Here is a 57,671-nt window from a genome sequence, read left to right as displayed (position 1 = left end):
AGCTAATACGCCAGCGGGGGGCGCTGGGCTGGGGAGAGATCCTGGGCCTCTCCGGGCGGGACGGGTGGGCGGGCTTCGGCAAGCCGGAGTGGGGCCGTTTCACCTTCGGCAAGGACAACCCGAACCTGTCCACCTCCGGGCTGGCCGCGACCATCGCCACCTACTACGCGGCGGTGCAACGGTCCAGCGACCTGACCCGGTCCGACCTGGCCAACCCCGCGGTGACCCAGTTCGTCAGGCGGATCGAGGCCAACGTGTCGCACTACAGCGACGACTCGGTGGACCTGCTGCGCAGCCTCGCCGAGGCGGACCTGACCGGCGACCCGGGCAGCACGGGCGACATGAGTGCCATCGTCCTCCAGGAGGAGTTGGTGGACCTCTACAACACGGGTGCGCTGAGCCCTCGGCAGGAGGGGCAGGAGCGGGGCCGCCGGCCGAACGTGCCGCTTGTCGCCGTCCATCCCAAGGAGGGCACGTTCAACCTGGACCACCCGTTCGTGGTGCTGCCCTCCGCCGATGGGCGGCAGCGCGCGGCGGCTGCCGACTTCCGGAAATTCCTGACCGAGAACGATCAGCAGAAGAGCTTCGCCCGCCTCGGCTTCCGCGACCACGAGGGCCGCGCCTCGGCGGAGTTGCTCGCCAGCGTCGGCGCCGAGCCCACCGGCGGGCTGCGCTACTTCAAGCCCCCGGACCCGCAGGTGATCGGTGCGATGCTGGACGGCTGGCGCACGCTGCGCAAGAAGGCCAACATCCTGATCGCCCTGGACACCTCGGGGTCGATGGAGGCGATGGTCGGCACCCGTACCCGTTTCGAGGTCGCCTCGGCGGCGGCGGGCAAGGGCCTCGCCCTGCTCAACAGCGAAGACCGGGTGGGGCTGTGGTCGTTCTCCTCCGAGATCCCGAGTCGGCCGAAGACCCCCTACCGGCGGGAGGTCCCGCTCGGCGAGTTCGACCAGAAGCAGATCAAGACCAAGATCGCCGGCCTGCACGTCGAGGGCGCCACCGCGCTCTACGCGACGGTCCGGGCCGCGCACCGAGAACTGCTCGACAGGTACGACCCGCAGCGGATCAACGCGATAGTCGTGCTGACCGACGGCAAGAACGAGTACAGCAAGGACAACGACCTGGACCGGTTGCTCGCCGAGGTGACCCTGAACCCGGAACGCCCGGTGAAGGTGTTCTGCATCGCCTTCGATCGGGACTCGGACTTCGCCACCCTGGACCGGATCGCCAAGGCATCGTCGGGCAAGGCGTTCGACGCCACCGACCCCGCCAAGATCGACGAGGCGTTCGTGAAGCTGGTCAGCAGCTTCTGACGCAGCGCCACGGGTGCGGGCGGCGCCGGGTCAGCCCGGTCAGCACCGGAGCGGGTTGGGCGCCGGGCATTTCGGGAAGGGAGTGGTCCTGACCCGCACCCTCCTCATCGGACGGAGACGAACATGCTGGAGAACCTCGCCGTGGTCGGCGGTCCGAAGTCGCCCGTCGACACACCGGTGATGATCGGCTTCTTCGCCCTCGTCGCGGTCGCCATCGTGGTGATCCTGTTCCTCCGCGCGCGCAACAGGTAGTGTCGCACGACCGCGCCGCCCACCGGCACGGCGGCAGTTTCGGGGAAACTGCTGCCTGGCATGCGCTTGAGGCAGCAGTTTCCCCGAAGTTGCCTCCTCCGCCCGCGCCCGGCACGGGCTTGCTCGTGTGGTGAGGTTAGGTGTCCTCGTCGCCGGGCGTGATCAGACCCTGGTCGTCGAGGAAGCCCCACCACGCGTCATCGTCGCGGCCAACCTCGCCATACCCGGCGCCGAAGACGTAGTAGACGAGGAACGAGTCGAGGTCCGGTGCGACATCCAGGAAGAACTCACGCATGAATCACTCGTCGGTGATCTCCGCCGGGAAGTACCAGACCGAGCCGGTGCCGCGTCGGATCAGCAGCGGCTCCTCGTGTAGCGTGCCGAAGACCAGCCCCTCGGCGGGTTCGTCCGCGACGCCGGTGAACTCCGGCATGTAGTCGAGGTGGTACTGAAGGTCGCCGAGGTCCCCTGCCGCCCGCAGGTCGAACGCGCCAGCGTGGATGCCGTCGGCGGTCGCCAGCAGCTCCCTGACAGACTGCGGCAAATCGGCGGGGATCTGGTCAGCCGGAGCGCCGTCCTGGATCTGGGCCCAGACCAGCGTCACGGGCTGGTCGGCCTCCAGGTTGGTACGCAGCTCTGCGATGAGGTCCCGCAACTCCGGGTTCACTCCCCAACCTCGATTCGGAATCGGTGTCCCACCGGGCAGGAGCAACAGATTACTGACGCCACAGCCACAGCCACAGATGCCCGCGGGGAGTCCACCATCTTGCACTGGGCGTCGCGGCGCCACTTGACGGAACGATTTGGGGAACTGCGCCGTGGTTACAGCGAACTGCCCAACGGCGGTCGCCAACCCGATGGGTACCACTACCTCCTCTTACCGAACGTCACGATCCTAGACTTGTCATTGATCATCAAAAATTGTCGTTGACCTGCGCAAACCTGGTCCATGGCTGTTGCGTTTCTGGGGATCGTCGGGTGGCGGGTGCACGCATTAGGTGCCGGGCACGTAGTGCGGGGCGAGGACGGTGTTGGCGAGGAGCCAGTCTTTGATGACAGCAGCGGCCTGCCCGGGGGTTCATGGGGGTGGCGCTGGCACCCGTTCGATCCCCTCGATGACCAGGTGACGCCGCCACACGGCCACCGCGTCCGATTCCCGGTTCGGCACATGGGTGGGGTCGAAGGAGAGACGCAGTAGCCCGTCGACGGCTTGGGCTACCTCGTCGTCGGGATGCTCGCGCAGGGCTCGGTCCAGCGCGACACCGGCGAGGACTCCATCGCCGCCCCGCCATGCGGTCACAGCGAGCAGCACGAGGGGTGCTGCTGACAGCGAGGGGTCCAGGCGGCGAGCCACCTCGGCCCAGATCGCGATCTCGTCTTGACACCCGGTGTTGCCTCGCCAGGCCATGAATCGGCCTTGTTTGTGAGTGAGTAGGACAGCCAGGCGCGCCACGTCGACGTCACGCAGTCGATCGCCGCGGTGATAGTGCGTCAGGGCGCTACCGATGGCGTTGACCCATGCCACGGCGACGCGCAGGCCGCGTAGCCAGTGTTGAGGTGCCGCCGTAGCTGGTGGCGGCAGCGTCGCCCAGGCTTCCTCCTGGATGGCGCGGGGAATCGACTGATGCTGCTGCACGGTGGCCACCAGCGCGTCGCGGGTTGGCAGGATGACCCGGCCGGCCACGACGGCGGCTACCTCGGCGGCGCTGATGTCGAGTTGGACGGGTCCGCCGTCCAGGCGGCAACAGTCGGGGTCGGTGCAGAGATACGACCAGTACAGGCCGTCGGTGACGCGCACGGCTTCGCGGATGCGAAGTCCGGCCCTCTCCAGCGCCGCGATGAGCGTCTCGACGGCGGGAGTTACGTCGCTTTCGGGGCCGTACCCGGCCACCAGGGCGGCATCCACGCCCTGCCGGGCGACACACCTCAGGATCTCATCGGGCGAGGCGTTCAGGTCGCCGCGGACGAAGCACTCCAGCTTGTCCCTGCGCACACCTACGACCACGACGCTGCGCTCGGGGTGGAATCCCAGCATGAGCGGCACCGCGTCGACGAGGTCGGCCGCCGATCGCAGGTCGAAGCGGGGCATCGCGTCCACTGGCACTACCCCTCCTCCCGGCCGTTGTTCTCGTGGGGTGCTGGTCTGCGCCACATCGGCCACAGTGAGGGACCGCCGGGCAGCCGGATCTCGCCGGTCACCTCGTAGCCGTGGCTCAGGTAGAGGTCACGGTTGCGTTCGTTGCTGGCCTCCAGGTACGCCGCCCGCTGGAGCTGATCGAGTTCGGCGTGGCGGTGGGCCAACATCCGCGTCCCTTGGCCCAGGCCCTGGCGGCTCGGGTGGACCGCGAGAAACGCGAGGTACTCGTGTTGCGGTCTCGGGTGCGCGGCGGCCATGGCCTGATCGAGCTGCGCGAAGCGCTCCAGATGTGGGCCTGCCACCAGGGCCAGCCAACTGTCGTAGTCGGCCGGGTGGCCGCCGATAGCCTCGGGCGGGTACCACACGGCCACGCACGTCAGGTCCTCGTTGACGTCGACCGTTCCGCGCCGCAACGCGTCGTCAGCCCACATCACGAAGTAGTTGCGGTAGATCTTCCAGCGGGCCTCGGGGTCACCCGGCACCAGCCAGTCGGCGACCGGACCGTGCAGGAATGCCTGAGCGAGCAGCTCCGAGACCGCGCGCAGTTCAGTGCGGACGGCGCGGCGGATGCTTCGATTAGGCAGCACCAGCGACGGCTCCCAGCGGACTCCGTCGCGGTTCATGCCCGACCTCCTGCGTGGGCCGGGGCCGGCCGGCTCGTGGCGGACGGCTGAGCAAGGTTGGAGCCCCGACCGATCGAGGCGTAGGCGTCAGGGCTGAACCGTCGCAGCGCCAGCGCCCACACGACCCCGAGGGCGGCGGTGATCAGGTACGCGGCCGGGATCCACCAGCGGAGCGGGTCCGTTGGGGCGACCCCGAGCAGGATGTCGAACTCCTTGATGGTGGTGTAGAGGACCCAGCCGAGCACGATGGTCGCCAGCGCCGGAGCCGCGAACACCCGGTACGGGCTCTCACCTCGCGCATCGCGGGTGAAGTACGTGACCACTGTGGCGGAGGTGAGCACCATCAGGATCAGCACCCCGAGCCCACCGATGACGGTGGCCCAGAAGAAAAGGTGCACGTACGGGTCGGCGCCGGCCACTGCGTAGCCGACGAGGACAGCCAGGGCCAGGATGCTCTGGGCGAGAGACCCTGCCCAGGGGGCGCTGTTGCGCCGGCTGGTGCGACCGAACGCGGCGGGAAGCACCCGCTCACGGCCGAGGGCGAACGCGTACCGGGCGACGGTGTTGTGGAATGCCAGGAGCGCGGCGAACAGTGAGGTGATGAACAGCAACTCGCCGAGGGTGATAATGGTGTTGCCCACGTACGGGCTGGCCAGGTTGAAGATGAGCTGAGTGCCGTCGCTGGTAGCCCGCTCGACGATGTGCTCCGGTCCGGTGGCGACCGACATCGCCCAGGCCACGCCGCCGTAGAGCAGACCGATGATGCCGACCGCGATGAACGTCGCGCGGGCCACCGTGCGCCTCGGGTCCCTGGTTTCCTCGGAGAACACGACGGTCGACTCGAACCCGACGTAACCGGTGACCGCGGTGACCATCGTTGCGCCGATGCCTGCTGCCCAGTCGGCGGGGTGACCGATCATGACCGCGCCGAAGAGTGCGGCGACGGCGCACTCGGCCACGAGCAGGACGGCCAGCACCCGGCCGTTCAGGTCGACGCGGAGTTGACCGAGGATCGAGACCAGTAGCCAGCCGACCAGCGCGCAGGGCAGCCAGTGCACGTTCAGCCCGGCATGGGTGTCGAGGAACTCGGCCAGCACGACGGCGAACCCTCCGTAGAGGCCGACTTGCATCGCGTTGTAGGCCATGAGGGCAATGAACGCTGCGCCGGTGCCGGCGGGTCGGCCGAGTCCTTGGGCGATGTAGGCGTAGAAGCCGCCCGCGCCGAGGACGTGGCGGCTCATGGCGACGAAGCCGACGGCGAAGATCGCCAGGATGACGGCGACAAAAATGTAGGCGATGGGCATGCTGATCTGACCGGTGATGGCCCACCCGGCGGTGGAACCGCCGGCGAGGACGGTCAGTGGCGCGGCGGCGGACATCACGAAGAAGACCACCGACGGGACGCCGAGTTTGTTGCGCGCGAGGGTGTTCGCGACGTTGCTCACCCGGGCTGGAGAGCGTGGGGCCGTGATCATCAAGCAACTCCTGTTTGCGTGAGGGGTAGGGTTAACGGTGGCGCGGTTTCAGGCGCGGTAGCTCAATACCGCTGCACCGATGGACAGGCGCACCTGATCCACCACTGCGCGCATCGGCCGCCATAGCCGCGGCAGTTGGCGACGCAGATAGGCCAGCTCATCCTTGGTGGCGGTTCGCAGAACGACGCTGGTGAGTCCGGTGGCGTCGGAGAGACTCGCCAGAACCAGCGCTTCGAAGTCCATCGGCATGCTGTGCCGGATGTAATGCGAAAGCATCACCCACGGCGCGGCGGCGCGGGTCGAGCTGGTAGGGACGTACTGGATACCATCACGTCGGAGGAAGCGCCGTGTTGCTTCCCGCTTCAGCTCCCCGGACTGCATCAAGCGCTCCGCGACCTGGTCGTAGGCATGAACGCTCACGAAGGCAAGCCAGGTGGACAAGTCGTGGACCTCGGGCTCGCGGGCGATGCTCTGGAAGATCATGTGCGCCGTCGCGTCCTGCGGTGGCGTCGGTCTTGGGGTGACGGTGAGCTGCCCACCTTCAACCCAAATCTTCTGCTCGACGAGCAGTTCTCCGAGCAGCGCAGCCGCCAGCCCGAGCGCGATCGTGTGTTCCGCCAGCAGCGGCCGGCCACTTGTGTCGTCGTGGGCCAAGCGGAAGAAATCGTCGGCGATCACCTCAGGGGCCTTTTCTACTCAAGCGGGACGGACAGGTAGGAATCGACAGCATGGGCGTGAGGCGCGTCGGGGACGGACTGGTCCGCCAGCCGCGCTCGTTGCGCTCGCGTCGGCTGCGTTTCCGGACACTTTGCCTGCTTGTCCTCGGCCGCACCGCGGCGAACATCGGGCACAAGTCCCATGGGGCTGAAGGGCTGATCAGCGCTGGGCAGGAACCATTTGCGGCGTCCCATTGGTGAGCCTCCAAGAGCGGGTCGACCAGGCGATGCGCGTGCGACCCGGTAGCTGAGCGCGGGGCCTTCCCGGCCCACAAGGGCGCTGAACCGAGGTCGGCAGCCGATCGGTGGGTTAGCCATCGCGCTCCGCTGCGGGTTTCTGGGCGCGTACCAATAGGCAACAGGTAGCGTCGCCGTCCGGGGTGAGGATGGAGTCAACGTGCCGATGGTGCAGCCCGGCTGCGTTCACTGCGGCTTTCCAACCCTCCAGACCGGATAGCCAGCGGGCGACGGGTACGTGGCTCCCATCAGCCAGTCGCATCAGGGCGCGTCGCGGTCCGAGCCAGGTCGGGTCAGGTACGGAGAACAGCAGCCGGCCTCCGGGGCGGAGTTGTTGTGCAATCAGCGGCAGTAGCTGTTCGGGCGGACAGAGACCGATCGCCCCGAAGATCGAGAAGCAGATGTCTAGAGGGCGGGTGCGGGTGAGGAAGACACGCGCGTCGCCGCAGTGGAATTGGATCGGCAGATGTCCCCACCGGATGCGTGCCCGGCTGATCTGCGTGGGCGCGAGGTCGACTCCGACGCAGTGGGCGCCGCGCGCCGCGAGGGGGGCGAGGTTGTCACCGTTGCCACAGCCGAGTTCGGCGACGGTCAGGCCGTTTACGTCGCCGAATAGCTCGGTGCTGGGGCCGTGGCCGGGATACTGCGTCCATTCGACCCGCCCGGGTGCCATAGGCCGGTCGTGCGGTAGCGCGAGTCGCGCCTCGCGGTCCCAAGCCTGCCGGTTGACTGTGGTGGAGATGCTGGCGCGCATCGGTTAAGACCGGGTCACATCGAGGCAGGACTGGACGTTGCGCATCTTCCTGCCCAGGTTGACAAGGCTGCGGGCAGCGGCCTTGAAGTCCTTGGAAGCAGCGCGCATGGCGGCCAAGTTCGCTGCGTCGACATCGGGGTTGGCCTTGACCCAGCGGTCGATGGCGCGGGCGACGTGTTCAGCGAGTTCAGCTTCCTTGGTCATCACGCTGCGGAAGTGGCCGGCAGATTCGGTCCAGTTCCACGGGTGCGGCTCATGACCTGTGCCGGCGGTGTCGAGCTGGTAGTTCGTGTATTTCAGCGAGGTGCTGATGCCGTCGAGCATGTCTCGGACCGTCACGACCCGGCCACTGGTGTCTCTGACTACCGCCACTGCCACTCCTCAAGATTCCTTGGGTGGCCGTGCGCGGCGGGGGGATGCCGCGCACGGCCACCGGTTCGGGTTGTGGTGGCCCGCGCGGGCAGGATGAAGCGGCAGGAGACGCCGCGCGGCCACCGGTTCTGTCAGCTCAGCGGGGCTAGAGTGCGCTCGATCCAGGGCACGCGCATGCCGGCCAGCTCGCGGCGCATCGTTTCGACGTCGGTGCCGAAGGGCACGACGCAGCCGCCGGACATATTGGGAGCGCCCTGGCAGGCGTGGACCAGCCTGCCGCCGAGAGCCGCGTGCGCGAGGATGCTCTCGCGTCGCCGTGACTCGTTGAACCAGGTGCCGTGATACAGCTCGTCGAGCACTTCAGCGGTCGCCTTGTCCAGATCGTAGACGACCCGGGCGGCGGCGCACAGCATCCAGGCCGGGGACACGTTGCTGATGTGCCCGTCCAACTCGACTCGGTTCAGCGCCATCAGGGTGCCGCATTCACGCAGCATCCGCAGCGTCCCGTCCGGCACAAAGTCGAGGCCGGGATCCTGCAGGTGCTCCTCGCGGAACATGTAGGCGTACACGTCGTGCGCGGTGCGCAGCACCTGCGCCGGGTCGCTGGTGGAGTAGCCGTACTGCTTGACGAAGTCCAGCACGAGCTGCTCGATCGTCAGCTCCTCGCTCTCCACCGCCGGCAGCAGCTCGTCGCGGACCCCCTGCCAGTCGCACAGCAGCCAGCTCGGGTTCTCGTAGCGGAAGAAAAAATCCTCCGGCCTGATGGCCAGCGTCGATCCGTCGATGGTGATGCCGGGGATGCGCTCCCAGGTCTTGGTGAACGGCGTGGGCAGGTCGACCTTGATAAGGTCTGCGGTGGCTACCGTCATCGCGGTAATTCCTCTCTAGAGGGGGATGTGATCCGTTGGCGGTGGTTAGGCGGTCCTGCGGAGCTAGCCGGCTAGCAGGGCCGCCGCCATGAACGGCGTTGTCGAATAGCCGTGGCTCACCTCCTTCTCGGGTGCGGCTCGTATCGGTTACCAGCCCGCCCACCTGGCTGACGGCGTCCCAAGACCATCGCAGGTCGGCCGAGCACGTGACACCTCGATGACGGGCCGTACATGCACGAATTTCTGGGTGGCCCTGACCAGCAGTCATGTGTCCAGGGCAGCGGATACCCATCAGGATGGGTAAGGTGTTCGACGCCATCAGCGTCGATCGCTATGCGCCGCGTCTGTACGCCGTTGGGAGGCAGCATGGGATCCAACGCATCCCCGCACCAGCGTCTTACTCCCCAGGCACGGGGCCGAGAGCTTGCTCGACTTGGCAAGCAATTGTGGCGGGAGTTGGGCTCTGTCAAGTCCGTCGCTGGGGAGCTGATGAGTCGGAACCCCGACGTTCCCAGCATCCAGGCGTTCCGCTATGCGGCCGGACTTTCGCAGGATCAAGCCGCCGTACGCTATAACGAGGTCGCCGGACACCAGACCAGCCTGGGGGGGACGACGATCAACGCCTGGGAGACTTGGGCGCGAACGCGTGGTTCGGGGTCCCCGCCACCCTTCTCCAGCCTTCTTATTCTTGCCACTGCGTACAGCAGGGGGCCTCTCGGAGTCGCTAAAGAAGACATATCGCCTAGCGACCTCGTTGCGGAGGCTTATGAACGACTGGCACCGGAAGACCAGATCGCACTAAAGGCGCTTTCGGCGAGGAACAGCGGTTGGAACGAGGGACCGAAGAGCCCGGCCGCAATCGGCACAACAACGTCCCTGCCGGCAGGCTCGAACATCATTGGGCCCGACTTTAACCTGACTGTACCAACCGTCGACTTCGGAAACCCTGAAATTTGTGTCTTCACGTTACCGAATCTACGTCCTGGCAACCTCCTCGACCTCACCTGGGAAACGTTCGGTTTCGGTTTAGAGCGGATCATTCGACAGATCAAGAACGTAGGTGGGCGGCTCGACGTCGACATCTGCTTCGGCGTAAACGAGGCAGGGCTGGTCATGGCCACCTTTCTTGCGTCAGCTCAATTTTCCCGTTGCGCAATTGGATATCTGCGCTGCAACAGGGCGCGAAACGGAATCACCCTAGCTTCCAATTCATTCTATCCCGACTCGGGCGAGGCGCCGACAATTCTGATTTGTGATTTCGAGGTCAAACACGCCAATGTCGTTGGCTATCTGGCGCACGAGATCAGGCTTCGATACCCCAACGCATTGCTCTACTTTGCCGTCTTTGGAGCGATGACTAAAGGTTCGAATCTTGAGGTGGCCAGCTTCGACGACCTGACCGGGGCTCAGATCATGCGAGCGGCAGAGTTTTCGGCTGTTTTCATAGCCGCAACAATGAGCCCGCCCGGCATTGAGCCACCACTCGAATTGCGATAGCGACGTAGGAGACACGATGGACTACAAGGATCAACTACCCGACCTTGCTCGGCTAACCGCAGAAGTCGTGGATGCCGTCATGCTTGAGATCAGACCTAAGCTGCTTGAAGCGGCTTTCACCGGGAAGGTCGGAGAGAGCGAGAACCTACGACACTCGGACAACTTTCTGTCGGTACATGACATGTGGATGCACGAGCGGTACCGCGAGCTGATGAGTCGACGCCTGAAGTCATTTGTCTACGCCTCCGAAGAAGCCGAGCCGGAAATTGTGGGCACGGAATCAGACCCAGACTTGTGCGTTCTCGTTGATCCACTTGATACAAGTGAACTGGCGGTACGGGGACTCCTGGGTTACACGCATGTCATGATTTATTCGCGCACGCTCGCGCGACCGATCGTGTCCGTGGTGGGCGACATATTCCATCACGTCCGGTTGTACGTAGCCGCTCGCTACGACGACGGAGAGGATCGCGCCTTCGCCTTTACGGAAAGTGGCTCGGGGCACGCGCTGCGACGAAGTGAGCCGAAGCGCCTCTCGGAATCTCTGCTCACTAATTTCCTCATGCGCCCGGCTGAGCGGCTTATGCCTCTCAGCCGTCAGCAGCGACTCATGGATGCTCTCGATCGCCCTGACCAAGATGGTAGAAGCCGGGGCAGAATCGGCGTCGACTTCGGTTCGGTGAGTCTTTGTCATGTTGCGGCGGGGTTCACCGAGGGCGTGCTTGAGTTCGCAAAAGGATTTGCTATTTGGGATCTCGCTCCGGGTCACTATATCCTCCATGCCGCAGGCGGAACAGTGTTAGACCTCGAAGCGCAACCCATTTCGCTTGACTACGAACTCGCAGCACTGTCGGATATCGTGGCCGCGATGGACCGACGGCAGAAGTTCGTCGCCGCTGGAAGCCGCAGCCTAGCTGAAGAGATCGTTCAGCATCTAGAGGTTTGAAAAGTAGGCTAACCCCAACCGCCCTCGGTTAGTTCCTCACCTTAAAGCACCAGCACTTCAGCATCGCCTACTTCGCGACGAGGCGGGAAAGGTCGAGCGCCTCGACCCGGACCAGCTCCCCGGCGTCGACGTGGTGACTCAGGCGCTCCGCTGGGCCGCCGAGACCGCGAACTCCCGGTTCACCACGCCACCCCACGAGGAGATCGAGGCGGGCGCCATCGCGGACGAGCGCCGGCGGTTCGCTGCGCAGGTGCGCCGGTGGGCGGCGCAGACTGACCTCAGCGCCGACCCGCTCCCGTACCGTCGGGTGCTGGGGCCGGAGGAATCATCAGCCTGGCGTACGTCGCTGTGGCAGCGATGGCTTGTGCGCGACGGCCTGTGGCACCCGCTGCTGGACAGCGAGGTCCCGCCCGACGTGTTGGTGCTGACCGGTGACTCGATGTGGGAGGACGACGGCGTCGACCAGGTCCGCCGGGTGCTGCGGGACCTGGGCCGCCCACGGGTAGTCGAGTTGGGTGAGTACGGCGGCGGCCACCTGCTGGATGTTGGGATCTTCGCCAGTCGGGGTGTGCGCGTCAGTCCGGCACACCCGCGGCCACCGCGACGCGGCTGGCCATCGGGCGGTCGTCGGTGCGGCGGCCGACGATGGAGCCGAGGATCTCGCCGGCGCGTACTGCCGCGTTGGACAGCAGGGAGGCGCTGATGCCGTGGGAGTGCTCGGTGCCGCCCTGGAGGTAGACGTTGGCCCGCACCGACGCGTCCGCCCGGATGCGGTAGTCGCGCTGCACCACGGCCCGACCGAACTCGTCCCGGTGGTAATACCGGGCCGCGTCGTCGAGCAGCGGGAACGGGTCGACCGGCTGGTAGCCGGTGGCGCAGATCAGGACGTCGGCGTCGAGGACCGACACCTCGCCGGTGGTCAGCGTCTCGACGGTGACGGCCACCCGGCCGTCGTGCTCGCGGGCCCCGGTCAGACGGGACATGTTGAGCAGGCGCAGCCGCTGGACGCCGTTGACCTTCTCCTGGTAGGAGCGCCGATAGAGTTCCTCGATGAGGTCGGCGTCGACGACCGCGTAGTTCGTGTTGCGGTGGTAGTTCATCAGCATCGTCTTGACCTCCGACGGCGCGGTGAAGTAGTCGTCCACGGCGGCCGGGTCGAAGATGCGGTTGGCGAACGAGCTGTCGTCGGCCGGGCTGTAGCCGTACCGGGAGAACACGCCGCACACCTCGGCGGCCGGGAACCGCTCGTGCAGGAACGCGGTGACCTCGGCGGCGCTCTGGCCGGCGCCCACCACGACGAACCGGGACGGGTCGGTGCCGTCGAGCCGGTCGATGTTGGTCAGGAGGTCGCGGCTGTGCCAGATCTGGTCGGAGATCTCCACGCCGGCCGGGGTCTGCGGGAGCAGCCCGGTCGCGATGACGAGATTGCGGGCGCGGTACGAGGTGACGCGGCCACCGTGGCGCACCAGCACGTCGAACGCCTCGACCACGCCGTCGCGGAGCACCGGGACCACCTTGGTGACCTCCTGGCCGTAGTGCACCAGGTCGCCGACCTTGGCCGCGGCCCACTCCAGGTAGTCGTGGAACTCGACGCGCAGCGGGAAGAAGCTCTTGTGGTTGACGAAGTCGACGAGCCGCCCCCGGTCCTTCAGGTAGCACAGGAAGCTGAACTCGCTCGTGGGGTTACGCAGCGTGACCAGGTCCTTGAGGAAGGACACCTGCATCGTCGCGTCCGACAGCAGCATGCCGCGGTGCCAGCCGAAACGGGCCTGGCGCTCCAGGAACACGGCGGTGACCGGGTCGGCCGCGGCGTCGCCGTTGTGCTCGTGCACGGCGACGGCCAGGGCCAGATTGGAGGGACCGAAGCCGATTCCGAGCAGGTCGTAGACCGGAATTGCGCCGTACGGAGCGGCCTGTGACATCGGCAGTCCTCATCGTCAGGTCGAGCGGGTCGACACCCTGCACGTGAAAGAGCCGCCCCCGGGGACGGCGCAAAGCTAGGTTAGACTAACCTAACTTTCGCTGAGTTGGATGGGCCAGGAGGAACCGTGCGGGTAGTCATGTTCGGGTACCAGACGTGGGGGCATCGGACCCTGCAAGCACTGCTGGACTCGGAGCACGAGGTCGCTCTGGTGGTCACGCATCCGGCGAGCGACCACGCGTACGAGCGGATCTGGAGCGACTCGGTCGCCGACCTCGCGGCGGCGCACGGCATTCCGGTCGAGGTCCGCGACCGGCCCGACGACGATCTGCTGGTCCCGCTGGAGAAGGCCGACCCGGACGTCATCGTGGCGACCAACTGGCGCACCTGGATCCCGCCGCAGATCTTCGAGCTGCCCCGCCGGGGCACGCTCAACGTGCACGACTCGTTGCTCCCCGCGTACGCGGGCTTCTCGCCGTTGATCTGGGCCCTGCTCAACGGCGAGAAGGAGGTCGGGGTGACCGCGCACATGATGGACGCGGAGCTGGACGCCGGCAACATCGTGTTGCAGCGGTCGGTGCCGGTCGGTCCGCGGGACACGACGACCGACCTGTTTCACAAGACGCTTGAGCTGTTCGGGCCGATCACCGTCGACGGTCTCGCGCTGATCGCCTCCGGCAAGACCGACTGGACGCCACAGGACCGCTCGAAGGCCAGCTTCTTCCACAAGCGGTCCGATGAGGACAACCGCATCGACTGGACCTGGTCGGCGGAGGAACTGGACCGGCTGGTCCGGGCGCAGTCCGACCCGTACCCGAACGCGTACGCGTTCCACCGGGGCCAGCGGCTGCGCATCACCGCCGCGTCCGTCTCGCGGGGCAACTACGGCGGTACGCCCGGTCGGATCTTCATCCGCGAGGGTGACGCCGTCGTCATCGTGGCCGGCGCCGAGGCCCGCCGCGGCAGGAGCCCCGGCCTCGCCGTCGAACGGGTCCGCCTGGACGACGGCACCGAGTTGGCCGCGACCGAGTATTTCCGCACCATGGGCGGCTATCTCACCAGCCACCCGTGACGCGCGGGCGCTGATTCGTTCGAGCCTCCGGGGCTCGCGCCGATGGGCCGAGCCCCGGATCCGCCGCGCCTCGAATCCCGACATTTAGGCCAGCCTTACCTTACCGACTTCGACCGCCCCGGCCCTTCAGGAGCGACTGTATGCAGATCATCGGTGGCAGCACCGGCGGCACCGTGGCGGACCGGGAGGCGTTCTCCAGTGGCGGCCCGCTGACCGTCGCCCCGACCACCCTCCCGGACGCGTTCGCGCGGACGGCTCGACGTGACCCCGACGCGGTGGCGGTGGTCTTCGAGGACGTCGAGGTCACCTACGCCGAGTTGGACGCCAGGGCCAACCGGTTGGCGCACCTGCTCGTCGCCCGGGGTCTGGGCCCGGATCGGGTGGCCGGGCTCGCCGTGCCGCGCTCGGTCGACATGATCGTGGCGGAGTTGGCCGTGCTGAAGGCCGGCGGCGCCTACCTTCCACTGGACCCGGCCGACCCGGCCGAGCGGCTCGCCTACCTGGTCGGCGACGCGCGACCCGTCTGCCTGGTCACCACCTCCGAGTCGGCGGACCGGCTGCCGCGGGCCGACGGTGTGCCCCGGCTGCTGCTCGATGCCCCCGAGGTGGTGGCCGAGTTGGCGAACGCGTCGACCGACGACCCCGAACGGCCCGGCCTGCGGGTCGAGCACGCCGCGTACGTCATCTACACCTCGGGCTCGACCGGCCGCCCCAAGGGCGTGCTGCTCACCCACACCGGCGTGGCCAAACTGCTCTCCACCCAGTTCGAGCGGTTCGGGCTCACCCCGGACGTGCGGGTCCTGCACTTCGCCTCGCCGAGCTTCGACGTGGCGTTCTGGGATCTCTGCCTGGCCCTGCTCTCCGGTGGCCGACTGGTCATCGTCCCCGCCGATCGCCGCGTCGCCGGCCCGGCACTCACCGAGTACGCCATCCGGCACCGGACCAACTTCATGATCCTGCCGCCGGCACTGCTGGCCGCACTGCCCCCGGAGTGTGACCTGCCACCGGGCATCCTGTTGGCCGGCACCGAACGGGTGTCGCCGGAACTGGTCGCCCGCTGGGCGCGGGACCGCCGCATGTTCAACGCGTACGGCCCGACGGAGGCCACCGTCAACTCCACGCTGGGCGAGTGTGACCCGGAGCGGATCGACAGCTCCTCGGTCCCGATCGGACGCCCCGACCCGGGCACCGACGCCTACGTGCTCGACGACGCGTTGCGGCAGGTGGAGCCCGGTGTGCCCGGTGAGCTCTACCTCGCCGGTCCGGGCCTGGCCCGCTGCTACGTCAACCGGCCGGACCTGACCGCCGAGCGGTTCCTCGCCGACCCGTACGGCCCACCCGGTGGACGGATGTACCGCACCGGTGACGTGGCGAGCTGGCGGGTGGACGGGCGGCTGGACTTCCTCGGGCGGGTCGACGACCAGGTGAAGGTACGCGGCTACCGCATCGAGCTGGGCGAGATCGAGTCGGTGCTGGCCCGCCACCCGAACGTCGGCCAGGTCACCGTGCTGGCCCGCGAGGACCGCCCGGGTGACGTGCGGCTGGCCGCCTACGTCGTACCGAGCGAGGACGACGCACCGCAGGACCGGGCCGACAGTCAGGTCGCCGAGTGGAAGGAACTGCACGAACTGCTCTACCAGGCCGGCCGGGTCGAGCGCTTCGACGAGAACTTCACCGGCTGGAACAGCAGCTTCGACGGCTCGCCCATTCCGTTGGCGCAGATGCGCGAGTGGCGGGACACCACTGTCGACCGGATCCGGTCGCTGCGGCCCCGGCGCGTCCTGGAGATCGGCGTCGGCAGCGGGTTGCTGCTGTCGCGACTCGCCCCGGAGTGCGAGAGCTACTGGGGACTGGACCTCTCCGAGCAGGCCGTCGCCACGTTGGGTGCCGCGGTGGCGACGATTCCGGGGCTCGCCGACCGGGTCACGCTCCGCGCCCAACCGGCCCACGACCTGACGGGGGTGCCGGCCGGCTGGTTCGACACGGTCGTCATCAACTCGGTGGTGCAGTACTTCCCGAGCGCCGACTACCTCAGCGGCGTGCTGCGCGCGGCGGCCGAGCGACTCGCCCCCGGCGGAGTGATCTTCGTCGGAGACGTCCGTAACCTGCGCCTGCACCGGATGCTGCACGAGGCGATCCAGACCAGCCGTGGTGTGGCCCCCGCCGCGTTGGACGCCGCCGTCGAGGCGGCGGTCCGCGCCGAACGGGAACTGCTGCTCGACCCGGACTACTTCGCCACGCTGCCGAGCGGATCGATCCAGGGCGCCGAGGTGTGGGTCAAGCGGGGCGGCTACGACAACGAGCTGAGCGGCTACCGCTACGACGTGGTGCTGACCACCGCGCCGGTGCCCGCGCCCACACCCGAGACGACGTACGCCTGGGCCGGGCACCTGGACGACGTCCGGAAGCAGTTGAGCGTCGGCCCGCGGCGGCTGCGGGTCACCGCGGTGCCGAACGCGCGCCTGGGCGCGGCGGACGCCCCGTCCGTCGAGGACTTCCACGCACTTGCCGACGCAGCCGGCTACCACGCCGTGGTGACCTGGGACGGCTCCTCGACAGGCGGGGACCTGGACGTCGTCTTCGAACGTGGCAGCGAGCCCCGCCACGCCTACCGTCGGGGCGCGGCGGTCGCACACGCCAACACCCTGACGGCGGTCGCCGATCCGGCGGCGCTGGTGAAGTCGCTGCGTCTGCACGCCGAGACCTGGCTGCCCAGCTACATGGTGCCGACCGGCTTCGTGCTGCTGGACCGGCTGCCGGTGCTGACCAGCGGCAAACTGGACCGGGCCGCGCTGCCGGCACCGGACTACGCCGCGCAGGCCACCGGCACCGCGCCCCGCACCCCACGCGAGCGGGTGCTCTGCGAGCTGTACGCGGACGTCCTGGGCGTCCCCGGGGTCGGCATCGAGGACGACTTCTTCAGCCTCGGCGGGGACAGCATCGTCTCCATCCAGTTCGTGCTGCGCGCCCGCGCGGCCGGGCTGGTCTGCACCTCACGTCAGGTGTTCGAGCTTCGGACGGTGGCCGCGTTGGCCGAGGTCGTCACCGAACTCGACACCGGTGCCCGGGACCGGCCCGACGACGGTGTGGGCGACATCCCGTTCACGCCGATCCTGCGCTGGCTCGACGAGACCGGCGGCGAAATCGACGCGTTCAGCCAGTCGATGGTGCTCGCCACGCCCGCGGGCGCCACCGAGGCCGACCTGACCGCCGTACTGAACGCGCTCACCGACCGGCACGACCTGCTGCGCTCGCGGCTCGTCCGCGCGACCCCCGCGACGCCGGGCCGGCTGCACGTCGCACCGCGCGGCACCGCGCGGCCGTGGCTGCGGCGGGCCGAACCCGGCGCGGTGATCGAGGCCGAGGAGCAGGCCGCCGCCGGCCGGCTCGACCCCGAACGGGGTGTCATGGCCCAGGCCGTCTGGTTCGACGGTGGGCCCTCCGCGCCGGGCCGGCTGCTGCTGGTCATCCACCACAGCGTCGTGGACGGCGTCTCGTGGCGGATCCTGCCGGCCGACCTGGCCACCGCCTGGGAACAGCGGACGGCGGGGCGTACCCCGGTCCTGGAACGCACCGGCACGTCCTTCCGGCGGTGGGCCACCGCACTCACCGAGGCGGCCCGACGGCCGGAACGCACGGCGGAACTGGCGCTGTGGCAGCGCATGCTGACCGGCGCGGACCCCGCGTTGACGCGACGCCCGCTGCGGCCGGTGGACGACCTCGCCACGGTCACCCGGCACACCGTGCGGCTGCCCGCCGCGACCACCGAGCCGCTGATCACCACCGTCGCCGCCGCCTTCCACGCCGGAATCAACGACGTGCTGCTCACCGCGCTCGCCCTGGCGATGATCGACTGGCGGACCCGGCACGGGAAGGGCACCGAGCGTTCGGTGCTCATCGCCCTGGAGGGGCACGGCCGGGAGGAGCAGGTCGTCGCGAACGCCGACCTCACTCCGGCGCTCGGCTGGTTCACCACGGTCTTCCCGGTCCGTCTCGACCCCGGCGACATCGACGTCGCCGAGGCGCTGACCGGTGGACCGAGCGCCGGCACCGCGCTGAAGCGACTCAAGGAGCAACTGCGGGCCATCCCCGACCACGGCATCGGGTACGGGATGCTGCGCTACCTCAACCCGGACACCGAGCCGGAGCTGGCCGCCCGCCCCGCGCCGCAGGTCAGCTTCAACTACCTCGGCCGGTTCACCGCCTCGTCCGGCGACGACGGGAGCTGGCAGCCGGTGGCGGGGCACGGCATTCTGGCCGGCGGCTTCGACCTCGGCATGCCCGTCGCGCCGTACACGTTGGAGATCAACGCGTACGTGCAGGACACCGCGGCCGGCCCGGAACTGGGGGTGACCTGGGCGTACCCGCGTGAGCTGCTGGACGACGCGGCGGTGGCCGACCTGGCCGCCACCTGGTTCGCCGCGCTGGAGGCACTCGTCGTGCACGCCCGCGGCCCGGCCGCCGGCGGGCTCACCCCGTCCGACCTGACGCTGACGCTCAGCCAGGACGAGATCGACGAGTTCGAGGCCGAATGGGAGCTCTCGTGACCGCGACCGCCACCCCCGGGCAGTCCTCCGGGATCGCCGACATCCTGTCGCTGACCCCGCTACAGGAAGGGCTGCTGTTCCACGCGCATCTCGCCGCGGACGGCCCCGACGTCTACACCGGACAGTTGACAGTCGCCCTGGACGGGCCACTGGACGCGGAGCGGCTGCGGGCCGCCGGGCAGGCCCTGCTCGACCGTCGGCCCAACCTGCGAGTGGCGTTCCGCCGCCGCAGGAACGGGCAGTCCGTGGCCGTGGTGCCCCGGCACGTGCCGCTGCCCTGGTCCGCCCTGACCCTGGCCGAGGACGACCTCCCCGGCTTCCTCGACACGGACCTCGCGACCCGGCTCGACCCGGCGACCGCGCCGCTGCTGCGGATGACCCTGATCCGCCTCGCTCCGCACCGGCACCGGCTCGTGCTCACCCACCACCATCTGCTGCTCGACGGTTGGTCGGTGCCGCTGCTGCTGGACGAGCTGATCGCCCTCTACCGGGGCGGCCCCCTGGCCGAGCCCGCCGACTTCCGCGACTACCTCGCCTGGACCGCCGCCCAGGACCGCCCGGCGGCCGAGGCCGCCTGGCGCGCGGCAATGGCCGGGTTGGACGGGCCGACCCTGCTGGCTGGCCGTCCGCCGGCCCACGCGGTCGTTCCGCAGCGCCTCGTGCGTGACCTCCCGGTCGAGGCGACCACCCGGCTCACCGCCCTCGGCCGTGCCCGTGGGCTCACCATGAACACCATCGTCCAGGGCGCCTGGGGCATCGTGGTCGGGGCGCTGACCGGCCGCGACGACGTGGTGGTCGGCGCGACGGTCGCCGGGCGTCCGCCGGACCTCCCCGGCGCCGACACCATGATCGGCCTGTTCATCAACACCATTCCGGTACGCGTCATCCTGGACCCGGCCGCGCCGGTGACGACAGTGCTGCGCCGCCTGCAGGACGGGCAGGTGCGGCTGATGGAGCACCAGCACCTCGGGTTGGCCGAGATCCAGCGGCTGGCCGGGCACGGCGAGTTGTTCGACACCCTGACGGTCTTCGAGAACTACCCCCTGGGCGAGTCGCTGCCCGCGCCGGCAGACGGCGTACGCGTCACGGGCGCGGACGTCCGCGACTGCGCGCACTATCCGCTGACGCTGACCGCGCGGCCCGGCCACCGGCTGCACCTAGATCTGGAGTACCGCGCCGACCTGTTCGACCCCGACGCCGCCGCGACGCTGCTGGACCGGCTGACCCTGGTGCTGAGCCGGATCTGCGACGCCCCGGACGTGCCCCTCGCCGCCGTCGACGTGTTGACCTCGGTGGAACGGGACCGCGTACTGCGGGGCTGGAACGACACCGCCGGGCCGCTGCCCGACACCACCGTCAGCGCCCTGTTCCACGAGCAGGCGGCCCGGACGCCCACCGCCGTCGCTCTCGTCGCGGGCGGACGCGAGTGGACCTTCGCCGAGGTGGAGCGTTGGGCCGCCGGACTGGCCGGGGCGTTGCGCGGGCGCGGCGTCACGCGTACCGATCGGGTGGCGCTCGCGCTGCCACGGGCGCTCACCGTGCCGGCGGTGTTCGGCGTGCTCGACAGCGGCGCGGCGTACCTGCCGCTCGACCTGAACCAACCGACCGACCGGCTCACCGCGATGCTCGACGACGCGGCCCCGGCGGTGCTGGTTGTCGCGGCCGGCGACGACCCGGCCCCGGGGTGGACCGGCCCTCGGCTGGTGGTGGGTTCGGCGGTGCCGGAGGCGGAGCCGTTCGTGGGTACGCCGTCGGCGCAGGACCCCGCGTACGTGATCTTCACGTCGGGGTCGACGGGACGGCCGAAGGGTGTGGTGGTCCCGCACCGGGGCATCGTGAACCTGTTCGCCTCGCATCGCGAGCGGCTGATGGGCGGCCCTCGACGTCGGGTGGCGCACGTGGCGTCGTTCACGTTCGACGGGTCGTGGGAGCCGCTGCTGTGGCTGCTCGACGGGCACACGGTGCACGTCGTCGACTCGGACGTCTACCTCGATGCCGCCGCGCTTGTCGGCCACCTGCGTGCGCAGCGGATCGACGTGTTGGACGTGACGCCCACCTATCTGCGGGAGCTGGTGCCCGCAGGTGTGTTGGACGCGGGCCTGAGCGTGCTGCTCGTCGGCGGCGAGGCGATCGACGAACGGTTGTGGCAGCGGGTGTGCGCGACGCCGGGGTTGACCTGTCACGACCTGTACGGGCCGACCGAAGCGTCCGTGGACGCGTACGGGTGGGAGGGTCCGGACCGGTCGGCGTACCGACTGGCGAACGTGCGGACCTACGTTCTCGACGCCGGGCTGCGGCCGGTGCCGCCGGGGGTGCTCGGTGAGCTGTACGTGGCCGGGGCGGGGTTGGCGCACGGGTACCTGAATCGGGCCGGGTTGACGGCGGATCGGTTCGTGGCCGACCCGTTCGGTGCCGCGGGTGCGCGGATGTACCGCACGGGGGACCTGGCCCGGTTCAACCGCGCCGGGGTGTTGGAGTTCGCCGGCCGCGCGGACGGGCAGGTCAAGGTGCGCGGCTTCCGGATCGAGCTGGGCGAGATCGAGGCCGCCCTCGGCCAGGCCGCCGTCGTGCTCCGGGACGGCCGACTCGTCGCGTACGTGGTTGGGCCTGTTGACCTGGACCGGCTGCGGGCCACGTTGCCGGACTACATGATCCCGTCGGCGTTCGTCGAGGTGGACGCTCTGCCCCGGACGGTGGCCGGAAAACTCGACGTGGCCGCGTTGCCCGCTCCGGACTTCGCCGGGTCGAGTGTGGGTCGGACCGCCCGCAACAGCCGCGAACAACAACTCTGCGACCTGTTCGCCGAGGTGCTGGGCCTGCCGGCGGTGGGCATCGACGACGACTTCTTCGCATTGGGCGGCCACTCGCTGCTGGTCATGCGCCTCGCCGGCCGGGTACGGGCCGTCCTGGGTGTCGAGCTGCCGGTCCGCGCGGTGTTCGACTCACCCACCGTGGCGGGCCTGCTGCCGAGACTTGTCGGGTCGAGCCGCGCACCGCTGGTGGCCGGACCACGCCCGGACCGGGTGCCACTGTCGTACGCCCAACAACGGTTGTGGTTCCTGTACCGGCTGGAGGGGCCGAACCCGACGTACAACATCCCGATCGCCTGGCGGCTGCGCGGCCGCCTGGACCCGGACGCGTTGGTCGCGGCGATCGGCGACGTGGTCGCCCGACACGAAACCCTCCGCACCATCTTCGGCGAGCAGGACGGCGGTGAGCCGTACCAGCGCGTCCTGCCCGTCGCACCGGTTCCGGTGCCGGTGACGGACATCGCCGAGGCGGACCTCCCCGGACGGCTCGCCGAGATCGGGGCGTACGGATTCCGCCTCGACCACGAGCCTCCGCTGCGTGCCCGGCTGTTCCGGATCGCACCGGACGAGCACGTGTTGCTGCTGCTGTTGCACCACATCGCCGGCGACGAGTGGTCGGACGTGCCGCTGCGCCGCGACATCGTGGCCGCGTACACCGCCCGCTGCGCCGGGCTGGTGCCGGCGTTCCCGCCGCTGCCCGTGCAGTACGCCGACTTCGCGCTGTGGCAGCGCGCCGAGTCGGGCGCGCTCGCCGCGCAGGTCGACGGCTGGCGGGAGGCCCTGGCCGGGCTGCCCGACGAGGTGGACCTGCCGGCCGACCGCCCCCGCCCGGCGCAGGCCAGTCACCGGGGCGACGTCGTCGACTTCACGCTGCCCGCCGAGGTGACCGAACGGCTGCGTGCGCTTGCCCGGTCGACCGGGACCTCCATGTTCATGGTGGTGCAGGCGGCGGTGGCGGTGTTGCTGTCCCGGTTGGGCGCGGGCACCGATGTGCCGTTGGGCGCACCCGTGGCGGGACGACCGGACGCCGCGCTGGACGACCTCGTCGGTTTCTTCGTGAACACGCTGGTGCTGCGCACCGACACCTCGGGCGACCCGTCGTTCCGCGAGTTGCTGGCCCGGGTGCGGGAAACCGACCTGGCCGCCTTCGACAGGCAGGACGTGCCGTTCGAGCACCTGGTGGAGGCACTGAACCCGGTCCGGTCGCTGGGCCGGCACCCGCTGTTCCAGACGATGGTCTCCTACCTCGGCGAGGCCGACGCCGCCTGGCACCTCGGGTCGCTGCGCGTCGAGACCGAGCGGGTACGCCAGCACGTCGCCATGTTCGACCTCTCCTTCGACTTCTTCGAGACCCGCGGCGGCGTCCGAGGCGAGTTGGAGTACGCCACCGACAGATACGACAGCTCGTCCGCCCAGACTCTTGTCGAGCGGTTGCAGCGGGTCCTCGCCACCGTCGCCGCCGACCCGTCGACGGTGGTGAGCAGGATCGACGTGCTGGCCCCCGCCGAGCGTTCCCGGCTGCTGGCCGTGCCGGCCGTCACCCCGGTCCCGCCGGGCTCCATCGTGGACCTGTTCGTCGCACAGGCGGCGGCCAGCCCCGAGGCGGTCGCCCTGGTCTCCGGCGGACGTGCCTGGACGTACGCCGAACTGGACGACTGGTCGTCGCGGCTCGCCGGTGCGCTGGCCTCGTACTCCGGGGGCCTCGTCGCGCTGGCCACCTCCCGCCCGCTCACCGTCCCGGTGATCCTGGGCGTGCTCAAGGCGGGTGCGGCGTACCTGCCGCTGGACGCGTACCAGCCGACCGACCGGATCGCGGCGATGCTCGACGATGCGCGGCCGGCGATCCTGGTCAGCACCGGGGACACCGACGTGCCGTGGTCGGGCCCTCGGCTGGTGGTGGGTTCGGCGGTGCCGGAGGCGGTGCCGTTCGTGGCGAGGCCGTCGGCGGAGGACTCCGCGTACGTGATCTTCACGTCGGGGTCGACGGGACGGCCGAAGGGTGTGGTGGTCCCGCACCGGGGCATCGTGAACCTGTTCGCCTCGCATCGAGAGCGACTCATGGGCGGCCCTCGACGTCGGGTCGCGCACGTCGCGTCGTTCACCTTCGACGGGTCCTGGGAGCCGCTGCTCTGGCTGCTCGACGGGCACACCCTGCACGTCCTCGATGACGACGAGTACCGCGACGCGGGTGTTCTCGTGTCGCGGCTGCGTGCGCAGCGGATCGACGTGTTGGACGTGACGCCCACCTATCTGCGGGAGCTGGTAGCGGCCGGGCTGTTGGACGCGGGCCTGAGCGTGCTGCTCGTCGGCGGCGAGGCGATCGACGGGCAGTTGTGGCAGCAGGTGTGCGCGACGCCGGGGTTGACCTGTCACGACCTGTACGGGCCGACCGAGGCGTCCGTGGACGCGTACGGGTGGAAGGGTCCGGAGCGGTCGGCGTACCGGTTGGCGAACGTGCGCACCTACCTGCTCGACGCCGGACTGCGGCCGGTGCCGCCGGGGGTCCTCGGTGAGCTGTACGTCGCCGGAGCCGGGTTGGCGCACGGGTACCTGAATCAACCGGGGCTCACCGCGCAGCGGTTCGTGGCCGACCCGTACGGTCCGGCCGGCAGTCGGATGTATCGCACCGGGGACCTGGCCCGATGGAACCGCGACGGGGTGTTGGAGTTCGCCGGCCGCGCCGACGGGCAGGTCAAGGTCCGCGGTTACCGCATCGAGCTGGGCGAGATCGAGGCCGCCCTCGGCCAGGCCGCTGTGGTGGTGACCGACGGCCGGCTGGTCGCCTACGTGGTCGGGCCTGTCGACCTGGACCGCTTGCGGGCCACGTTGCCGGACTACATGATCCCGTCGGCGTTCGTCGAGGTGGACGCGTTGCCCCGCACCATCGCGGGCAAGCTCGACGTGGCGGCACTTCCCGCCCCGGACTTCTCCACGCTGGTCGGCGGCACGGCCGCCCGCAACAGCCGCGAACAACAACTCTGCGACCTGTTCGCCGAGGTGCTGGGCCTGCCATCGGTGGGCATCGACGACGACTTCTTCGCCCTCGGCGGCCACTCGCTGCTGGTCATGCGCCTCGCCGGCCGGGTACGGGCCGTCCTGGGCGTCGAGCTGCCGGTCCGCGCCGTGTTCGACACACCCACCGTGGCGGGACTGCTGCCGAGACTTGTCGGATCGAACCGCGCACCGCTGGTGGCCGGACCACGCCCGGACCGGGTGCCACTGTCGTACGCGCAGCAACGACTGTGGTTCCTGTACCGGCTGGAGGGGCCGAACCCGACGTACAACATCCCGATCGCGTGGCGGCTGCGCGGCCGCCTGGACCCGGACGCGTTGGTCGCGGCGATCGGCGACGTGGTCGCCCGACACGAAACCCTCCGCACCATCTTCCCGGACGTCGACGGGACTCCCTACCAACACGTGCTCCCACCGGACGCCGTCCCGGTCGCGTTCCACGAGGGCGGCGACGTCGACGCCGCCGCCGGGCACGCGTTCGCGCTCGATCGCGAACCGCCGCTGCGGGTCGACGTGTTCCGGGTGGCACCGGACGAGCACGTGCTGCTCCTGCTGTTGCACCACATCGCCGGCGACGAATGGTCCGACGAGCCGCTGCGCGCCGACCTCACCACGGCGTACGAGGCGCGCCGCGCCGGCCACGCCCCGACGTTCCGACCGCTCCCCGTGCAGTACGCCGACTTCGCCCTCTGGCAACGCGAGCAGTCCGCCGACCTGACCGACCAGGTGCGGGCGTGGCGGGAGGCCCTGGCCGGGCTGCCCGACGAGGTGGACCTGCCGGCCGACCGGCCCCGTCCGGCGGAGGCCAGTCACCGGGGCGACCTCGTCGACTTCGTCCTGCCCGACGCGGTGGCCCGCGACCTCCGACACCTGGCCCGAGCGACGGGCACCAGTCTCTTCATGGTGGTGCAGGCGGCGGTGGCGGTGCTGCTGTCCCGCCTGGGCGCGGGCACCGATGTGCCGTTGGGCGCACCCGTGGCGGGACGACCGGACGCCGCGCTGGACGACCTCGTCGGCTTCTTCGTGAACACGCTGGTGCTACGCACCGACACCTCGGGCGACCCGTCGTTCCGCGAGCTACTGGCCCGGGTGCGGGAAACCGACCTGGCCGCCTTCGACAGGCAGGACGTGCCGTTCGAGCACCTGGTGGAGGCACTGAACCCGGTCCGGTCGCTGGGCCGGCACCCCCTGTTCCAGACGATGGTCTCCTACCTACCCGGCGGGGGCCACACCTGGACGCTCGCCGAGCTGACCGGAGCGCCCGAGCCCGTCGGGCACCGTACGGCGATGTTCGACCTCTCCTTCGACTTCGCCGACGCCCCGGACGGCGGCATCGAGGGAAGCCTCGAATTCGCCACCGACCGGTACGACCGCGCCACGGCGCACACCCTTGTCGAGCGGTTGCAGCGGGTCCTCGCCACGGTCGCCACCGATCCGTCGGCGGTGGTCAGCCGAATCGACGTCCTGAGCCAGGACGAACGGGACCTGCTGCTCGCCGTCGACACCGAGGCGACCACGCCGCCGGGGTCCATCGTGGACCTCTTCGAGACGCAGGCATCGGCCACGCCAGGAGCCGTGGCGCTGGTCTCCGGTGGCCGGTCGTGGACGTTCGCCGAACTGGACACGTGGTCGTCCCGGCTGGCCGGCGTGCTGGCCGGACACGGCGTCGGCCGGGGCCACCTGGTCGCGCTCGCGGTGTCCCGCCCGCTCACCGTCCCGGCGATCCTGGGCGTCCTCCGGGCGGGTGCGGCGTACCTGCCGCTGGACGCGTACCAGCCGACCGACCGGGTCGCCGCGATGCTCGACGACGCGGCGCCGACGTTGGTGCTCAGCACCGGCGACACTCCCCTGCCGCCGGGCCGGGCCCACCTGCTGCTCGACGGGCCCACCCTCGTCGAGGGCCCGATCGGCAGCCCCGACCGCCCCCGGGCGGACGACCCCGCGTACGTGATCTTCACGTCGGGGTCGACGGGACGGCCGAAGGGTGTGGTGGTCCCGCACCGGGGCATCGTGAACCTGTTCGCCTCGCATCGAGAGCGACTCATGGGCGGCCCCCGACGTCGGGTCGCGCACGTCGCGTCGTTCACCTTCGACGGGTCCTGGGAGCCGCTGATCTGGCTGCTCGACGGGCACACCCTGCACGTCCTCGACGACGACGAGTACCGCGACGACGCCGCCCTGGTCGCCTACGTCCGCCGCAACCATGTCGACGTGGTGGACGTGACGCCCACCTATCTGCGGGAGCTGGTAGCGGCCGGGCTGTTGGACGCGGGCCTGAGCGTGCTGCTCGTCGGCGGCGAGGCGATCGACGGGCAGTTGTGGCAACGGGTGTGCGCGACGCCGGGGTTGACCTGTCACGACCTGTACGGGCCGACCGAGACGTCCGTGGACGCCTACGGATGGCACGGCCCGGACCGGGCCGCGTACCGACTGGCCAACGTCCGGACCTACCTGCTCGACGCCGCCCTGCGGCCGGTGCCGCCCGGGGTGCTCGGTGAGCTGTACGTGGCCGGAGCCGGGCTGGCACACGGATACCTGAATCGGGCCGGGTTGACCGCGCAACGGTTCGTGGCCGACCCGTACGGCCCCGCTGGTGCACGGATGTACCGCACGGGGGACCTGGCCCGATGGAACCGCGACGGGGTGCTGGAGTTCGCCGGCCGCGCCGACGGGCAGGTCAAGGTCCGCGGCTACCGCATCGAACTGGGCGAGATCGAGGCCGCCCTCGGCCAGGCCGCCGTGGTCCTCCGCGACGGCCGACTCGTCGCCTACGTCGTGGGTGGGCCCGTCGACCTGGACCGGCTACGGGCCACGTTGCCGGACCACATGATCCCCTCGGCGTTCGTCGAGGTGGACGCGCTGCCCCGGACGGTCGCCGGGAAGCTCGACGTGGCCGCGCTGCCCGCCCCGGACTTCGCCACGCTTGTCGGCGGCACGGCCGCCCGCAACAGCCGCGAACAACAGCTCTGCGACCTGTTCGCCGACGTGCTGGGCCTACCGGCGGTGGGCATCGACGACGACTTCTTCGCCCTGGGCGGCGACAGCATCGTCTCGATCCAACTGGTCAGCCGGGCCCGTGCGGCCGGCCTCGGCATCAGCCCCCGGGACGTGTTCCGGCACAAGACGCCGGCCGGGCTCGCCCAGGCCGTCACCGTCGACACGACGGTGACCGAGGACCCGCGCGAGGCGTACGGGAGCGCGCCGCTCACCCCGGTGATGCGCTGGCTCGCCGAGGTGCACGGCCCGACCACCGGATACAGCCAGTCGATGCTGCTGCACGCCCCGGCCGGGCTCACCGCCGCCGGACTGGCCGAGGTCGTCCAGGCCCTCGTCGACCGCCACGACCTGCTACGCGCCCGGGTGACCGAGGCCGGTGTGCAGATCCCCGAGCCCGGCGCGCCCGTCGACGTCGTGCGGGTGACCTCGTACGACGAGGAGACCCTGCCCGCGATCGCCGCCGCCGCCCGCGACCGGCTCGACCCCGCCCGGGGCGTCATGCTCCAGGCGGTGCTGCTCGAACCCGGGCACGTGCTGCTCGTCGTGCACCACTACGCCGTGGACGGGGTGTCCTGGCGGATCCTGCTGCCCGACCTCGCCGCCGCCTGGGCGGCCCGGCAGGCGGGCACCCCGATCGCCCTCCCGCCCACCGGCACCTCGTTCCGCCGCTGGGCCCGGGAACTGGACAGCCTGTCCCGCCAGGCGCGGACCGTGGGGCAACTGCCGTACTGGACCGAGGTTCTGGCCGGGCCGCGCGCCGCGCTGGGCAGCCGCCCCCTGGACCCGGCCCGCGACCGCACCGGCACCTGCGACGAGATCACCATCGAGCTGCCACCGGAGGAGACCCAGCCGCTGCTCACCACGGTGCCCGCCGGCTTCCACGCCGGCGTCGGCGACGTGCTGCTGACCGGTCTCGCGTTGGCGCTGCGCGACTGGGCCGGTGGTGCCGGCTGGCTGGTCATGCTCGAAGGGCACGGCCGCGAGGAGCACCTGGTGGCCGGCGCCGACCTGTCCCGCACGGTCGGCTGGTTCACCAGCGAGTACCCGGTACGACTCGACCTCGGTGCGGAGCACCCCGGTGACGCCCTGAAGACGATCAAGGAGCGGTTGCGGGCGGCGCCGGACAACGGCGTCGGCTACGGCCTGCTGCGCCATCTCAACCCCGAGACGGCACGTGTGCTCGCCGGGTACGGCCCGCCCCTGATCGGCTTCAACTACCTCGGCCGGTTCGCCGCCGGGAACGCCGACGAGGGCCCGTGGGAACCGGCCGGCGAGGGCTGGGGCGGCGGTGCCGACGACGGCATGCCCGCCGACTACCCGCTGGAGATCAACGCGACCACCGAGGACCACGCCGACGGGCCCCGGCTCACCGCGACCTTCACCTGGCCACGGGACCTGCTCAGCGGAGAGCAGGTCCGTGAGCTGGCCCGCCGCTGGCAGGAGGCGCTGCGAGCGCTCGCCGCCGATCCGGGATCCGGGGGTTACACCCCGTCCGACCTGAGCCTGGTCGAGGTGAGCCAGGCCGACATCGACAGCCTTGAGGCCGAGTTCGCCGACCTCGAGTCCGAGTGGGAGACGCAGTGACCAAGAAAACCGGGCTTGAGGACGTCCTGCCACTGACGCCGTTGCAGGAGGGACTGCTCTTCCACGCGCTCTACGACACCGACGCCCCCGACGTCTACACCGTGTCGACCGCGCTGGACCTGACCGGACCGCTGGACACCGTCCGGCTCCGCGACGCCGGGCAGGCGCTGCTCGACCGGCACGCCAACCTGCGGGCCGGGTTCCGGCGTACGGCAAAGGGCAGCACTGTCGCCGCGATCCCCACCCGGGCGCGGCTGCCCTGGGCCGAGCACGACCTCAGCGGCCTGCCCGAGGCCGAACGCACCGCCGAACTCGACCGGCTCGCCGCCGCCGACCGGCGAGAACGCTTCGACATGGCCCGGCCGCCGCTGCTGCGGATGACGCTGACCCGGCTCGGGAACGCGGCACACCGCCTCACCATCACGCACCACCACATCCTGCTCGACGGCTGGTCCGCGCCGCTGCTCGTGCGGGAACTGCTCGACCTGTACGCCGCGCCCGGATCGTTGCCGCCGGTCACCCCGTACAAGGCGTATCTGGCGTGGCTGGCCCGCTGGGACCGGGACGCGGCCACCGCCGCCTGGCGGGACGCGCTCGCCGGGCTGGACGAACCGACCCGGATGGCACCCGCCGGCACCACACCCGAGCCGGTCGTCCCCGGCTCGGTGGAGACGGCGCTGCCCGCCGAGCTGAGCGGCCGGCTCAGCGACCTCGCGCGTACCCTCGGCGTCACCGTCAACACGGTGGTGCAGGCGGCCTGGGGTCTGCTGCTGGCCCGGCTCACCGGCCGCGACGACGTGGTCTTCGGCGCCACCGTCTCCGGACGGCCACCGCAGTTGCCAGGTGTCGAGTCGATGATCGGCCTGTTCATCAACACCGTGCCGGTGCGGGTCCGGCTCGACCCGGCCGAGCCGGCCCACGACCTGCTCGTGCGCCTCCAGGACGAGCAGGCCGCGCTGATGGAGCACCAGTACCTCGGGCTGGCCGACATCCAACGGCTGGCCGGGCACGGCGAACTGTTCGACACCCTCACCGTCTTCGAGAGCTATCCCGACAGTCCGGACGCCGCCGAGCCGGTGCCCGGGTTGCGGGTCACCGAGGCGCAGGACGACGACGCCACCCACTACCCGCTGGTGCTTGTCGCCGAGCCGGGCCCGCGGATCAACCTGGAGATCCGGCACCGCGCCGACGTGTTCGACGCCGACGCCGCCGGCACCATCCTCGACCGGCTGGTCCGCGTCGTCACCGCGCTGGCCGCCGACCCGGCCGCCCCGGTCGGCCGGATCGACATCCTCGACCCGGCCGAGCGCGCAACAGTCCTCACCGAGTGGAACGGCAGCACGGACGGCATCGTCGCCACCACCTTCCCCCGGCAGTTCGCCGACATGGTCGCCGCGTACCCGGAGAACATCGCCGTGATCTGCGAGGACGAGCAGGTCAGCTACGCCGAGTTGGCCGTGCGTTCGGACCGTCTGGCCCGGGCGCTGGCCGCCCGTGGGGTCGGCCCCGGCCAGGTCGTCGCGGTGGCACTCCCCCGCTCCGTGGACCTGGTCACCGCGCTCGTCGGCGTGCTGCGCTCCGGTGCCGCCTACCTCGCGCTCGACCTGGACTACCCGGCCGACCGGCTGCGCTACATGCTGGAGGATGCCGCGCCGGCCTGCGTCGTCACCCGCGCCGAGTTGGCCGACGCGCTGCCCGGCGACCGTCCGGTGGTGGACGTGGCCGCGTCCGGCCCGGACGTGACGCCTGTCGCGCCCGACGTCGCGGACGCCGCGTACGTCATCTACACGTCCGGGTCGACCGGGCGGCCCAAGGGCGTCGTCGTCACCCACGAGGGCGTCGCGAAGCTGCTCGCCACCCAGCGGCTCAGGCTCGGTGTCACGCAGGCCAGTCGGGTGCTGCTCTTCGCGTCGCCCAGCTTCGACCTCGCCTACTGGGAGCTGTGCCAGGCGCTGCTGTCCGGTGGTGCGCTCGTGGTGGTCCCGGCCGAACTGCGCGTCCCCGGCGCGCCGCTCGTCGACTACCTCACCAAGCACGAGGTCACCCAACTGGCCCTGCCGCCGTCGGTGCTCAGTGCGCTGCCCGCCGACTGCCGGCTGCCGCTGGGGGTGTCCATGCTCGTCGGCACCGAGGAGGTGCCCGCCCGGCTGGCCGAGCGGTTCGCCGCCGGCCGGCGCATGTTCAACGCGTACGGGCCCACCGAGACGAGTGTCAACGCGACCCTGTGGGAGTGCGCACCGGTCTCCACCGGCACCGTGCCGATCGGCTACCCGGATCCCGGGCAGTTGGCGTACGTGCTGGACAGCGGCCTGAACCCGGTCCCGCCAGGTGTCGTCGGCGAGCTGTACCTGGGCGGTCTCGGCCTGGCCCGCGGCTACCACAACCGGCCCGGCCTGACCGCCGAGCGCTTCCTGCCCGACCCGTTCGCCGCGCCCGGTGCCCGGATGTACCGCACCGGCGACCTGGTGCGCTGGTCCCCGGACGGGGCGCTGGAGTTCGTCGGCCGCGTCGACCACCAGGTCAAGATTCGCGGGTTCCGGGTGGAACTCGGCGAGATCGAGGCTGTCGTCGCCCGCCAGGAGGGCGTCCGGCAGGCCGCAGTGGTGCTGCGGACCGACGGTGGCGTCAGGCGGATCGTCGCGTACGTCGTCGGTAGCACCGATCTCGGCCGGTTGCGGGCGGGCGTGGCCGCCACGCTGCCCGACTACATGGTCCCCGGCGCGTTCGTCGCCCTGGACGCGCTGCCGGTGTCGGTCAACGGCAAGCTGGACCGGGCCGCCCTGCCCGCCCCGGAGTTCACCGCCGACAACGGGCGTACGCCCCGGACGCCCCGCGAGAAGCTGCTCTGCGACGTCTTCGCCGAGGTGCTGGGGGTGCCGGCGGTCGGCATCGACGACGACTTCTTCGCCCTCGGCGGGGACAGCATCATGTCGATGCAGTTGGTCGGCCGGGCCCGGGTCGCCGGCCTGGTGATCTCCCCGCGTCAGGTGTTCCTCCAGCGCACCCCGGCCCGGCTGGTGGCCGTCGCCGGCACCGTGACCGGCACCGACGCGGTCGCGCCGAGCCTGTCCCTGGTCACCCTCACCGAGGCCGACCGGCGCGAGCTGGCCGGCCTCGGCGTCGACGTCCGTGAGGTGTTGCCGCTCTCGCCGTTGCAGACCGGCCTGCTGTTCCACAGCCTGCTCGACGACGCCGGCCCGGACGTCTACACCGTCCGCATGGTGGTCGACCTGACCGGGCCGATCGACGCCACCCGCCTGCGGGCGGCCGGTCAGGCGCTGCTCGACCGGCAGCCCAGCCTGCGCGCCTCGTTCCACCACCTCGGGTCCGGCACGGCGGTCAGCGTCGTCCCGGCCACCGTGGCCGTGCCGTGGACCGAGGTCGACCTGTCCGAGGTGGACGTTGACGCGAGGGAGGCGGCCTGGCAGCGGCTCCTCGCCGAGCAGGGCCACCGTTTCGACCCGAGCGTCGCACCGTTGCTGCGCCTGGCCCTGGTGCGTACCGGCCCGGACTCGCACCGGCTCGTGCTCACCCACCACCACCTGCTGCTCGACGGCTGGTCCCGGGGACCGCTGCTGGCCGAGTTGTCCGCCCTGTACCGCGACGGCGACACCGCGCCGGTGACCGGCCGGCCGTTCCGGGACTACCTCGCCTGGCTGGCCGGGCAGGACCGGCGGACCGCCGAGAACGCCTGGGCCGCCGCGCTCGGCGGCCTGGCCGAACCCACACGTGTCGCGCCCGCCGACGGACGCCGTGCCGCGCTGGCTCCCGAGGTGGCCGAGATGGAGTTGCCCGCGGACCGGACGGCGGCGTTGACCGCGAACGCCCGCGCCCGTGGTCTGACCGTGAACACCATCGTGCAGGCCGCCTGGGCGCTACTGTTGGCCCGGCTCACCGGCCGCGACGACGTGGTCTTCGGCGCCACCGTCTCCGGGCGGCCACCGCAGTTGCCAGGTGTCGAGTCGATGATCGGCCTGTTCATCAACACCGTGCCGGTGCGGGTGCGCATCGACCCGGCCGAGCCCGCCCACGCGCTGCTCGACCGGATCCAGGACGAGCAGTCCGCGCTGATGGAGCACCAGTACCTCAGCCTCACCGACATCCAGCGCGTCGCCGGGCACGGCGAGTTGTTCGACACCCTGCTGGTCTTCGAGAACTACCCGGACGGCGACGCCGACGACGGCTTGCCGGTCACCGGCACCGACGGGCACGACGCCACCCACTACCCGCTGACGCTCATCGCCGAGCCCGGCCCGACCCTGCACCTCGCCGTCGAGTACCGGCCCGACCTGTTCGACGCCGCGTACGCCACCCGGCTCGCCACGGCACTTGTCACGGTCGTGGACGAACTGGTCACCGGGTTGGACGCCCCGGTCGGTCGGGTCGGCCTGCTCGACCGGGCTGGGCGCGCGACGCTCCGGACCGCCGGGACCGGAGAGGTTCGCGAACTGCCCGCGGCGACCCTGCCGGAGCTGGTGGCCGCACAGGTCGCGGCGACCCCCGACGCGGTGGCGCTGGTCGATCCGGACGGTGTCGAGATCACCTACCGTGAGCTGGACGCGCGCACCGAGCGGCTGGCCCGGGTGCTCGCCTCCGCCGGCGCCGGACCGGAGACCGTCGTCGCCCTGGCCCTTCCGCGTTCGGTCGAGCTGGTCGTGGCGATCCTCGCGGCCGGGCGGGCCGGCACCGCGTACCTGCCGCTCGACCTGGACCACCCGGACGCCCGGCTGGCGGCGATGCTCACCGACGCGCGGCCCGTCGCGGTGCTCGCCGTCGGCGGCACCGCGTCGCGCGTCGCCGGGCTGCCGCACGCGGACGCACCCATCGTGCTGGACGGACCGCTCGACGACCCGGACGTGCGGCTGCGCCCACCCGGTCCCCGGCACCCGGCGTACGTCATCTACACCTCCGGCTCCACCGGCATGCCCAAGGGTGTCGAGATCGAGCACGCCGGCATCGTCAACCGGCTGCGCTGGATGCAGCACGAGTACGGCCTCACCGTGGGCGACCGGGTGTTGCAGAAGACCCCGGCCGGCTTCGACGTCTCGGTCTGGGAGTTCTTCTGGCCGCTGAGCACCGGGGCCACCCTGGTCGTCGCCCGGCCGGACGGCCACCGCGACCCGGTCTACCTCGCCGAGGTGATCCAGCGGGAACGGATCAGCACCGTGCACTTCGTCCCGTCGATGCTCGCCGCGTTCCTCGCCGAGCCGAGCGCCGTCGGCTGCACCACGCTGCGCCGCGTCCTGTGCAGCGGCGAGGCGCTGCCCAGCGTCCTCGCCGACAGGTGCCGGGACGTGCTGCCCGGTGCCGCCCTGCACAACCTGTACGGCCCGACCGAGGCGTCGGTGGACGTGACGGCGTGGCCCGCCGAGCGCGGCACCGGCACCGGCACCGTCCCGATCGGTGCGCCGGTGTGGAACACCCGGGTGAGCGTGCTCGACGCCGGGCTGCACCCCGTGCCGGTCGGGGTGCCGGGTGAGCTCTACCTCGCCGGCGTGCAGTTGGCCCGCGGTTACCGGGGCCGGCCCGACCTGACCGCCGACCGATTCGTCGCCGACCCGTACGGCCCGCCCGGCACCCGCATGTACCGCACCGGCGACCAGGTGCGCTGGAGCGCGCCCGGGGTGCTCGAGTTCCTCGGCCGGGGCGACGGCCAGGTGAAGATCCGTGGGCTGCGTGTCGAGCTGGGCGAGATCGAGGCCGCGCTTACCGCACAACCCGACGTGGGTTCGGCGGTGGTGCTGCTGCGCGAGGACCGGCCGGGTGTCGCGCACCTGGTCGCGTACCTCACCGTGGCCGGCACCCTGGACGAGGCCGCGTTGCGCGCCCGGCTCGCGGCGCTGCTGCCCGCGCACCTGGTGCCGTCCGCCTTCGTCGTCCTCGACGCGTTGCCGGTCTCGGTCAACGGCAAACTGGACCGGGCCGCCCTGCCCGCCCCCGACCTCGCCGCCGCGGGCACCGGCACGGCCGCGCGCAACCACCGCGAACAGGTGCTCGTCGACCTGTTCGCGCAGGTGCTGGCGGTGCCCACGGTGGGCGTCGAGGATGACTTCTTCAGCCTCGGCGGCGACAGCATCATCTCGATCCAGTTGGTCGGCCGGGCCCGCGCCGCCGGTCTGTCGCTCACCCTGCGGCAGGTGTTCCACCTGCGGACGCCTGCCGCGCTGGCCGCCGCCGCCGGGTCGGCGTTCACCGCCGCCAGCGACAGCGGCGCGCTCGTCACGCTCACCGACGCCGAGACCGCCGAGATCGCCGGGCGGGGCCTGGACGTGGCCGAGGTGCTGCCGCTCTCCCCGTTGCAGACCGGGCTGCTCTTCCACGCCGCGTTCGACGCCGACGGCCTCGACCTCTACACCGTGCAGATGGTCTTCGACCTGCCCGGCACCGTCGACCCGGCCCGGCTGCGCGCCGCCGGGCAGGCACTCGTGCAGCGGCACGCCAACCTGCGGACGTCGTTCCACCAGCTCGACTCCGGCCGACCGGTCGCCGTGGTGCACCGTGGCGTCACGCTGCCCTGGGCCGAGGCGGATCTGTCCGATCTGGAGGCCGCACGGCAGGAGGAGGCGTGGCAGCGCTGCCTCGCCGAGGAGGGCCGCCGATTCGATCCGGCGGTCGCCCCGCTGCTGCGGATGATGCTGGTGCGCACCGGCGACGCGTACCGGCTGATCCTCACCCACCAGCACATGCTGCTCGACGGCTGGTCCCGAGGGCCGCTGCTGGACCAGCTCGCCGAGTTGTACGAGGGCGCCGACGGCGGCACCGCCGCGCCGCCGTACCGCGACTTCCTCGCCTGGCTGGCCGGGCAGGACCGGTCCGCCGCCGAGCAGGCGTGGCGTACGGCGCTGGCCGGGGTCACCGACACCACCCGGCTCGCCCCGGCCGACCCCCACCGCGAACCGGCGGTGCCCGAGCTGGCCGAGCGGGAGCTGACCGAGGCCGTGACCGCGCGCCTGACCGGCCTGGCCCGCTCCCGGGGGCTGACGCTGAACACGCTGGTCCAGGCCGCCTGGAGCATCGTGCTGGGCCGTCTCACCGGCCGGGACGACGTGGTCTTCGGCACCACCGTCTCCGGGCGGCCGGCGCAGTTGCCGGGTGTCGAGTCGATGATCGGGCTATTCATCAACACCGTGCCGGTGCGGGTGCGCCTCGACCCGGCCGAGCCGGTGGCGGGGCTGCTGGCCCGGCTCCAGGACGAGCAGTCGGCGCTGCTCGACCACCAGTATCTCGGGCTGGCCGACATCCAGCGCCTCGCCGGGGTCGGGGAGCTGTTCGACACACTGCTGATCGTCGAGAACTACCCGGAGCGTACCGACGACGGGTCGGAGACCCTGCTCGCCGCCGTCGACGCGGGCGGGCGCGACGCCACCCACTACCCGCTCACCTGGGTCGTCGACCCGGGGCAGCGGCTGCGGGTGGGCCTGGAGTACCGTCCCGACCTGTTCACCCCACCGGTCGCCCGGCGACTCGTCGGCGCGCTCACCGCCGTCCTGACCGCGTTCACCACCGATGCGGACCGCGCGGTGGGCCGCCTGGACCTGGTGGCGGACGAGGACCGCACCGGCTGGACCCCGCCGCCGCCCGCCAGCGACGACGACCCGACGGTGGCGGTCCTGTTCGAACGGCAGGTGGCCGAGTCACCGGACGCGCCCGCCGTCGTCTGCGGCGCGGTCCGCCTGACGTTCGCCGACCTCAACGACCGCGCCAACCGGCTGGCCCGGCTGCTGGCCACCCGTGGGGTCGGCGCCGAGGACGTGGTGGCCCTCGCCCTGCCACGCACCGCCGACGCGATCACCGCGATCCTCGCGGTGCTCAAGTGCGGTGCCGCCTACCTGCCGCTGGACCCGTCCTACCCGTCGGCGCGGGTCGCCGCGATGCTCGCCGACGCGCGGCCCGTCGTGCTGGTCACCGCCGCCGGGGTCGGTGTCACCGCGGACGGGCTCGACCGCGTCCTGGTCGACGACCCGACGTTGGCCACGCTCGCCGGGCACGACCTGACCGACGACGACCGGGTACGCCCGGCCCGCCCCCAACACCCGGCGTACGTCATCTACACCTCCGGCTCCACCGGACGCCCGAAGGGCGTTGTGGTGACCCACCGCAACCTGGTCAACCTGTTCCGGAGTCACCGCGCGCAGTTGCACCTGCCCGCCCGCGCCGCCACCGGCCGCCGCCACCTGCGGGTCGGGCACGCCTGGTCGTTCGCGTTCGACGCCTCCTGGCAGCCGCAGCTGTGGCTGCTCGACGGGCACGCCCTGCACATCGTCACCGAGGAGCTGCGACGCGACCCGGAGCAGCTCGCCGAACTGATCCGGGCCGAGGGGATCGACTTCATCGAGCTGACCCCCTCGCACTTCGCGCAGCTCGCCGACGCCGGCCTGATCCGCGACGGGCGCTGCCCCCTCGCCGTGGTCGGTGTCGGCGGCGAGGCGGTGCCGCCCGCGCTCTGGCAGCGTCTCGGCGCGCTGCCCGGCACCGAGGCGTTCAACCTGTACGGCCCGACCGAGGCGACAGTCGACGCTCTCGCCGCCCGGATCGGCGACACCGCGTCCCCGGTGATCGGCCGGGCCGTCGCGGGTGCCCGCGCGTACGTGCTGGACCGGGCCCTGCGGCACACCCCGACCGGCGTGGCCGGTGAGCTGTACGTCGCCGGGGCGGGCCTGGCACGTGGCTACCTGGGCCGGCCCGACCAGACCGCCGAGCGTTTCGTCGCCGACCCGTACGGAGCGCCGGGCGAGCGGATGTACCGCACCGGCGACCTGGTGCGGTGGACCGAGGACGGTCGGGTGGAGTATCTCGGCCGGGTCGACGAACAGGTGAAGATCCGCGGCTTCCGCGTGGAGCTGGGCGAGATCGAGTCGGTGCTCACCGCGCAGCCCGGCGTCACCGAGGCCGTGGTGATCGCCCGGGAGGACCGCCCCGGCGTACGCCTCCTCGCCGGCTACGTGGTCGGTGCCGACGGCCTGGACCTGGCCGCGCTGCGCGCCGCGGTCGCCACCGAACTACCCGACTACATGGTGCCGTCCGCGCTGGTCCGCCTCGACCGGCTGCCGACCCTGGCCAACGGCAAGCTGAACCGGGCCGCGCTGCCCGCGCCCGACCTCGGCACGGGCGGCGCCGGCCGGGCGCCCCGCACCGACCGGGAACGCGTCCTGGCCGAGGTCGTCGCGTCAGTGTTGGGTCTGCCCTCGGTGGATGTCGAGGCCGACTTCTTCGCGTTGGGCGGTGACAGCATCGTCGCGATGCAGCTCGTCGGTCGGGCCCGTGCGGCCGGCCTACGGCTCACCCCGCGGCAGGTCTTCGCGCAGCGTACGGTCGCCGGGTTGGCCCTGGTCGCGACCGCGTCCGACCGGGCCGACGGCCGGGTCGGCGACGGGGTCGGCTCGTTCCCGCTGACCCCGGTGATGCGCTGGCTGCGCGAGGTGGACGGCCCGATCGACGGCTTCAACCAGTCCGCGGTCGTGCAGGTCCCGGCGGGTCTCGGTTGGGAGCCGCTGCTGGCCGCGTTGCAGGCCGTCGCCGACCGGCACGACCTGCTGCGGGCCCGCCTCGACCGCACCGGCGACTGGTCGGTGACCGTGCCGCCGCCGGGCTCGTCGCGCGCCGCCGACTGGACGGTACGCGTCGACGTGAGCGGCCTCGACGACCGTGGCCTGTGGGACGCGGTCGTCGAGCAGGCGACAGTCGCGCAGGCCGGGCTCGACCCGGACAACGGGGCGATGATCCGGGCCGCCTGGTTGGACGCCGGCCCGCACCGGCCGGGCCGCCTGCTGCTGCTGGTCCACCACCTGGTCGTGGACGGTGTCTCGTGGCGGGTGCTGCTGCCCGAGATCGGCGCCGCCTGGCGGGACGCGGTCGCCGGCCGCACACCGCTCACCGCCGCGACCGGCACGTCGTTCCGCCGCTGGGCGACGGGCCTCGCCGAACGCGCGGTGGACCCGGCCCGGGTGGCGGAGCTGCCGAGGTGGGAGCGGATCGTGCGGCGGGGTGACCCGTTGCCGGTACGCCGCCCGCTCGACGCCGCGATCGACGTGGCCGGCACCCTGCGCGACATCACCCTGACCCTGCCCACCGACGTCACCGAGGCCCTGCTGACCCGCGTGCCGGCCGGGCTCGGTGCCGGTGTCAACGATGTCCTGCTCGGCGCGTTGGGGGTGGCCGTCACCCGGTGGCGGGCCGCGCAGGGCGGCACGGGCGACGCGGTGCTCGTCGCGCTGGAGGGCCACGGGAGGGAGGAGCACCTGGTGGACGGGGCCGACCTGTCCGGCACGGTCGGCTGGTTCACCAACATCTTCCCGGTCTGCCTGGACACCGCCGGCATCGACGTGTCGGCCGGCGGTGCGGCGGTGGCCGAGGCGGTGGTACGGGTCCGCGAGCACCTGGCCGAGTTGCCCGACAACGGCATGGGCTACGGCCTGCTGCGCTACCTCAACCCGGCGACCGCGCCGACCCTGGCCGCACTGCCGCATCCGCCGATCCAGTTCAACTACATGGGACGGTTCGACTTCCCGGAGGCCGCCGACTGGGAGTTCGCCCCCGAGGCGGAGGCCGCCGAGAACGGCGCCGACGACGCCATGCCCGAGACGTACGAACTGGTGCTGAACGCCCAGACCGAGGACCGCGCGACCGGCCCGCAGCTGGTCGCCACCTGGAGCTGGCCGGACGGCGTGTTCCCCGAAGGCTCGGTGGACGATCTCGCCCACCTCTGGTTCGACGCCCTGCACACCCTGGTAACGCACACCCGCACGAGGAGTATCCGATGAGTACGAACCCGTTCGACAACGCCGACGGCACGTTCCTGGTGCTTGTCAACGACGAGAACCAGCACAGCCTCTGGCCGGTCTTCGCCGAGGTGCCGGCCGGCTGGCGGACCGTGCACGGCCCGGCCGGTCGACAGGACTGCGTCGACTACGTCAACGCGAACTGGACCGACATGCGCCCGCAGAGCCTGATCGACGCCGACCGCTGACCGGCGGCCCGGACCAGCGCGCTCAGTGCCGAGCGCGCTGGTCCGACCAGGCCCGCCACAGCGTGGCGTACGGGCCGTCCCGCTCGATCAGCTCGCGGTGGGTGCCGGCCTCGACGATGCGTCCGGCGTCCATCACCACGACCCGGTCCGCGGTCACCGCCTGGGTGAGTCGGTGCGCCACGATCAGCGCGGTACGCCCCGCCAGGGCGGCGGTCGCCACCCGTTCGAGCAGGCGTGCTCCGGCGCTCCCGGCCTCCGCGGTGGCCTCGTCCAGGATCGCCACCGGCGGATCGGCCAGGATCAGCCGGGCGAACGCCAACTGCTGGGCCTGCGCCGCGGTGAGGACGTGCCCGCCCGCACCGACCTCGGTGTGCAGGCCGTCGGGCAGTTGCCGCACCCAGCCCAACGCCTGCACCCGGTCCAGCGCGGCGCTCACCTCGTCGTCGGTGGCGTCCGGGCGGGCCAGCCGCAGGTCGTCGACGAGGGGCCCGGCGAAGACGTGCACCTCCTGGGTGATCAGTGCGACCTCGCCGGCCGGCACCGCGACGCTCCCGCCGCCGGGTTGGTGCACCCCGGCGATCACCTTGGCGAGAGTGGTCTTGCCGGCACCGCTGCTGCCGACCAGGGCGACCCGCTCGCCGCGGGCGATGGTCAGGTCGACGTCGTGCAACACCTGCCGGTCCGGCCGGTACGCGAAGTCCAGCCCGCGGACCACCACCGCGTCCGGGCCGTCGCCGGGGCGGGCCCGTTGCCGTACCGGCGGGGTCAGGTCGGCGACCCCGACCAGCCGGTCCAGTCCCGAGGCGGCGGCCTGGGCGTCGTCGACGAGGGCGAGGGCCACGTTGATCGGGCCGAACAGGCCGTGAAAATACAGCGCCGCCGCGGTCGCCGTGCCGATGCTCACCGCGTCCCCGCGGACGAGGAAGAAGCCGGTGCCGAGGACGGCGGCGAGCCCGAGGAACTCGGCGACGTGCAGCCGGGCGTAGAACCGGGTCTGCAACGCGACGCCCCGCAGCAGCAGGTCCACCGCCTGTTGGGACTTGGTGGCGACCCGCTCCCGGTGCTCGTCGGCGATCCGGAACGCGCGAATTGTCGACGCGCCGTCGATCGTCGCGAGCAGGTGGTGCTGCTGCGCGGCGACGGCGACCCGCTGCCGGGCGTAGAGCGGGACGGCGCGGCGGGCGTACCAGCGCACCGTGTGCGCCTGCACCGGCACCGCGATCAGCGCCGCGACCAGGAAACGCCAGTCGAGCACGGCCATCCCGGCCAGGGTGAGCACGATGGTCAGCAGGGCGCGGGTGAACTCGGGGACCGCGCTGCGGGCCGCCTCGGCGATCACGGCGACGTCGTTGGTGACCCGGGAGGTGAGGTCACCGGTCCCGGCACGCTCGACCTGCTCCAGTGGAAGGTGCAGCGCCGAGGAGACGAACCGTTCCCGAAGTCGGGCCAGCACACCCTCACCGACCTGCGCGAGCAGGGCGAAACCGAACCCGGCCAACGCCGCCTCGACGACCGCGCCGGCCACCAGCCCCGCGCCGGTGAGAATGACGTCACCGGTGCTGCCCCCGCCGGTGGCCAGGTCGACGATGCGCCCCAGCAGCGGCGGGCCCACCAGCCCGGCCGCGGTGCCGGCGACCAGCAGGGCGAGCGCCCCGGCCAGTCGGGACCGCTGCGGACGCACAAGCGCCCGCAACTGGGCCAGGGTGCACCGTCCGGTCGCGATCGGCAGCAACGTCGTCGAGTCGGTGGTCATGCGAGCACGGTCTCCCGGTAGGTGTCGTCCTCGGCGACCAGGTCGCCGTGCGCGCCGACGGTGCGGACCGTGCCGTCGTGCACGACGATCACCCGGTCGGTCACCGCGAGCAACGCCGGGCTGGCGGTGATCAGGATCGTGGTTCGTCCGTCCCGCATCGCCCGCAGTCGCCCGGCGATACGGGACTCGGTCGCCGCGTCGACGGCGGTGGTCGGGTCGTGCACGACGAGCACCGGCGGTTCACCGGCAAGTGCCCGGGCGAGCGCGATGCGCTGCCGCTGCCCGCCGGAGAGCGAACGGGCCCGATCGTCGAGCACCGTGTCCAGCCCGTCGGGCAGGCCGCGGGCCACCTCGTCGGCGTCCGCAGCGGTCACCGCGGCGTCGACGCTTGCCGGGACGGCCCGCCCGGCGAGCGAGACGGCGGCGCGGACGGTGTCGTCGAACAGGTCGGTCTGATGGTCGACGGCCAGCACCACGGCCCGCAGGTCGTCCGGCGCGAGGTCGGCGAGCGGCACGCCGTCCAGTTCGATCACCCCGGCGACCGGGTCACGGACCCGCCCGAGCAGCCGCACCAACTCGGCCGCCACGGCCGGGTCGGTGGCCACGATCCCGACCACCTCGCCGGGGGCGATCTCCAGGTCGATTCCGCGCAGCGACGGGCTGTGCACCCCGCGCAGCGCGAGCCCACCCCGGGCCGGCGTGATCGGGTTCGCCGTGCCGTCGGGCACCGCGACTGGCGCGTCCAGGACGGCGGCGACGCGGCGGGCGGACGCGCGGCCCTGCGCGAGGTCGGCACCCACCCAGCCGAACGTGGACATCGGACCGACCAGGAACTGCGCCAGGCCGAGCGAGGAGATGAGCTGACCGACGCTGATCTGGCCGTGCAGCGCGAGGATTCCGCCGATGACCGCGATGACCGCCAGGAACGTCCCGCTGAGCGTGAGCACCAGCCCCTGGTACGCGGCCTCGGCGCGCGCCGCTCGTACGGTCGCCGCCAGCGCGCTGCGGCTGCGCTGCGCGTACCTGTCGACCGCCGCCGTCTCGGCCCGCAGGCCCTTGACCACGCGCAGGCCGCTGACCAGGTCGGCGGCGATGCCGGACGCGTGCGCGCTGTGCTCCTGCTCCGTTTCGCTGCGCTCCTCCAACGGCTTGCCGAACAGGCGGGTGAGCAGCAGCAGCGGCGGGGTGCCCAGGAGCACCACCAGCCCGAGTGGCAGGGAGATGGACAGCAGCAGGACCGCCGCGAGGATCAGGCCGACGACCGCGGCCACGCCGGAGACGACGGCGATGGCGACCGCGCCGACCCGGGCCGCGTCGCTTGTCGCGATGGACACCAGGGCCCCGGGCAGCCGGTCGGCCTCCGCGCCGCCGCGCTCGTGCAACACCCGCCGGGTCACCCGTAGCCGCAGGTCGTGCGCCGCCTGTTCGGCGGCACGTTCACCGGTACGCTCGCCGTAGCGGTAGCTGTAGCTCAGGCCGACGTAGACGGCGGCCAGCACACCCAGCCAGAGGGCCAGGCTGCCGACGCCGCCGTCCACCGCCCGGTCGATGATCACGCCGATCAGGAACGGCACCGCGGCCTCGCCGGCCTGGTGGCCGGTGATCAGGAGCGTGCTCAGCGAGATGAGCCGCCGCTGCCTGCCGAGCGTGTCGGTGAGCAGGCTGCGCCCGCCGGTCACGCGGGCACCCGGTCGACCGCCGCGACGACGCCGGCGCGGGCCAGTCGACGCCGCTGCCGCCCGGCCGGGACCACCATCGGGGTGTCCGTCTCCGGGTCGGTCATCACCCGGCACGGCATCGCGAAGACCGTCTCCACCAGCTCCGCCGTCATCACCTCGGCGGGCGGGCCCTGGGCGAGGACCCGGCCCTCCCGCATCACGATCAGCTCGGTGGCGTACCGGCAGGCGTGGTTGAGGTCGTGCAGGACGGCGACCACCGTCCGGCCCTGCTCGTGCAGGTCGGCGCAGAGGTCCAGCACCTCGAACTGGTGCGACAGGTCGAGGAACGTGGTCGGTTCGTCGAGCAGCAGGATCGGCGTCTGCTGGGCCAGCGCCATCGCCAGCCAGACCCGCTGACGCTGCCCACCGGAGAGTTCGTCGACGAACCGGTCGGCCAGCTCGGTCACCTCGGTCTGGCGCATCGCGTCGGCGACCGCCGCCTCGTCCTGCGGCGACCACTGCCGCAGCAGGCGCTGGTGGGCGAAGCGGCCCCGGGCGACCAACTCCTCCACCACGATCCCGCCGGGTGCCACCGACGACTGCGGCAGCATGCCGAGCTGCCGGGCCACCTGCTTGGACGGCTGCGACGCGATGGTCTGACCATCCAGGTAGACGGCACCGGACTGGGGCTTGAGCACCCGGGCCAGGGACCGCAGCAGTGTCGACTTGCCGCAGGCGTTGGGGCCGACGATGACGGTGAACGACCCGTCGGTGATCTGGACGTCGAGGTCCCGGACGACCACCCTCCGGTCGTACGCCAGGGTCAGCGCGTCGGCCCGCAGCCGCGACTCGGTCATCGCTGTGCTCCTTGTCCGCCGTTACGTCGCTCGTGAAAGAGCAACCAGGTCAGGTAGATGCCGCCCAGGGCGGCGGTGACGAGACCGACCGGGACGTCGTCGTCGGGCAGGAGGCGCTGGGCCACCCAGTCGCTCGCCGTCAACAGGGCGGCGCCCATCAACGCGGCCGGCAGGATCCCGGCGTTCGGTGAGCGGGTCAGTCGAGCGGCCAACGGTGGCGCGGCGAGGGCGACGAACGCGATCGGCCCGGCCGCGGCGGTGGCACCGGCCGCGAGCCCGACGCCGGTCAGCGCGAGCACCACCCGGCTGCGTTCGACGGGTACGCCGTGCAGCATCGCGGACTCGTCGCCCAGGGCCAACATGTCGAGGTGCCGGCCGTGGTAGAGCGCGACCGGCAGCAGCACCGCGACGGCCACGGCGACGAGTGTCACCTGGGTCCATCCTGGGCCGTTGACGCTGCCGATCAACCAGACCTGGGCGGCGATCGCCTCGTCCAGTCGGCTGCGGTAGATCAGGAACGAGTTGAACGAGTCGAGCAGCGCGGCCACTCCGACGCCCATCAGCACCAGCCGGAACGGCTGCACCCCACGGCGGAACGCGAGCAGGTAGATGGCGACCGAGGTGGCCAGGCAGCCGACGACCGCACCGGCCGCGACCTGGAAGCCGGTGCCGTTGAGCAGCAGCAGGACGATCAGCGCGCCGGTCGCCGCGCCCACCGTCAGGCCGACGAAGTCGGGGCTGCCCAGGGGGTTGCGGGTCAGCCCCTGGAAGATCGTGCCGCTCGCGCCGAGGGCCGTGCCGACCAGCAGCGTGAGCAGCACGCGGGGCAGCCGCAGCTCCTGCACGATGAAGTCGGTGCCCGGGTCGCCCTGGCCGGCGAGGCTGCGCAGCACGTCGGGCACGGGGATCGGGAAGTCGCCGCTGGAGAGGTTGACGAGCGCGACGCCCAGCGCCGTGAGCAGCAGCGCGGTGCCAGCGATAAGCGCGCGCAGGTGCACCCGCAGCGAGACTCGGCCGCCCCGGCTGCGGATCACCAGCCGGGTGGTCCGTCCGGTCGGACGTAGGTGGAGCACCGGCCCGCTCACAGGGTGCTCAGCCGGCGTCGGCGGCACAGCGCGATGAACAGTGGTGCGCCCAGGAACGCGGTGACCACCCCGACCGGCAGTTCGGCCGGGGCCACCAGGACCCGCCCGAGCACGTCCGAGACGAGCAGCAGGGTGGGCCCGAGGACCAGGGAGTAGGCCAGGATCCAGCGGTGGTCCGAGCCGGTGAACATCCGGGCCGCGTACGGGACGGCCAGGCCGACGAACCAGATCGGCCCGCAGGCGGCGGTGGCCGCACCGCACAGCAGGGTGATCGTGATCATGCCGAGCACCCGGATCCGCCCCGGGTGTGCGCCGACCGACGTGGCCGCGTCGTCGCCCATGCTCAGCGCGTTGAGTTGGCGGCCCAGCAGCAGCGCGAGCAGGACACCGACCACCAGGAACGGTGCCAACTGCGTGACCGTGCCGGTCTCCCGGTCGGCGAGCGAGCCGACGTCCCAGTGCCGGTACCTGTCGAACGCCTCCCGATGGGTCACCAGGATCGCCCAGACTCCGGCGCCGAGCACGGAGGTGAGCGAGACCCCGGCGAGGACCTGCCGTTCCGGGGTGGGTGCCCGGCCGGCACCGCCGAGCGCGAAGACGGCCGCCGAGGTGAGCCCGGCGCCGGCGATGGCGAACCAGACGTACCCGTTGGCGCTTGTCACCCCGAGCAGCGCGATGGCCAGCACCACGCCTGTGGACGCGCCCAGGCTGACCCCGAGCAGGCCGGGTTCGGCGAGCGGGTTGCGGGTGAGCGCCTGCATCACCGTGCCGGCCAGACCCAGCGCCGCGCCCACGCCGATCCCGAGGATCGTGCGGGGCACCCGGAGCCGGTGCACGATCTCCGCGGCGGCGGAGCCGTCGTCGTGCCAGAGCACCTGCCAGACCGTGCCGAGGCCGAGCGAGCGGCTGCCGACCGCGATGCTCAACGCCACGGCGGCGGCGAGGGCGACGACGCCGACGACGAGGCCGGCCCAGCGCCGACCGGAGCGCGACAACGACTCGCGCGGCACCTTTTCGGGTGAGACGGTCCGGGGCTCCGGGCGGGTGCCGGTGCCTGAGGTCAACACGTGCTCCATCCGTCCACCCGTTCGCATTACTCAATTAGGTGAGGCTAACCTACACTCCCGTTCGAGGTCACCACCCTGGGGCCTCGCTGGCAGAAAGGAAGACCCGTGCGGCTTCCCTCAATCCGCCGGGGCGCGACCGTCGCTTCGACCGCGCTCCTGCTTCTCCTCGCGGCCTGCGGCGGTGGGTCGGAGCCGTCGGCCCCCTCCTCCGGTGCCGCCACCTCCGACGCCTTCCCGGTCTCGATCGCGCACAAGTTCGGCACCGCCACCATCCCGGCCGAGCCCAAGCGGATCGCCGTGGTCGGCCTCGTCGAGCAGGACGCTCTGCTGGCGCTGGGCGTCGTGCCGGTGGCGACCACCGAGTGGTTCGGCGAGAAGCCGGGCGCCATCTGGCCCTGGGCCGAGGCCGCGCTGGGCACGGGGGCCAAGCCACAGGTGCTCACCAACACCGACGGCATCCAGTTCGAGAAGGTGGCCGCCCTGCGGCCCGATCTCATCCTCGGTGTCTACTCGGGGCTGACCAGCGACGACTACGCGAAGCTGGCGAAGATCGCGCCGACCGTGGCGCAGCCGAAGGACTCCGTCGACTACGGGGTGTCCTGGCAGGACGTCACCCGTACCGTCGGCGCCGCCGTCGGGCGCAAGGCCCAGGCGGACAGGATCGTCACCGATGTCGAGGGCAGGTTCGCCGCGGTCCGCACGGCGAACCCGGCGTTCGCCGGCGCGACCGGCCTGATGGCCACCACCTACGAGGGCTACTACGTGTACGGCCCGCAGGACTCGCGCGGGCGGTTCCTCACCGACCTGGGCTTCACGTTGCCGCCCGGGCTGGCCGAGGTGACCGGCAAGGAGTTCGGCGCGAACCTGAGCCGGGAGCGCACCGACATGCTCGACACCGGCGTGCTGATCTGGCTCGTCGACACCTATGACACCGACCGGGCGAAGGTGCAGGCCGACCCGCTCTACAGCAAGCTCAAGGTCAAGACCGAGGGCCGCGACATCTACCTGGAGAACGAGGAGCTGGTCGGTGCCGCGACCTCGTTCATCACCCCGTTGAGTCTGCCGTTCCTGCTGGACAAGCTCGTCCCGCAGCTCACCGCGGCGGTGGACGGCAACCCCGCCACGGCGGTGCAGCGGGCCGCCGCCTGACGATCGGGGAGCTGCTGCGCACCCTTCTCCCGGAAGGCCACGACGTACGTCGACGATGAAACGAAGCTCCGGCCCGGGCGCGAACCCGGGCCGGAGCTTCGGTCTTTCGACGATCGCGCAGGTGTCAGCAGCTGGCGTTCAGGCCGGCCCAGTCGGCGCGGTCGTTGTAACCGCCGTCGCCGCCGTCACCGACCAGCAGGTCGAGCACCCCGACACCGGTCAGGTCGACGTCGACCTGACGCACGTCGTCCCGGGTCAGCACGCCGCTGTCGAACAGGACCCGCCCGTCGCCGACCACCTGGAAGGTCGAGGTGGCGCCCTCGGGGCCGACGTTGCGTACCGCGTCGTCCAGGCCGACGGTCGCGGTCAGCCGGTCGCACCTGTCGCCCACGTAGTAACGGACCGTGGACGGCGAGGCGACGCCGAGGCCGGTCGGGTACACCTGGCCGACCATGCTGATCGGTGACCCGCCGCCGACGCTCTGGTCGACGGTCGGCGTCATCCAACCGCTGGTGGCGCTGACCCACGTGTGGTGGGACAGCACGACGTCACCGCTCGGCGGCGCCGGGGCGACCACTACCGTCGACACCGACGTCTGGCGTGTCGTGCCGCGCCCCACCACGTCGTAGGACGTGGTGGCGGTCAACGCGGCGTCCCCGGCAGCGGCGGTGGCGGGCAGGGTCACCGTGAAGGCGAAGGTGGTGGACCGACCCGGGGCGAGCACCAGCGGCACCGGGCTGAGTGACCGCACCGTCCAGCCGGTCGGCGCGGCGAGAGCAACCTGCGGCTTGCGGACGGGCAGCAGGCCGTCGTTGCGGACGACGACCTCGACCCGCGTCTGGTCACCGCCGCCGACCACGGGTGCCGTCCCCTCCGGCGTGGCGGAGTCACCGACCCTGGTGACCTGCGGAAGGCCGGCGGTCACGTGCGGGGCACCCGGCAGACCACGCGCCGGGGCGACCCGGAGCAGTGCGGCACCGTGCGCCGGCACCGCGGCGCTGAGGGTGCCCGCGCTCTCGGTGACCTGGTTGGTCCACGCGTTGCGCACGGTGAAGCGGGCGCCGGACAGGCCGACGGACGACGCCTTCGCGGTGATGATCTTCGAGCTCTCGCCGCGGTTGAGCAGCACCACGGCCCGGTCACCGTTGGCCAGGCGCTTGACCCAGGTCTCGGTCGTGCCGGCGGGGCCGACGCGAACCGCCTGGACACCGGCGGGGTCCTGGTTGATCGCCAGGACGTCGGGGTCGGTGAGCGCGTCGATCGACGCCTGGTTGAGCTTGCGGATGTCACTGCCGATCACCAGCGGCGCGGCGGCCGCGGACCAGAGCGTCATCTGCGTCCGGAACTCCTCGTCGGACAGTCCGAGGTTGGGGCCCAGGTAGTCCGGGTCGTTGAAGTGACCCGGTCCGGCGACCTCGGGATGCCGCGCGTTCGCGTCGTAGTTGCGCAGCACGTCCTTGAACTTGATCTCGCCGACGAAACCCACGTCGGTGTAGGTCCGCCAGGACTGCGCGATCTGGGGGGCATAACTCCAGGAGTACGTCGACTGCTGCTCCTGCGGGTAGTCGCCCCAGTCCGGAGAGGTCACCGGGTTGCACAGGTTGAAGATGATCGGCCGCTTGCTGGCGTTGTCGCGCAGCGCCTGGGCGAACTCGGTGTAGGCGGTCTTCGGGTCCAGGTCGGCGGCGATCCCGCAGAGGAAATCGACCTTCACCGCGTCGAACTCCAGGGCGGCGAACTGGTTCGCGTCGCGCTGGTAGTAGCCGCCGCCGCTGCCGAGCCCGCACTTGCCCGGGAGGTACGGACCGGCGTCGGTGTAGATGCCCGCCTTCAGGCCCTTGGAGTGGATGTAGTCGACGAGCGGCTTGAGCCCGTTCGGAAAACGAGCCCGGTCGGCCCGCAGGTCACCGGCGGCCGTACGCGGCTCCGGGTCCTGCCAGCCGCCGTCCAGCCAGACGATGTCGTAGCCGGCCCTGGCCAGGCCACGGCTGACGATCGAGTCGGCGACCTCCCGTACGGACTCCTCGGAGAAGTCGCCGCCGAGGCCGAAGTAGGTGTTCCAGCCCTGGTAGGGCGTGGGGCTGAGCACCTGCTGGGGTGCCGGTTTGGTGGCGACCACGGCGTCGTCGGGGGCTGCGGCGTGGGCCGGGGCGGGCACGATCAGCAGGCTGGCCGTGGCGGCGGTCAGGGCGGTGAACAGTTGTCGTCTCACACGGGGTTCCTTCACAGCAGTGGGACAGGCCCGTACTCGGGGGTGGTTTCGACCCGATCTTGCAAGCCGTTACGCGCGGATGTCAATATTATTTAATAAATTATGTTCTTCGGCGTCCACGAGCTGGCCACCCGCGCGGTCGTCGGGCCGTCCTGGCGGGACGGTGATTAGATGTGCTGATGGATCCGTGGGAAGCGACACTGCTCGTCATCGCCGCGATCGGGTCGATCGGGATCGCGGCCGGGGCGTGGTCCCAGGAGAAGCGCCGCTCGGTGACCCAACTCGCGGCCATCCAGCGGAAGCTCGATCTGATCATGGATCACCTCGACATCGCCGAGCCCGTGGAGCCAGAGGTGGTCCGACACCTGGAGGGCGGCCGGACGATCGAGGCCGTTCGCGCCTACCGCAAGCAGACCGGCACCAGCCTGGTCGAGGCGAAGCAGGCGGTGGACCGCATCGCCGACAACCTCCGTCGCGGGCGGTAACGCGGCGGTCGATCGCCGGAGATGAGCCGCCGGCCCGTCCGGCACGCCGACGAGAACGCCATCGATGAAGACGCCGCCCCTCGACCGGGTCCACCGATTGCGGGCAGCGTCGTTCGTGGGCGCAACATTGACGCGCCAATCAGTTGATCTTGCATGGCCGGCGAGACCCGCGCGTGACCTCCCGCTCCGCAACAGGTCCGAAACTACCGGTTGATAAACCTGGAACCTTCTGCCAGCCTGAAGGCCATCGATAAGTGTGAACGTTAACAGGATCCTTCCGGCACCGGACGCGGCATGCTGGCCACCGCCACCCGAGCAGGGCCTTCGCCTCGGCCAGTGACGAAGACCGTCCAATCTCGCCACCGGAGGAACCGCATCGTGTCCCGGCCCCGCACCACCGGGCACACCCGACCACGAACGCTCCGTCCTTCCGGAACGGCCCCGAAAATTCCGGACCCACCCACCACCAGGAGGTACCGACAGTGCGAGGACATGCACACCACCCACCGCCCTCGGGGAACACCCGTGCCGACCGACGGCCCTCCCGCCTTCGCGGGCGGCTGTTCACGCTCGCCGCGGCCGGGATCGCCGCCGCGGTCGGGTTGTTCACCCTGACGGTGACGACCGGGTCGGCCTCGGCCGCCGACAACCCGTACCAGCGGGGCCCGGATCCCACCCGGACCAGCGTCACCGCCGTGAACGGCCCCTTCGCCAACACATCGGTGAGCGTCCCGACCGGGTACGGCTTCAACGGCGGCAGGATCTACTACCCGACCGACACCAGCCAGGGCACCTTCGGGGCCATCGCGATCTCGCCGGGCTACACCGCGTTGTTCTCCGCCGAGCTGGCCTGGATGGGGCCGTGGCTGGCCTCCCACGGCTTCGTCGTGATCGGCATCGAGACCAACAGCCGCAACGACTTCGACACGGCCCGAGGCACCCAGTTGCTCGCCGCGCTGGACTACCTGACCCAGCAGAGCCCGGTACGCGACCGGGTCGACCCCACCCGGTTGGCGGTCGCCGGTCACTCCATGGGCGGCGGTGGCGCGCTGAGCGCGGCCATCCGGCGCCCCTCGTTGAAGGCAGTGGTCGGCATCGCGCCGTACTCGCCCTCGTCGAACCTGGCAAACGACCGGGTGCCCACGATGATCTTCGCTGGGCAGGCGGACACGGTGGTCACCCCGTCCTACGCCACCGGCCTCTACAACAGCCTCCCGGCCACGACGGAGAGCACCTACCTGGAGGTCGCCGGCGCGGATCACGGCTTCATGGTCGGACGGTCGAACCCGGTGATGGTCCGGACCATGCTGCCGTTCGTCAAGATGTTCGTCGACAACGACACCCGGTACAGCCAGTTCCTCTGCCCGCTGCTGGACAACAGCGGCGTGGTCACCTACCGCAGCACCTGCCCGTTGCTGCCCGGGACGCCGACCAGCCCGACGGCGACCCCCACCAACACGCCGACCCCCACCACCTCGCCGAGCGTGCCGCCCACCTCCGCCAGCGAGATCGTCGGCGTGCAGTCCGGCCGCTGCGTCGACGTGCCCAACGCCTCCCACAACAACGGCACCCGGGTCCAGCTCTGGGGCTGCAACAAGCAGTCCAACCAGGCATGGACCTACACCTCCGGCAAACAACTACAGGTGTACGGCAACATGTGCCTGGACGCGGCGGGCTCCGGCAACGGCGCGGCGGTCCAGATCTACGGCTGCCACAGCCAGACCAACCAGCAGTGGAACGTCAACTCCAACGGCACCATCAGCAACGTGCAGTCCGGCCGGTGCCTGGACGTCTGGAGCACCGCCAACGGCGCCCAGATCCAGCTGTACGACTGCCACGGACAGACCAACCAGCAGTTCAGGCTCGCACCCCTGGCCTGATTGTCGTGACCGGGCGGGCGCAGCGACAGGCCGCGCCCGCCCGGATCGCACGAGCCGCCCCGCCGGGGCGAGACCGAATCTGATCGACAGCCGTCATTGACAGCCGCGTACACTTTTCGCGGGGTAGTTGGCACGGGTCGTGGTGGGTGAGCGAAAGACCGTCTGGCGTCGCACCGTTTGGGTCGGCGTCACTCGCCACCCAAGGAGGACTCGTGACCGAGGCAGCCCCCCTCGACGGCACCGTTGACGATCACCTGGTTCTGGACGCCGACCAACTGGCGCAGCCACATGAGTTCTACAAGGTGCTCCGCGAGCAACGACCGGTCGTGCGCATCGTCGTCCCGTCCGGGATCCGGGCCTGGCTGGTCACCCGCCACCAGGATGCCCGGGCCGTGCTTGCCGATCCACGGTTGGCGAAGGACAGCGCGTCCGTCGTCCGCCTGATGGAGCGCCACACCGAGCCGGACAAGTTCCACAATGTAGTCAAGTCGGCCGCACACCACATGCTCAACAGCGATCCGCCGGACCACACCAGGCTGCGGCGCCTGGTCAACAGGGCGTTCACCGCACGCGGCATCGGGCGCTACCGGCCGCGGATCGAGCAGATCGCCGACGAGTTGCTGGACGCCGTGGAGGCCGAGTTCGCCGGCACCGGCGAGGAGTTCGACCTGCTGGACAGCTTCGCGTCTCCACTTCCGATCGCCGTGATCACCGAACTGCTGGGTGTGCCACTCGAACAGCGGGACACGTTTCGGGAGTGGTCGAACGGGATCCTGTCCGGCCGACCCTCGGCAACGCGCAGGTACGGGGACCTCGCCGCCTATCTGCGCACGCTCATCGACGACAAGCGACGCCACCCCGGTCCGGATGTGCTCTCGATGTTCGTCGCCACCGACGGCACCGACGTACTGTCCGACCAGGAGGCGCTCGACATGGTGCTCCTGCTCCTGATCGCCGGGCACGAGACCACCGTCAACCTGATCGGCAACGGCGTCCTCGCGCTGCTGCGCCACCCCGAGCAGATGGCCGCCCTGCGCGCCGACCCCACCCGCACACCCCAGGCGGTGGAGGAGCTGCTGCGCTACGACGGACCGTTCAACATGGCCACCCTCCGCTACACCACCGAACCCATCGTGCTCAGCGGAACGACGATCCCCGCCGACGAGTTCGTCCTCGTCGCGCTGACCTCGGCCAACCGGGACGCCGACCAGTACCCGGAACCCGACCGACTCGACATCCGCCGGGAGGGCGGAAACCTCGCCTTCGGGCATGGCATCCACTACTGCCTGGGTGCCCCGCTGGCCCGTCTCGAAGGTGAGATCGCCCTCAACGCGCTGCTGGCCCGGTTTCCGCGTCTGACGCTGGCCCGGGCGCCCGAAGAGCTGGGTTGGCGTTCCGGCACCCTCGTCCGCGGCCTGCTCACGCTCCCCGTCCGCATCGGCGTCTGACCACCGCTCTCGCACGTCGTACCCGCCCGCGGCGGCCTGCCGCCAGATCGGGTGCGGCGGTGGCCCGATAAATCGTTACGCATCGTCTGCGGTAAATGCATTTCCTCGGTCAGAACTAAAAGATCCCCTAGCCCCCAACACCGCACACTGTTACTCGGCGGCACCGGGAATTCCCCCACGCGCCGCCGAGTGCAGCGCTTCCGGAAGCACGAGTGCGAACGCACCGAGGACACGGGGGGCACAGTCGTGACGGCACGCCCGCAGACGATCAACGAGCTGCTCCGGCAGCGCGCCGAGCGCCAACCCGACCGCCTCGCCTTCCGGTTCCTCGATTACGTGGGGTCCGCGCCGCCCGTCGTGCACGAGTTGACCTACGGCGGGCTCGAAGCCCGGGTCCGGGATGTCGCGGCCGCGCTCAGCCAGGCGGCGAAGCCCGGTGATCGGGTCCTCCTGCTGTGCCCACCGGGCCTCGACTACATCACCTCCTTTCTCGCCTGCCTCTACGCGGGGCTGGTGGCGGTTCCCGCGTACCCACCGGTCGCCTCGGGGCGTCACGACCGGATCGAGGCGATCGCGCGCGACTGCGGCCCCGCCGTCGTGCTGTCCGACGAGCCGCCACCGGACGCGACGGAGCCAAACCGGCTGCCGGCCGACCTGGCTGGGCCTGCCGGATCGTCGTTGCGGCAGGCGCGCTGGCTGTCCGTCCGACAGGAGGTCGTGGAGGGCTCCGGGCGGGACTGGCAGCCCGGCGGCTCGACGGGTGCCGCGCTGGCGTTCCTCCAGTACACCTCGGGCTCGACCGGCATGCCCAAGGGCGTGCGGGTCTCCCACGGCAATCTGCTGGCCAACGCCCGATCGACCGAGAGTCGCCTCTCCCTCAACCCCGATACGCACGGTGTCAGCTGGATTCCGCTCTACCACGACATGGGGCTGCTCTCCGGCCTGGTATTCCCGTTGTTCTCCGGGTTTCCGTCGACGCACCTGGCGTCGATGGCCTTCGTCCGGTCGCCGCTGCGCTGGTTGGAGGCCATCACGCGGTACGGCGGGGTCGTGAGTTTCGCACCGAACTTCGCGTACCAGATGTGTGTCGATCGCATCGACGAACAGGACAGGCAACATCTCGACCTATCGACCTGGACGCGAGCGATCAACGGTGCCGAGCCGGTCCGGGTGGCCACACTCGACGCCTTCGCGCGCACCTTCGCCAGTTGCGGGTTCCGCAGGTCCAGCCTCATCCCCGGTTACGGCCTGGCCGAGAGCACTCTCGTGGTGTCGACGAACGTGGTGGGCGCCGAACCGGTCGTGCGATACGTCGCCAAGGACGAGCTCGAAGCGGGCCGGGTGTTGCCGCCGACAGATCCGGCGAAGGCGCGTGCGCTGGTCAGCTCGGGGCGACCGCTGTCCGGCACCACCGTGGAGATCGTCGATCCGTCGACCGGCCGCCGTGCCGGTGCGGGCCGGGTGGGTGAGATCTGGCTTCGCAGCAAGAGCGTGACCGGCGGGTACCTCGACAATCCGGAGGCCACCGCACGGGCGTTCCACAACACCATCGGCGCCGGTAAGCAGCGGTACCTGCGTACCGGTGACCTCGGCGCGATGCTCGACGGCGAGCTGTACGTCACGGGTCGCGTGGACGACATGATGATCTTCTGGGGACGCAACGTCTATCCCCACGACATCGAGGCCACAAGCATCGACAGCGATCCCGCACTCGCCTCGACGCGGTGCGCCGCGTTCGCGGTCGAGGCCGCGGGCGACCCCTCGCTGGTGGTGATCCAGGAGTTGCCTCGACGTCGGCTCGACCCCGCCGAGCACGGCCGGATCGCCGCGACCATCCGACGCCGGATCTCCGACGAACACCAGTTGGCCGTCGACGCGATCGTGCTCGTCCGGCCGGGTGCCCTTCCGACGACGTCGAGCGGCAAGATCCAGCGCCGCGCCGCCCGGGCCAGATACCTCGACGGCGACTACCCGCCTCCGGTGCCCATCGCCGCCGACGACGAGGCGGCGGGGCTGGGGGCGCCGCTCGACGTCACCGCCACCGGCGACGGGGTCACGCCGCCCGCCGCGACGCCGCCGGCCCACGTCACCGTCGCCGGTCCCGCCTCGCGGACCTGGACGCCGGCCGACATCGAGAGCCAGCTACGACTGCTGATAGCCGAATCGGCACACTGCGCCGTGCGGGACGTCTCGCCGAACGAGTCGTTCACGTACTTCGGTCTGGCCTCGGTGCAGGCGGTAGGCATCGCGGAGAGGCTGTCCAGGCGGCTCGGCCGTGACGTACCCGCCACCCTCGCCTGGGACCATCCGACAATCGCCGCCGCCGCTCGCGCACTGGCGATGACACCGGCAGAGTCGCACCGGGACGACTCCGCGCCCCCGGCGTCCGAGCCGATCGCGGTGGTGGGGATCGGGTGCCGCTTTCCCGGCGCCGACGGCCCGGAGGAATTCTGGCGACTGCTCACCGAGGCCCGCACCGCCATCACCCCCATCCCCGCCGACCGCTGGGACAACGACCGCTACTACCACCCCGACCCCGACACCCCCGGCCACACCTACGCCCGCCACGGCGGCTTCCTCACCGACGTCCGCGGCTTCGACCCCACCATCTTCGGCATCACCCCCCGCGAAGCCGCCGCCATCGACCCCCAACACCGACTCATCCTCGAAACCACCTGGCACGCCCTCGAACACGCCCACATACCCCCCGACCACCTCCGCGGCACCAACACCGCCGTCTACATCGGAATGCGGGCCGGCGAGTACGAGCGGATGGTCACCGAGAGCCCCGACTCGATCGACGAATACACGGCGATCGGGGTGTCCGCCAATTTCGCGGCGAACCGGGTGTCCTACGCGCTCGGCCTGGAGGGGCCCAGCCTGGTCGTGGACACCGCCTGCTCCTCCAGCCTCGTCGCCGTACACCTCGCCTGCCAGGCACTACGCACCGGAGAAACCGACACCGCCATCGCCGGCGGCGCCAACCTCATCCTCTCCCCCGACGCCATGATCGCCCTCAGCAAAGGCCGCATGCTCTCCCCCACCGGCCGCTGCCACACCTTCGACCAACACGCCGACGGCTACGTCCGAGGCGAAGGCTGCGGAATCATCGTCCTGCGCCGCCTGAGCACCGCGCTCGCGCTCCAGGACCGCGTCCTCGCCGTCATCCGGGGCAGCGCGGTCAACCAGGACGGGCGGAGCAACGGCCTAACCGCACCGAGCGGTGCGGCGCAGGAGCGTGTCGTGCTGAGCGCCCTGGCGGACGCGGGAGTCGAAGGGCACCACATCGACTACGTCGAGACCCACGGCACCGGCACCACCCTCGGCGACCCCATCGAAATACGCGCCCTCACCCACACCCTCACCCCCCACCGACAACACCCACTCCACCTCGGCACCGTCAAAACCAACATCGGCCACCTCGAAGCCGCCGCCGGAATCGCCGGCCTCATCAAAACCATCCTCACCCTCCACCACCGCACCATCCCACCCCACCCCACCACCATCACCCCCAACCCCCACATCCCCTGGAACCCCCACCTCACCATCCCCACCACCCCCACACCCCTCACCACACCCACCCCCACCGCCGCCACCAGCAGCTTCGGATTCGGCGGCACCAACGCCCACATCATCACCCAACACCACACCCCACCCCACCCACCACCAACCACCACACCCCCACCCACCACCACCCACACCATCACCCTCTCCGCCACCACCCCCACCGCCCTCACCACCACCGCCACCCACCTCCTGCACCACCTCCACCACACCCCCACCCCCCTACCCCACCTCGCCTACACCACCACCCACACCCGCACCCACCACCCCCACCGCGCCGCCATCACCACCACCAACCCCACCCACCTCACCCACGCCCTCACCGCCCTCACCACCAACACCCCCCACCCCCACCTCACCCACCACCACACCCCACCCACCACCACCGCACACATCACCTTCCTCGTGCC

General features: G+C 71.2%; 31 protein-coding genes (1 of these 31 running past the window's edge). 14 read left to right on the top strand and 17 right to left on the bottom strand.

The features are described from left to right. Together ACGFIW_RS28815 and ACGFIW_RS28810 are read left to right on the top strand one after the other, a co-directional pair. Positions 1 to 1,316 carry the 3' portion of a substrate-binding domain-containing protein gene (locus ACGFIW_RS28815; protein ID WP_393322175.1) on the top strand. It extends 454 nt beyond the left edge of the window, so 1,316 of the gene's 1,770 nt are visible here — the last part of the coding sequence; its start codon lies beyond the left edge, outside the window; its stop codon occupies positions 1,314 to 1,316. A gap of 123 nt (positions 1,317 to 1,439) precedes the next feature. Then, entirely contained in the window at positions 1,440 to 1,568 is a 129-nt protein-coding gene (locus ACGFIW_RS28810; RefSeq protein ID WP_357522714.1) for a hypothetical protein, read from the top strand. 136 nt (positions 1,569 to 1,704) lie between these two features. Here the strand turns inward: ACGFIW_RS28810 and ACGFIW_RS28805 are convergent, their stop codons facing one another. The 9 genes from ACGFIW_RS28805 to ACGFIW_RS28765 form a co-directional block, all read right to left on the bottom strand. Further along, positions 1,705 to 1,863: a hypothetical protein gene (locus ACGFIW_RS28805; protein ID WP_393322172.1), complete on the bottom strand. Its 159-nt coding sequence runs from the start codon at positions 1,861 to 1,863 to the stop codon at positions 1,705 to 1,707. Between the two features lie 3 nt (positions 1,864 to 1,866). Then, the gene (locus ACGFIW_RS28800) at positions 1,867 to 2,235 is read right to left on the bottom strand and encodes a hypothetical protein (RefSeq protein WP_393322170.1); all 369 of its coding nucleotides are present in this window, start codon (positions 2,233 to 2,235) and stop codon (positions 1,867 to 1,869) included. 411 nt (positions 2,236 to 2,646) lie between these two features. Next, entirely contained in the window at positions 2,647 to 3,657 is a 1,011-nt protein-coding gene (locus ACGFIW_RS28795; protein ID WP_393322436.1) for a DUF4192 domain-containing protein, read from the bottom strand. A 14-nt stretch (positions 3,658 to 3,671) separates the two neighbouring features. Next, a complete protein-coding gene (locus ACGFIW_RS28790) occupies positions 3,672 to 4,328 on the bottom strand; it encodes a GNAT family N-acetyltransferase (RefSeq protein WP_393322168.1) in 657 nt (218 codons plus the stop codon). Then, positions 4,325 to 5,803, bottom strand: coding sequence for an APC family permease (locus tag ACGFIW_RS28785; RefSeq protein WP_393322165.1), 1,479 nt, complete (start codon positions 5,801 to 5,803; stop codon positions 4,325 to 4,327). Before ACGFIW_RS28785 ends, ACGFIW_RS28790 begins: the two co-directional genes overlap by 4 nt. Before the next feature lie 48 nt (positions 5,804 to 5,851). Further along, positions 5,852 to 6,481, bottom strand: a complete 630-nt coding sequence (locus ACGFIW_RS28780) for a GPP34 family phosphoprotein (RefSeq protein WP_393322162.1) — start codon at positions 6,479 to 6,481, stop codon at positions 5,852 to 5,854. Between the two features lie 348 nt (positions 6,482 to 6,829). Continuing rightward, the gene (locus tag ACGFIW_RS28775) at positions 6,830 to 7,510 is read right to left on the bottom strand and encodes a class I SAM-dependent methyltransferase (RefSeq protein ID WP_393322159.1); all 681 of its coding nucleotides are present in this window, start codon (positions 7,508 to 7,510) and stop codon (positions 6,830 to 6,832) included. Positions 7,511 to 7,513: 3 nt separating this feature from the next. Beyond that, positions 7,514 to 7,834, bottom strand: coding sequence for a hypothetical protein (locus ACGFIW_RS28770; protein WP_393322156.1), 321 nt, complete (start codon positions 7,832 to 7,834; stop codon positions 7,514 to 7,516). 179 nt (positions 7,835 to 8,013) lie between these two features. Then, a complete protein-coding gene (locus tag ACGFIW_RS28765; RefSeq protein WP_393322154.1) occupies positions 8,014 to 8,751 on the bottom strand; it encodes a hypothetical protein in 738 nt (245 codons plus the stop codon). Positions 8,752 to 9,240: 489 nt separating this feature from the next. On the opposite strand from ACGFIW_RS28765, the gene ACGFIW_RS28760 reads away from it, so the two are divergent. After that, positions 9,241 to 10,248, top strand: a complete 1,008-nt coding sequence (locus ACGFIW_RS28760; RefSeq protein WP_393322151.1) for a hypothetical protein — start codon at positions 9,241 to 9,243, stop codon at positions 10,246 to 10,248. 16 nt (positions 10,249 to 10,264) lie between these two features. After that, complete coding sequence (locus ACGFIW_RS28755) at positions 10,265 to 11,194, top strand: inositol monophosphatase family protein (protein ID WP_393322149.1); 930 nt, start codon at positions 10,265 to 10,267, stop codon at positions 11,192 to 11,194. Between the two features lie 328 nt (positions 11,195 to 11,522). On the opposite strand, the gene ACGFIW_RS28750 is transcribed toward ACGFIW_RS28755, so the two are convergent. Both ACGFIW_RS28750 and ACGFIW_RS28745 read right to left on the bottom strand, forming a co-directional pair. Next, entirely contained in the window at positions 11,523 to 11,783 is a 261-nt protein-coding gene (locus tag ACGFIW_RS28750; RefSeq protein WP_393322146.1) for a hypothetical protein, read from the bottom strand. Further along, entirely contained in the window at positions 11,770 to 13,116 is a 1,347-nt protein-coding gene (locus ACGFIW_RS28745) for a lysine N(6)-hydroxylase/L-ornithine N(5)-oxygenase family protein (RefSeq protein WP_393322143.1), read from the bottom strand. The genes ACGFIW_RS28750 and ACGFIW_RS28745 overlap by 14 nt, the downstream gene beginning before the upstream one ends. A 126-nt stretch (positions 13,117 to 13,242) precedes the next feature. Here ACGFIW_RS28745 and ACGFIW_RS28740 point away from each other — a divergent pair, with 126 nt between their 5' ends. The 5 genes from ACGFIW_RS28740 to ACGFIW_RS28720 all read left to right on the top strand — a co-directional run bounded on the left by ACGFIW_RS28740 (position 13,243) and on the right by ACGFIW_RS28720 (position 40,103). After that, positions 13,243 to 14,187: a methionyl-tRNA formyltransferase gene (locus ACGFIW_RS28740; RefSeq protein WP_393322141.1), complete on the top strand. Its 945-nt coding sequence runs from the start codon at positions 13,243 to 13,245 to the stop codon at positions 14,185 to 14,187. Positions 14,188 to 14,327: 140 nt separating this feature from the next. Next, entirely contained in the window at positions 14,328 to 18,734 is a 4,407-nt protein-coding gene (locus ACGFIW_RS28735; protein ID WP_393322138.1) for an amino acid adenylation domain-containing protein, read from the top strand. Next, positions 18,731 to 29,137: an amino acid adenylation domain-containing protein gene (locus ACGFIW_RS28730; RefSeq protein WP_393322136.1), complete on the top strand. Its 10,407-nt coding sequence runs from the start codon at positions 18,731 to 18,733 to the stop codon at positions 29,135 to 29,137. Before ACGFIW_RS28735 ends, ACGFIW_RS28730 begins: the two co-directional genes overlap by 4 nt. Continuing rightward, the gene (locus ACGFIW_RS28725; protein ID WP_393322133.1) at positions 29,134 to 39,897 is read left to right on the top strand and encodes an amino acid adenylation domain-containing protein; all 10,764 of its coding nucleotides are present in this window, start codon (positions 29,134 to 29,136) and stop codon (positions 39,895 to 39,897) included. Before ACGFIW_RS28730 ends, ACGFIW_RS28725 begins: the two co-directional genes overlap by 4 nt. Continuing rightward, positions 39,894 to 40,103, top strand: coding sequence for an MbtH family protein (locus tag ACGFIW_RS28720; RefSeq protein ID WP_357073336.1), 210 nt, complete (start codon positions 39,894 to 39,896; stop codon positions 40,101 to 40,103). The genes ACGFIW_RS28725 and ACGFIW_RS28720 overlap by 4 nt, the downstream gene beginning before the upstream one ends. Positions 40,104 to 40,125: 22 nt before the next feature. Here the strand turns inward: ACGFIW_RS28720 and ACGFIW_RS28715 are convergent, their stop codons facing one another. From ACGFIW_RS28715 to ACGFIW_RS28695, 5 genes are read right to left on the bottom strand one after another with little or no spacing between them, the layout of a single operon-like run. After that, on the bottom strand, positions 40,126 to 41,856 hold the full coding sequence (locus ACGFIW_RS28715; protein WP_393322130.1) for an ABC transporter ATP-binding protein: 1,731 nt from the start codon (positions 41,854 to 41,856) through the stop codon (positions 40,126 to 40,128). Continuing rightward, positions 41,853 to 43,535 carry an ABC transporter ATP-binding protein gene (locus ACGFIW_RS28710; protein WP_393322127.1) on the bottom strand — a complete coding sequence of 561 codons (1,683 nt, stop codon included), beginning with the start codon at positions 43,533 to 43,535 and terminating at the stop codon, positions 41,853 to 41,855. The genes ACGFIW_RS28715 and ACGFIW_RS28710 overlap by 4 nt, the downstream gene beginning before the upstream one ends. Continuing rightward, a complete protein-coding gene (locus tag ACGFIW_RS28705) occupies positions 43,532 to 44,371 on the bottom strand; it encodes an ABC transporter ATP-binding protein (RefSeq protein WP_393322125.1) in 840 nt (279 codons plus the stop codon). Before ACGFIW_RS28705 ends, ACGFIW_RS28710 begins: the two co-directional genes overlap by 4 nt. Beyond that, complete coding sequence (locus tag ACGFIW_RS28700) at positions 44,368 to 45,444, bottom strand: FecCD family ABC transporter permease (protein ID WP_393322121.1); 1,077 nt, start codon at positions 45,442 to 45,444, stop codon at positions 44,368 to 44,370. Before ACGFIW_RS28700 ends, ACGFIW_RS28705 begins: the two co-directional genes overlap by 4 nt. A gap of 8 nt (positions 45,445 to 45,452) precedes the next feature. Then, a complete protein-coding gene (locus ACGFIW_RS28695) occupies positions 45,453 to 46,532 on the bottom strand; it encodes a FecCD family ABC transporter permease (protein ID WP_393322118.1) in 1,080 nt (359 codons plus the stop codon). 96 nt (positions 46,533 to 46,628) lie between these two features. On the opposite strand from ACGFIW_RS28695, the gene ACGFIW_RS28690 reads away from it, so the two are divergent. Further along, a complete protein-coding gene (locus tag ACGFIW_RS28690) occupies positions 46,629 to 47,672 on the top strand; it encodes an iron-siderophore ABC transporter substrate-binding protein (RefSeq protein WP_393322116.1) in 1,044 nt (347 codons plus the stop codon). Between the two features lie 124 nt (positions 47,673 to 47,796). Here the strand turns inward: ACGFIW_RS28690 and ACGFIW_RS28685 are convergent, their stop codons facing one another. Beyond that, on the bottom strand, positions 47,797 to 49,884 hold the full coding sequence (locus tag ACGFIW_RS28685) for an NPCBM/NEW2 domain-containing protein (RefSeq protein ID WP_393322113.1): 2,088 nt from the start codon (positions 49,882 to 49,884) through the stop codon (positions 47,797 to 47,799). Positions 49,885 to 50,063: 179 nt separating this feature from the next. On the opposite strand from ACGFIW_RS28685, the gene ACGFIW_RS28680 reads away from it, so the two are divergent. The 4 genes from ACGFIW_RS28680 to ACGFIW_RS28665 all read left to right on the top strand — a co-directional run. Further along, positions 50,064 to 50,369, top strand: coding sequence for a hypothetical protein (locus ACGFIW_RS28680; protein ID WP_393322110.1), 306 nt, complete (start codon positions 50,064 to 50,066; stop codon positions 50,367 to 50,369). Between the two features lie 482 nt (positions 50,370 to 50,851). Continuing rightward, a complete protein-coding gene (locus ACGFIW_RS28675) occupies positions 50,852 to 52,249 on the top strand; it encodes a ricin-type beta-trefoil lectin domain protein (protein WP_393322107.1) in 1,398 nt (465 codons plus the stop codon). Positions 52,250 to 52,461: 212 nt separating this feature from the next. After that, positions 52,462 to 53,697: a cytochrome P450 gene (locus ACGFIW_RS28670; RefSeq protein ID WP_393322104.1), complete on the top strand. Its 1,236-nt coding sequence runs from the start codon at positions 52,462 to 52,464 to the stop codon at positions 53,695 to 53,697. Between the two features lie 246 nt (positions 53,698 to 53,943). After that, a partial coding sequence (locus ACGFIW_RS28665; protein WP_393322101.1) for a beta-ketoacyl synthase N-terminal-like domain-containing protein occupies positions 53,944 to 57,671 on the top strand: 3,728 nt, incomplete at its 3' end.

The organism is Micromonospora sp. NPDC048935 (assembly GCF_043197875.1).
Classification (GTDB): domain Bacteria; phylum Actinomycetota; class Actinomycetes; order Mycobacteriales; family Micromonosporaceae; genus Micromonospora.
The sequence above is the reverse complement of the archived record's forward strand: the minus strand, read 5'-3'. Positions and strand labels throughout refer to the sequence as shown.

What these genes read in the sequence shown, in the direction of transcription:
- ACGFIW_RS28810 (WP_357522714.1), top strand. Translation starts at nt 1,440, where the DNA reads ATGCTGGAGAACCTCGCCGTGGTCGGCGGTCCGAAGTCGCCCGTCGAC.
- ACGFIW_RS28805 (WP_393322172.1), bottom strand. Translation starts at nt 1,863, where the DNA reads ATGCGTGAGTTCTTCCTGGATGTCGCACCGGACCTCGACTCGTTCCTC.
- ACGFIW_RS28795 (WP_393322436.1), bottom strand. Translation starts at nt 3,657, where the DNA reads ATGCCCCGCTTCGACCTGCGATCGGCGGCCGACCTCGTCGACGCGGTG.
- ACGFIW_RS28790 (WP_393322168.1), bottom strand. Translation starts at nt 4,328, where the DNA reads ATGAACCGCGACGGAGTCCGCTGGGAGCCGTCGCTGGTGCTGCCTAAT.
- ACGFIW_RS28785 (WP_393322165.1), bottom strand. Translation starts at nt 5,803, where the DNA reads ATGATCACGGCCCCACGCTCTCCAGCCCGGGTGAGCAACGTCGCGAAC.
- ACGFIW_RS28775 (WP_393322159.1), bottom strand. Translation starts at nt 7,510, where the DNA reads ATGCGCGCCAGCATCTCCACCACAGTCAACCGGCAGGCTTGGGACCGC.
- ACGFIW_RS28770 (WP_393322156.1), bottom strand. Translation starts at nt 7,834, where the DNA reads ATGCTCGACGGCATCAGCACCTCGCTGAAATACACGAACTACCAGCTC.
- ACGFIW_RS28765 (WP_393322154.1), bottom strand. Translation starts at nt 8,751, where the DNA reads ATGACGGTAGCCACCGCAGACCTTATCAAGGTCGACCTGCCCACGCCG.
- ACGFIW_RS28760 (WP_393322151.1), top strand. Translation starts at nt 9,241, where the DNA reads ATGAGTCGGAACCCCGACGTTCCCAGCATCCAGGCGTTCCGCTATGCG.
- ACGFIW_RS28755 (WP_393322149.1), top strand. Translation starts at nt 10,265, where the DNA reads ATGGACTACAAGGATCAACTACCCGACCTTGCTCGGCTAACCGCAGAA.
- ACGFIW_RS28745 (WP_393322143.1), bottom strand. Translation starts at nt 13,116, where the DNA reads ATGTCACAGGCCGCTCCGTACGGCGCAATTCCGGTCTACGACCTGCTC.
- ACGFIW_RS28735 (WP_393322138.1), top strand. Translation starts at nt 14,328, where the DNA reads ATGCAGATCATCGGTGGCAGCACCGGCGGCACCGTGGCGGACCGGGAG.
- ACGFIW_RS28720 (WP_357073336.1), top strand. Translation starts at nt 39,894, where the DNA reads ATGAGTACGAACCCGTTCGACAACGCCGACGGCACGTTCCTGGTGCTT.
- ACGFIW_RS28715 (WP_393322130.1), bottom strand. Translation starts at nt 41,856, where the DNA reads ATGACCACCGACTCGACGACGTTGCTGCCGATCGCGACCGGACGGTGC.
- ACGFIW_RS28705 (WP_393322125.1), bottom strand. Translation starts at nt 44,371, where the DNA reads ATGACCGAGTCGCGGCTGCGGGCCGACGCGCTGACCCTGGCGTACGAC.
- ACGFIW_RS28695 (WP_393322118.1), bottom strand. Translation starts at nt 46,532, where the DNA reads ATGGAGCACGTGTTGACCTCAGGCACCGGCACCCGCCCGGAGCCCCGG.
- ACGFIW_RS28680 (WP_393322110.1), top strand. Translation starts at nt 50,064, where the DNA reads ATGGATCCGTGGGAAGCGACACTGCTCGTCATCGCCGCGATCGGGTCG.